This is a genomic window from Bacillus sp. (in: firmicutes) (assembly GCA_012842745.1).
In the GTDB taxonomy this organism is placed as follows: domain Bacteria; phylum Bacillota; class Bacilli; order Bacillales; family Bacillaceae_J; genus Schinkia.
The window spans coordinates 1-40,564 of sequence record DUSF01000058.1 but is presented as its reverse complement, the minus strand read 5'-3'; the positions used below and the strand labels follow the sequence as shown (position 1 = coordinate 40,564).

The following is a 40,564-nucleotide window of genomic DNA, read 5'->3' as shown; positions in this document are numbered from 1 at the left end:
CATGTATTAGGCACGCCGCCAGCGTTCGTCCTGAGCGAGGATCAAACTCTCCAAAAAGGGTTTGATTGCTCAATAGTTTTACTGACTTGGTTGTTGAACTCTAACGTTCAACTTTATTGCACGCTTGACATTTTGTTTAGTTTTCAAAGAACATTTTATGGTGGGCCTGAATGGACTTGAACCATCGACCTCACGCTTATCAGGCGTGCGCTCTAACCAGCTGAGCTACAGGCCCGAATTGCACACATTAATTTGGAGCGGGTGATGGGAATCGAACCCACGACATCAGCTTGGAAGGCTGAAGTTTTACCATTAAACTACACCCGCATATTTTATTTTGAATGGTCGGGAAGACAGGATTCGAACCTGCGACCCCTTGGTCCCAAACCAAGTGCTCTACCAAGCTGAGCTACTTCCCGATAATTGGTAATAATAAATGATATAACAATTAATGGCGCGCCTGACAGGAGTCGAACCCATAACCTTCTGATCCGTAGTCAGATGCTCTATCCAATTGAGCTACAGGCGCACTTCCAAAGGCGACTTTATTAATATACCATATTAATATTATTCTATCAAGTGGTAACTTTTGGTGCGGCCGAGAGGACTTGAACCTCCACGGGGTTGCCCCCACTAGGCCCTCAACCTAGCGCGTCTGCCATTCCGCCACGACCGCGGTCTTACCATAGAGAAAACAAAAGACACTGTAGTAACAGCGACTTGTATATTAAACTATATATTATATTGCTTACAACTAGTGCGGGTGAAGGGAGTCGAACCCCCACGCCAAAGGCGCTAGATCCTAAGTCTAGTGCGTCTGCCAATTCCGCCACACCCGCGGAATGGTGAGCCATGCAGGATTCGAACCTGCGACCCTCTGATTAAAAGTCAGATGCTCTACCGACTGAGCTAATGGCTCTTGTAATCCTTTGTTGCTAGTATAAATGGCTGGGCTAACTGGATTCGAACCAGTGAATGACGGAGTCAAAGTCCGTTGCCTTACCGCTTGGCTATAGCCCATTAATAATAAATCTTCATCATCAGTTCTTCAAAATGGCGGTCCCGACCGGGATCGAACCGGCGATCTCCTGCGTGACAGGCAGGCATGTTAACCGCTACACCACGGGACCATTACAATGGTGGAGGATGACGGGATCGAACCGCCGACCCCCTGCTTGTAAGGCAGGTGCTCTCCCAGCTGAGCTAATCCTCCATATTATTAACTATAGAAACTAAAATATTCGTTTTATATAGTGGTGACCCGTACGGGATTCGAACCCGTGTTACCGCCGTGAAAGGGCGGTGTCTTAACCGCTTGACCAACGGGCCATACATACATGGCGGAGAAGGAGGGATTTGAACCCTCGCGCCGGTTACCCGACCTACACCCTTAGCAGGGGCGCCTCTTCAGCCTCTTGAGTACTTCTCCAACTGGCTCCACAGGCAGGATTCGAACCTGCGACCGATCGGTTAACAGCCGATAGCTCTACCACTGAGCTACTGTGGAATAATAATGACGACTTTTAATATAATACAATAATATTACCTGTTTGTCAAGATAAGGACAAAAAATACTTTGATGTAATCTTTCAATTTAAAGCCTATCTTGTCAACGGCTTATATAATATAACATATCCTATTTTTTGTCGTCAACTATTTTTTGTAGATTTTCTTTTAGTATCAGCTTTCCCCGGCAGCTACCGCAAACATAACGCGTAGTATCCATTCTTCGTTTACGATTATACGTTTGTTTACAAGCCCCACACTCATAAATATACTTAATTAATTGCTTTTTTCTTTTCACTGTAGAAAGCGGCTTACAATATCGCGGCCCATCCACCTTTTTTAATAAACGCTTAAAATCTTCGTCTTTATGCTGATATCCTTTACCTTCAATATGCAAATGATAATGACATAATTCATGCTTTAGTATTGCTTTCACAGCTTCAATTCCTTGTTCAAAATAATATTTGGGATTTATCTCAATATCATGTGATTTTAAAAGATATCTTCCCCCGGTTGTTCGCAATCTGTTATTAAAACGTACTATATGTAAAAACCGTTTTCCGAAATACTCCAATGAAATTTGCTCACAAAGTATTTGTAATTGCTTTTGGTTCATATTGTATTACTCCAGTTAATTTTTTATTTATTTTACCATAAAAGTTTTATATTGCTTTTAAATGGTCTGCACATTATCCAACACTCTTGCATACACTAAATAATACATTAAAAGCCCTTAATATAAAGCAGGAGGTGTTTTTATGCCTTACTGGTTAATTAAACAATTAAAGCAAGCCTATCACGATAAAAATCGCTACCAAATTAAATTGCTGAACCAATGCTGGTTTTTTTATACTGATAAAAATTTATAAATTTTGGTGGATATCAGTATAAGAAAAGGCATCGAGGGCCTTTAGGTCATACCTTTGGGTACTTCCGCTATCTGGGCGGAAAGTCGTGCTTTTCTAATAGAAAAAAGCACTGCTCATAGAAAACAGTGCTTTTACTATCTTTTTATTGCTTATTGCGGCGGAAGCATTGTTAAAGCGACGCGGCCTTTCTTCTGATCGACATCCTCTACCCATACAGTGACAACATCACCAACGGACACGATGTCCATCGGATGCTTCACATATTGTTTACTTAATTTAGAAATGTGGACAAGCCCATCTTGTTTTACACCAATATCGATAAACGCTCCAAAATCAACAACATTACGGACGGTTCCTTCTAGCTCCATTCCTTTTTCAAGGTCTTCTAATTTGAGAATATCTTTCTTTAATAATGGCTTTGTGACTTCATCGCGCGGGTCACGTCCCGGACGTATTAATGCGTCAATAATATCCTTAAGTGTAGGTACACCAATATTAAGCTCGCCTGCAACTTCAGAAATTTTCAATTCGTTTAAGGCATCTTTAAGTTTTTCAGATCCTAAATCGGCAAGTGTACAGCCTACTATTCCAAGCAATTGTTGCGTCTCACTATAGCTTTCTGGGTGAATCGATGTACGATCTAAAGGTTGGTCACCATCAATGATTCTTAAAAAGCCAATACATTGCTCATACGTTTTTGCCCCTAACCTTGGGATGGCTTTCAACTGAGCGCGATTAGTGAATTTTCCTTCGGTGTCGCGCTGCTTCACAATGTTTGTAGCGACAGCTTTACTCAGGCCTGATACATACTGCAATAATGACGGTGAAGCTGTATTCACATTGACGCCAACTTGGTTTACTACTGTTTCAACAACAAATGTTAACGACTCACTTAGCTTTTTCTGAGAAACATCATGCTGATATTGACCAACACCAATTGATTTTGGATCAATTTTTACTAGTTCAGCAAGTGGATCTTGTAATCTTCGAGCAATCGAAACCGCACTTCTTTCTTCAACTTGCAAGTCCGGAAACTCCTCACGCGCTAAATCTGATGCCGAATACACACTTGCCCCTGCTTCATTTACAATTAAATAGTAAATGTCACGCTCGATTCCCTTTAGTAAATCAGCAATAAATTGTTCTGTTTCACGTGATGCCGTACCATTCCCTATCGCTACAATTTCAATTGGGAATTTATTCAGTACTTCTAAAACCCTCCGTTTTGCTTCTTCCAGCTTTGCTTTTGGGGGATGTGGGTAAACAACGTCAATCATTAACATTTTTCCCGTTTCATCGACCACGGCTAATTTACAACCTGTTCTATAGGCGGGGTCTACCCCTAAAACCATTTTCCCTTTTAATGGCGGCTGCAGGAGAAGATTTCTTAAATTTTCTGCAAAAATATGAATCGCCTGGTCCTCTGCTTTTTCCGTGAGACTGTTGCGAATCTCTCTTTCAATCGATGGTTGAATCAAGCGCTTATAAGCATCTTCCATCGCAATTTCAAGTTGCTCAACGGCAATTGTATCTTTTCCTTGCAACACCTCTTTGTTTAAATACATAAGTATATTTTCAAACGGAGGCTCAATCGCGACTTTTAACACTTCTTCTTTTTCACCACGATTTAAAGCAAGTACACGGTGGGGCACAACCTTACTTATCGCTTCCTCATATTCGTAATACATTTCATATACTTTCTTTTCGTCCTTCTCTTCATCTTTGACAGTTGCTTTTAAACTACCTTTTTTAAAAGTTTCAGTGCGAATCCATTCACGAAACTGGGCAGTATCCGATATATATTCAGCGATGATATCACGCGCCCCTTGCAAAGCATCTTCAAGAGACAAAACCTCATGTTCCTCACTAATAAATTCTTTTGCTTTTTCAAGAACATTTCCCTCGGCAGGTAGCGCGTAAAGCCATTCCGCTAACGGCTCCAAACCTTTTTCTTTTGCTATCGTTGCTTTTGTTCGACGTTTTTTCTTATAGGGAAGGTATAAATCCTCTACCTGCTGAAGCTTATCCGCACCTTCAATACTTTTTCTTAATTCATCAGTTAATTTACCTTGCTCGTCGATTAAGCGAATAACCTCTTCTTTCCTCTTTTCGAGATTTTGAGCATAATCCCATTTTTCCGTAACGGCTCGAATCTGCACCTCGTCCAGCCCATTTGTTCTTTCCTTCCGATATCTCGCTATAAATGGAACGGTATTGCCTTCTTCGATTAAAGAAATAACATTATGTACTTGTTTAGGCTGTACATTCAATTCCTTCGCAATTTTCTTTATGATTACTTCATTATTATTCATTTGTTCGCCCCTATCTTTCAAAATTAAAAAGGTTGCCACCGTCTGAAAGGAGCAACCTTATATAAAACTATATTTTCTTTAAAAATCAATAAGGCCTAAACTGATTTGTAAAGCATCGTCCACTTTACTCATCATACTTTCATCAAGGGCAGTTATTTTATCCGTTAGCCTTTGCTTATCAATTGTTCGAATTTGTTCTAATAAAATAACAGAGTCACGTTCAAAACCATATTTTTTTGCATCAATTTCCACATGTGTTGGCAGCTTCGCTTTCTGAATTTGGGCCGTAATGGCTGCAACAATCACAGTAGGACTGAATCTGTTCCCAATATCATTTTGGATAACAAGTACAGGGCGAACGCCACCTTGTTCAGAGCCGACAACAGGAGAAAGGTCAGCAAAATAAACGTCGCCACGCTTAACATTCAATAGATTACACCCCGCTCACTAAGCGCCCTAAGGTGTGATCCGCTTCCTCCTCAGCTAGAAAGGCTTCAGACGCAATATTCAAATTGATTTTCGCCATTTCCATATAACCACGTCTCATCGCTTCACGGATTTGTCGCTTTCTACGCTCTCTGAGGTACATTTTTGTCGCTTGGTAAATAAATTCATTCCGATTACTTTCTTCTTGTTTTAGAAAACCATCCACTTCATTAATCAGTGCTTGCGGTAATCGAACTAAAATTTCTTGTGTACTTTCAGACACAAACATACACCTCCACCATCAACTACACACCATTTATTAGAAAGACACCGCTTCCGCCCATATAGCGGAAGGCGATGTTCTTTCTTATACTGATATCCACCAAAAGCTATATACGCATATCAGTATAAAAAAATCAACTTTTCACCAAGTTAATAATATCATTGTATAATGCCGATTGCAAAACAAATTTGAATTACATTCTTATTACATGTACATATAAAAGATATAGATTCCATCCATTGTCGCAAGCATTTCCCCTTATTCTTTTTAACTATTACATTTAATATAAGTCCGAGGAACTCTCGAAGAAATAATGCAAGGAATTTCGTAATTGATTGTATCTACTAATTCTGCGATTTCATCAATGGATATCACTTCGTTTTGCTGTTTCCCAATTAACGTAACCTCTGTCCCAACGGGTACTTTGTCTGGCAAGCTAATCATAAGTTGATCCATACAAATTCGCCCAATAATCGGACATCGTTCGCCGTTAACAAGCACAAAGGCAGATTTTAACTTACGTATCCATCCATCAGCATATCCAATTGGAACTGTTCCTATCCATTCATTTTCAATTATTTCGTAGGTTCCACCATAGCTAACTCTTTCACCAGGACTGAGCTCTTTTACATGAACAAGCTTGCTTCGTAATGAAAATGCTTCTTTTAACGGGAAAGGCAGTTCTTTTTTTATAGCCGTAGAAGGGGATAGGCCGTACATTGATATACCTAATCTTACTGCATTAAAAACTTTTTCAGGAAATCTGAGTCCTGTTGCACTATTAGCACAATGGATTGTATTGACTTGCACTTTTCTTTCTTTTAACCAATCAAGGCTCTTTAGAAAACGACTATACTGCATTTGAAAATAAGTTACATCAAGCTCGTCCGCCGTTGCAAAATGCGTGAAAACGCCAGTCATTTTAAATTGCGGATGCTCTGAAATGAAATTGATGATTTCATCTGCTTCGCGCTTTTCTCTAACGCCGATTCTGCCCATTCCAGTGTCAACCTTTAAGTGAAATTGTACTGTATCACCCTTCTGTAAAAACTTAACCGCCCTTTCTAGCCACTCAAGTTGAAAGACTGTAAGTGTAATATTATATTGCGCGGCAAGCAGTACATCTTCAGGCCTAATCCATCCTAAAATTAGTATAGGCGCTTCGATTCCTTGTCTGCGAAGCTCGAGCGCTTCATCTAATAAAGCAACAGCTAAATAAGAAGCCCCTGCTTTTAATGCGGTACGCGCAACTTCCAAGGCCCCATGACCATATCCATTAGCTTTCACAACCGCGATAATATCTACTCCATCTGGGAGATGCTTTTTCGTATTTTGAACATTTTCATATATACAGTTTAAATCTACTTCAACCCAAGTATCTCTATAAAACAGCGTTTCCACCTGTTTTGCCCCCAATAGAATGATGTTTTCTTCGATTGTAAATCATTCAGATGATTTGTCAAGGAGACCGAAAAGCGTTAGACATCTATATACATTTTACTCGCAATAGCCTGCCTAGCGCTTTTGTTTTGGGTCACCATTTCAGTTATTTGATTGCTTGACCTTGGACGGAACGGGCAATTTCATACATTTCTTCTTTTGATAAATTTTCAGAAGCTAAGTAAAAATCGACACTATCATATGACCAAGAAATTGCATTTTCTGTTACTATTCCTACTGTAAAACCTAAATCAACTGGCTCCCCATCTACAAAAATCGGCGCACTTGCCGGTAAAACGGAGGCTACTTCTTCAAATAAAGTAAATGATTTTTCCCCTGCATATGTTAAAACAATGCGTTCGCCATTTTCTGTTGCCACTTTCTTTTCTTCAATTAATTCCATTCCTGGTGTACTTTCAGGATATAAAACGGTTAGCTTTGCATTAGCTGGTTGGGCCATTGTCGGTGTATCCATCTGGGCACCTGTTTTATTTTTCTCTAAGTCAAATGCATCCGCATCAAATTTCGCATTAAATTCAAACCCAGTGAAATCAACTTGTACTAGCGGCTGTCTATCTTGGTCCATCACCTTCACCATTACAGGCGATAAATCTTTTTTATTGATTGCAATTTCTTGAGTTGGAAGAGTTTTGTTATTTTGATAATTTGTTTTTGTTTCAAAAATATAAGCTGTTTCCGTTTGCGTAAATTTAGCTTCATCATCATTCAAAATATCGCTTACTAAAGATTCATATAAATATGCTTGGCTTGTATTTTCTGGCCAATCACTTTGGAATCGGAAGCTTTTATTTAAGGCAGGTGTGATTACAAACACCCCGTCATTATTGCGAAGAATCATTTGACTTTGCTCTTTATTATCGCTCTTTAAATGAACACGATAAAAATCCGGTTTATTATGCCAAATATCAATACTATATTCTTGCGGCTGATTCCCCGTTTGCAATGTCAGCGTTGCATTTGCTTTATAACCCGTAATCTCCTCCATTTTTTTATCTAAAGCTTTTTTAACGTCCTCCTGACTCTTTTCGCCGCAGGCTGATAATCCTATGATGAGTAATAGTCCTAAAATAAATAGTAGAAAGCTTTTCTTCTTCATTCCTTCAACCCCTTTGCCTCTTTTCGGACAAAGAAGGGAACTTTTTAGAAAAATGTACGAAATACCGATGGCAACGCTGCAATTACATCAGTGGCAAGTACATCCCACATCGTATGGGTTTGCTGTACTAACATATCAGCCGCTTTACCATGAACATAAACAGCATTGCTAATAGCTTCTTGTAAATTGGCGTGATTCATGACAAAGGCTAAAATAATCCCTGTTAGAACATCACCTGTACCACCCTTGGCAAGTGCTGCATTTCCACTCGTGTTCACATATTGCGAACCAGTTGGGGTTGTTACGATTGAAAAAGGCCCTTTTAGTACAATATAAACTCCATATGCAAGAGCGAACCGCCGTGATAACTCAAAGCGATTTTTTTCAATTTCAGCTAGTGAATAGCTGGTCAGCCGCGCAAATTCCCCTGTATGTGGAGTAATAATGGTTGGATATGGCCTTTTTTTCAACCTTTCTTTGAGGTCAGCAAGATAAAATAACCCATCCGCATCGACTATAAGCGGTGCCTTCACGTTGTCAAGTAAAGTTGAAAGGATCTTTTCACCGCCATTTTCTCGACCTACACCAGGTCCGAACGCAACAGCGTCAAACCGTGAGACATCCGTTCCTAACTCACCACTGAAATGACCATTTTCCTCTTTCCACGGTGAAAACATCGCCTCAACAATTTGACTTGCAACAATAGAATGAATGGCATCTGGTATAGCCAATGTAGTCAGACCCCCACCAGCTCTGAGTGCAGCCCTCGTTGTCATAACTGGTGCCCCTGTCATTTGATAAGATCCGCCAATTACTAACCCTTTCCCATGTGTACCCTTGTGTGATGATGGTGTTCGCTTTGGTATTGTTTTACTTACTTCTTTTTCAGTCCAGCATTTGCGCTCATAGTTCATGACAGCTTGCGATGCTAGCGGTGGAATTCCAATTGAAACAACTTCAAGCTTGCCATAAAACGAGCGGGCTGGATAAGTAAAAGCACTAAGCTTAGGATGCTCTAGAGTAATCGTGATATCCGCCATAAACGCTAGATTGAAAGGATGGATTCCGTCTGCCGGTATGCCGCTAGGTATATCAACAGAGATTTTAAGATTCGTTAACTCGTTGCATGCAGTGATTATTTCTTGGTATGGTGTTTTTATTTCACCCTTTATGCCAATACCTAGCATCGCATCAATGATTACATCGTAATGTTGTAGATTGCTGAAATCATGTAATAGCATGACCTCATATCCTGACCTCTTGAAGGCTTCAAAATGAAACAAAGCATCGCCTTTTACTTTTTCCTTTTCAACTACTAGGAAAGCATCAGCATGAAACCCTAAGCTTTTTAAAATCCTTGCAATAACAAAACCATCTCCACCATTGTTACCGGCACCAATTAAAACAGCTATTTTTTGACCTTTATCCACATAGTCTAAAGCTTTTTGCACAAAAGCGCGGCCGGCATTTTCCATCAAGAGCACACCAGGAAGACCAATTTCGCCAATTGTATAACGGTCAATTTCGTACATTTCATTTGCAGTCACAACATGCAATTATGTTCCCTCCTACCGCATTAAAAATATATGAGACAAAGTTTTGCAATATGCAGACTAGCTATGCATTTAATTCTATATTTGCTCAATGACCACCTGGGCAATTGCATATTCTTTTGAATGGGATATTGATAGATGAACGATTTCTTTTTCTTTTGTTTTTATGACAGGCTTTCCTAATTCGTCTGGCAAAATCTCAATATCAAGAAAGCTTAAGCTTTTTCCAATGCCTGTTCCTTTCGCTTTTGCATAGGCCTCTTTGGCCGCAAACCGACCAGCTAAAAATTCTATTTGCCTTCCTTTTGATAAAGTTTCAAAAATCTTCTCTTCCTTTTCCGTTAAAACTCGCTTCGAAAATTTCGCTTGTCTTTCAACAATTGTCCGCACTCTATTTATTTCGACAATATCAATACCGATGCCTTTTATCATAAAAAAGTATCCCTTTCTTCTATTTAAAGTTAAGAAGCAATATAATAAAAATATGTATAATTCAAGTATAACAAAGGAGAGCCGCTATGTTTATCCGCAATGAAGATTTTCGATCATTTACTCGTCTATATCCAGTCATAACTTTCATTTTAATTATTCATATATTTCTGTGGTTTGTTATTTCTTTTTTGCCTATTGGGCCGCAGCTTATTTCCGTAGGAATTGGTTCCAATTCCGGCGTGTATCATGGTGAATATTGGAGGCTAATCACTCCTATTTTTCTCCACAGTGGTTTTGGCCATATGCTGTTTAATTCGTTTTCATTAATACTTTTCGGGCCAGCACTTGAAAGAATGGTAGGCAAGTCCACATTCATTATTACATATTTAGCAAGCGGTATACTTGCAAATATCGGAACTTATTTCGTAGCACCAATCAATTATTATCATCTCGGCTCATCAAGTGCTATTTTTGGCCTTTTTGGTATTTATTTATATATGGTTCTCTATCGAAAAGATTTAATCGACAAGATGAACTCGCAAATTGTTATTTCAATATTAGTTATCGGTCTCGTTATGACATTCTTCAGATCCGACGTAAATATTTATGCCCATATTTTTGGATTGTTAGGCGGAATCGCACTCGCACCAATAGTATTAAAAAAGGCATCCCGATATTATTAAAAAATGCTAACCATTTCTGGTTAGCATTTTGCATGTTTATTTATAGGCCTTTTTACGAGCACCGCTTGAGCTTGCACTGCGTGGTCTGCTATTTCGTTGGAAGCCACCTTTTCCTCTACTACTTTCACGGCGTCTGTTATCACGGGCAAAATTGTCACGTGAACGGTTATCACGTGGTTTTCGTTCCTTTGCAATAACTGGCGCTTCTGCTGTTAACTGTACTGGAGTTGTATCCGGTTCTTTTGTTAACAATTTAATTGCCGCCGCAACCACTGTCACTGAGTCGTGCTCATCAAGCAATTCCTCAGCCATATGTTTATAAAATGAAAAATTCTCATTTTGAATCGTATATAGAATTTTTTCAGCAGTAATTTGCTTTTGCCCTTCTAATGCATCATCCATAGAAGGAATCGGCTTTCGTACCATACTTCTTTTTGTTGTTCGCTCAATATTTTTCAATTGACCAATTTCTCTAGGTGTCACAAACGTGTAGGCTAAACCTGTTTTCCCAGCACGGCCTGTACGACCAATCCGGTGCACATAGCTTTCCGGGTCTTGCGGAATATCAAAGTTATATACATGAGTTACACCAGAAATATCCAACCCACGCGCAGCCACATCCGTTGCCACAAGAACTTCAATTGTTCCAGCTTTAAACTTTTTCAGAACGGAGCTCCTTTTCGCTTGCGTTAAATCCCCATGGATTCCTTCCGCTGCATAACCCCTCGAATTTAGCGCCTCACTTAATTCATCAACGCGTCGTTTTGTACGTCCAAATACAATCGCTAGCTCAGGTGATTCCATATCCAAAAGACGTGTTAATACATCAAACTTCTTTTTCTCCTGGATTTCGATATAATATTGTTCAATATTCGGAACTGTCATCTCTTTCGCTTTTACCTTAATCAACACAGGCTCACGCATAAAGTTTTCCGCAATTTTGCGAATTGGATCTGGCATTGTCGCTGAAAATAACAACGTTTGACGTTCCTCTGGAACTTCCTTAAGGATGGACTCAATGTCCTCAATAAAGCCCATGTTCAACATTTCATCCGCTTCATCCAAAACGACGATTTGAATATTTTGCAAGCGAATCGTTTTGCGATTCATATGATCCATTAACCTGCCAGGTGTTCCAACAATAATTTGTGGTCTATTTTTCAAGGCACGGATTTGACGGTTAATATCCTGTCCACCATAAATAGGAAGTGCCCTAACCCCTTTAAATTGTCCAATCCGATTTAACTCTTCAGCAACCTGAATTGCTAATTCACGGGTTGGAGCAACGACAATCCCCTGAATAAATCCATTCTTCACATCAATTTTTTCAATCATTGGAATACCGAAGGCTGCTGTTTTTCCGGTACCTGTCTGTGCTTGTCCAATTACATCTTTTCCTTGCAATGATACAGGAATGGTTTCGGCTTGAATTGGTGTAGCCTCTTCAAAGCCCATTGACTGTATCGATTTCATAATTTTTTCACTAATTCCTAATTCATGAAACATTGTCATGTATTCAAAACTCCCTAACTTCTACTTTTTCGCATATTTGCTAATATTATCACAATTTTACGTAGTACGCAAATAAAAAATTAAATAAAGAAACAGTGGTAATGTGAGGTTATTAGAGGTGGAACTAGTGAACCGGAGCATATATAAATAGGAGCGGTATTGTTATTGCTTTTAAAGCTTAGGCTAAGAAGCTAAGCTTTCTTAGTTTAACAAAAACCGCTCCACCGCTGTAAATAATTGCTCTTTATCCGGGTCATGGCAAACTAGGTGCTTTGACTTCGGTAAAAAAATAAGCTCCCTTTCGTTTGAGGGGATTGTTTTATATAAATAGCTCGCACTTTTTTTCGGTACGATACTATCTAATTCACCTTGGACAATTAAAGTTGGTACTTCAATTTGTGAGAAAGTTGGTTTTAATTCCTTCACAAGCTTTTGGAATTGAAATGTTGACGTTATTGGTGTTCCTATAACCTTTGTACGGAATTTCTGATACAAGGGATTGTCGCTTAAATTCCCGCGCACACCATCTGCAGCCATTTCTTTGATATCCTTTAATATTTGCTTCGGATCTAAGTAATACGCCGCAGCACTTAGTAAAACTAGCTTTTGAACGGGATATTTTGTAGCCAAATAGCCTGAAATTACGCCGCCCATTGAAAAACCAACTAGAAAGACAGTGCTACATTTTTCAAGCATTCCTTTTAAAGACTGTTCCGCTTCGTAAATCCACTCTTGGTATGCAACACCTTTTAGGAGCCCTAATTCTCCCCCGTGCCCAGGCAATGTCGGCATCTCTACTAACCAATTTGTGTTTTTTTTGAGAAAGTTCGCAAGAGGCTCCACTTCAAATGGACTGCCTGTAAATCCATGAATACATAAACAACCAATCATGTTCCTCCCGACCCTCATCCTCTAATATCAATTATTTTTCCAAGTGTTGGGTGTGGTGCTTCAACACCTGATGTCTTCAGCATTTCCGTTAATGCCTCAGCGTTTACTCCAGCAGTGTCCATTGCTTTTTCTAAAATTGCAACACTGACTTGTTGACCTAAATTAACTTGACCTATTGCGGAAGATAATGCAGCAATATCCATGAAAATGCCCCCCTTGTAGATTTATATTATAACCATATCATGCAATTCATGTTTTTTCTATGAAAAATTAATATCCACTTGAGATATAGAAAGAGGACAACACTTCCGAATTAGAAGCGCCGTCCTTTTCTTTTTAAACAAACGTTTATTTTAAATCCTCAATAGAATTAATATCCATATAGCTAGGTACAACTAATCCGATTTTTGTGCCTTCAAGGTTTGTACCAAGATCTTCAAATTTGCCTTCAAATTTAGCATAATGGTCAGCGTGTGTTACTGGCAACCAAGCAGCCACAGATGCATCAGCACTGCCATCAGCAATACCAGCCCAAACCGCACCAGCTTCAAGTTGAACCATTTTCACATTGTATCCCACATCCTCCAAAACCTTCGCCAAAACATTTGTGCTTGCAATTTCACTTGCCCAAGCAACATACGCTAATTTAATTTTGTCGCCATTAACTTTATTAACGCCTTTTGTCCATTCAGCAACTTTATCTGCATTCTCTTCAATCCATTTAAGGGCAGCCTCTTCTTCCTTCATACCTTCTTCAATCATGACCATCACCGCACTCATATCATCTGATGTCCAGTGGAATTGATCTAAAACTTTAAAGGCATCTGGATGTTCAGCTTGTAAACCAGTGCGAGTAATCGTATGAATATTTTCATCTTCCCCATAGATACCTTTTGGATCTTCTAAATATTTTAAATCAAATTTCGAAAACTTCCAATGTGGTGTCCAGCCTGTTATGATAATTGGTTCTTGTTTATCATATGCTTTTTTTAATGCAGCTGTCATCGCTGCCCCAGATCCTTCTACTAGTTTCCAATCTTCTAAACCATAATCCTCAATCACTTTAGCAGTTGCTTTCATGAGTCCAGCACCAGGGTCAATTCCAATAATCTTATAATCTACACTTTTACCAATAGCTGTTTCAGTCGTCTGACTATCCTTTGACCCACAGGCTACTAAACCAATTGTTAGAACTAAAACTAGTAAAAATCCTAACCATTTTTTCATTACATAGTTCCCCCTTGTTTATTTTTTCCTAGATTTTGTGAAATCCGGTCTAAAATAATAGCAATAATAACTATCGCTAGGCCAGCTTCAAAACCGATTCCTGTCTTGATTTGCGTGACGGCGCGATATACATCAGCACCAAGTCCTGGCGCTCCAACCATTGAAGCAATGACGACCATTGATAACGCCAGCATAATACTTTGATTAATACCCGCCATAATCGTTGGCATTGCAAGCGGCAACTGCACCTTCACTAAGCGCTGCTTCGTTGTCGAGCCAAACGCCTCTGTTGCTTCAATAATGTCTTCAGGTACTTGCTTAATTCCTAATATTGTTAAACGGATGGTTGGCGGTGTTGCAAAGATAACCGACGCAACTACACCGGGAACAACACCAATATTAAAAAAGAAAATAGCTGGAATTAAATAGACAAAGGCAGGCATTGTTTGCATGAAGTCTAATGTAGGTGTAACAATATTTCTAACAGTTGTATTCTGCGATGCCCATATGCCAATTGGTATGCCTATTACAATTGATAAAACGACCGACATTAGAACTAAGGCTACCGTATTAAGCATAGGTTCCCAATATCCTAAGTTTTCTATTAAAAACAATCCGATAAATGTAAAAAACATAATCCCTTTATTACAAATCTTCCAAGTTAATAAACTCATTAAAATAACCAATATAATTGGAGGGATTAACGCTAAGCCATCTACCATGCCCTCAACAAGCATTTCCAAAATCTCTGAGATTACATCAAATGAAGGCCCAAATGTAGTAGTTAGCCAATCGACAAGGGAGTCTATCCAGTCTGCAAGCGGTAGTTTAGGTAAAAGCTGTTCTGTTTTAAACAACGCCATTTACAATCCCCCCTTCTTGGTCGGGTGTGGCTGCAACTACTTCTTGCGTAATCGTTGCGTTATCATTTATATAATGTTCATTTCCAGATAAAGCTCCAAGAACAGCGCCGCGGATTACAATACCCCTTAAACAGTTGTCTTCATCTACAACAGCTACAGGTATAACAGCCTTTGAAACGACCTCGAAAAGATCTACTAAAAGGGTTTCTTTCGTTACAGTTTGGATATTCGTTTCTACTATAATGGAGAGTTTTTTCCCTTGATCTACAGCCTTTCTTGCCTCAGCCGCTGCTACGGCTCCTAGCAATCTTTGCTTTTTATCAACAACGTATATACTAGATATTCCGAGGTCTTTCATCATTTGCAGGGCAACGAGCGGGCCTTTATCAACTTGGACAGAATGGGCACGTTTCATCACATGTCCAGCCGTTAGTACTTTACTTAAATCAACATCTTCTACGAATCTTTCAACGTATTCATTCGAAGGATTCATTAAAATTTCCTCAGGTGTACCAATTTGGACAATGACGCCATCCTTCATTAAAGCAATTCGGTCTCCTATTCGTAGAGCTTCATCTAAATCATGTGTGATAAAAATAATTGTTTTTTCCATTTTACCTTGTAGCTCTAATAATTCATCCTGCATATCCTTCCTTATTAAGGGATCTAATGCACTAAAGGCCTCGTCCATTAAGAGAATATCAGGATCATTTGCCAACGCTCGGGCTAGTCCAACACGCTGCTGCATTCCACCACTTAATTGGCTTGGATATTGATTTTCATAACCTTCCAAATCTACTAGCTGTAAAGCTTCTGAAGCCTTTTGTTTTCTTAATTTTTTGTCTACACCCTGAACTTCAAGTCCATACTCTGTATTTTCTAAAACTGTTCGATGTGGCAAAAGGGCAAACTTTTGAAAAACCATACTGATCTTTTTTCGGCGAATTTCCCGTAAATCTGCTTTATTCATTTTGACAACATCATTGCCATCTAGTTCAATTTTTCCAAGAGTAGGCTCAATTAAACGATTTAGCATTCTAACAAGAGTTGATTTCCCACTCCCTGAAAGGCCCATAATTACAAAAATTTCTCCCGCATACACTTCAAAGCTTGCCTGATTTACACCAACGGTACAGCCTGTCCGCTTTAGTATATCAGCTTTTGAATAGCCTTCATTTATGAATTGAAGTGCTTTTTTGGGACTTTTCCCAAATATCTTCGTTACATTTTGAACCTTAAGCTTTATCGTTTGTGCATGCTCCATATAACCACCTCTCTTTACTTTGACTATTTAATTGTAAGCCTTTTCAATTAACCCATCAAAGTCCATAACCCTCAATATTCCTTCGTAAACTTTGTACAGTAAAATCTGTATGTACTATACATATGTAATTCTTAGAAATACTCCAAATTACTTCTAAATACTACCGTCTTACCCTCTTTACTTTCGAATTTTTCGTGGTAGTCTATACTCAAAGATATTGAAGTAATGGGAAGAATGGTGGGAAGGAAAGTAATGGAGGTAGATTCAAAACAACAGTTAGACCTAGCTAAGGAAAGAGTGATTGATACAATTGCACATAATATGAATTTATACGGGATTACCGATTCTGTTGGGAGGTTATTCGGATTATTATTTTTTAGCCAAAATCCAATGACGTTAGATGAAATGAAAGATGAGCTTGGTATGAGCAAAACGAGCATGAGCACATCTGTAAGGAACTTAATGGATTTAAAAATGGTTGATAAAGTTTGGAAAAAGGGCGTTCGAAAAGACCTTTATCAGGCTGAAGAAGACTGGTACCAAACATTTATTGACTTATTTACAGTGAAATGGCGACCGGCAATATTGATGAATGTTTCGTCAATTGAAAAGTCACTGAAGGATCTTAACAACCTTGTCATGCGGGATGATGTAGATAGTGAAATACGCGAGGAAGCAAAGCAAATGATTGAAAAATTGCATGCTTGTTCAGATTATTACCGTTGGTTGAACCGCCTTGTTGATAGCTTTGAATCACATGAAATATTCAAATTTATTCCCAAAAGTGAAGAACGATAGTATAAATCAAAAAGCACTTTCAAAAAATGCGAAAGTGCTTCTTGTGTGGAATTTCCTATCACCGCAATGCCGCTCGCTACTGCCGAACTTCCTCAAAGCGTTGTAGCCAATCTTCGTAATGCTTTTTCTGCGTCTCAATTCCATATTTATTCGTAATCATTTCCCATTCCTCGGCTGTTTTGTCGAGAGCTTCCGCAGGGGTGAGTTTGCCGATAAGGGCTAACCCCATATTATGGTCTAAACTTTGCATATAATCCCAGCTGCCTGGAATAATTAAATCTATGTTCGTATTTTTGAAGCTATCATAGCTTGTTGCAAGAAAATGTTTATTTTCCTTTTCTGAAGAAAACGGACCTTTTCCTTCAGCAACAAAATGACTTTCCCGATAAGGTTCAGTGCCTGTTTCGTATGAATTAATGGCACGCTTGCTTACCTCTTTAGAAGTTAGGTATTCAATAATCTCCCAAACCTTATCCGGATTTTTTGAATTCTTAGAAATCGCTAACACTCTACCAAGGAAGCTTCCGCCACGGGGTGCATTTGGCAAACCGCTAGGTAACAGTGCCCAATCCACTTTTCCAGCAACTTTTGATTTCCAGGCATTTTCGTCATAAGAAAAGCGGGCCGTATCACTCCATTGAACAATCATCGCTACTTTTCCTTGAAGGAAAACATTATTTAAATCTGTCCAATCCAGCATCGCATCAGGTATTACATTGCTATTTGCCAATTCTACTAAGTCGCTTAAAGCGCGAATGCCAATATCTGAATTAACTAGCGGTTTCATATTAGAATCGAAGTAGGCGCCACCCAGCGATAAAAAACGCTCCGCAAACCAAATATAACGCATGCCTTCCCCATTCAGAATGGCTGTCCCATGTAAATCGATTTTCCCATCCCTTTCGAAATCACGGGTTAAAAACTTCGCAATTTGGTCATGCTCCTCCCAAGTTTTTGGTGCTTGAAGCTCGATGCCAAACTGCTTTTTATACTCATTATTATACTTCTCAAAAATATCCTTCCGATAAAATAATAAATGTGTATCTCCATCATAAACCATTCCATAATCATGACCATCATATTTCATAAACATATTTCGGAAAACTGGAAGCATATCACTGACATGTTCTTCACTAATATATGAATCTAAAGGGAGCAGCATATCTCTTTCAACATACAATGGAATCTTAACTGGGAAAAGAATATAAATATCATATTTTTCTTCGGTGGCAAATAGAAATTGTTCTAAGTTTTCTGTAATCCTTTCAGGATAATTATAGGAAAGCCGGACTCCAAACCTTTTCGCAATTTCCTCCTCTTCCATTTTAAATAAGGCCATCGTATTAGGGCCATCACCGATTACTTTTATTTCAGGTAAACTCTCATGATTGCTACCATTCTTTTCATTTGCACGTTTTGCCGTATTTTCCGCGCTGCAGCTAACTAAAGATAATAATAAGCTCGTAATTATAAACCATGCATACTTCCTCATAGTTTCACCTTCTTCGCCAACTTTAACCAAATTATACTATTTTTCTTATAGGGAATGTTTAAATTTTTGAAATATTTTTTGCTCATCACTTTGGTAAATATATTGTGAAGATAGTTCCATGTTCTGTGCTTTCTTTTAATACTAAATCTCCGTTAAGTGCTTTTGCAATTAATTTACTAAAGGTTAACCCTAGCCCTAAGCCGTGAACTTTATGCCTTTTATTATTCCCCCGATAAAATCGCTCGAAAATCAACGGTTGTTCCTCTATTGGAATACCATTTCCATTGTCTTTTATATCAATCGAAATAGAAGTTTCCATTTCATAAGCCTTTACTTCAATCTTACAATTTGCTCTACAGGCCTGCTTCGCATTGTTTAGAAGATTTATGACAATTTGCTGTAACCGTAATGGATCAGTTGATACGAAAAGCTCATGACTTGGCAAAATCATGTTAATCTTTGGCACCTCTTCCTGCAAAAGCTCCCACTGATGCAAAATCTCGTGCAAACAGTCTCCTAAATTTATCATTTCCTTCGTTATTCTAACCTTACCAGCAGCAAACGAATTAAAATCTAGTAAATCTTCGACCATTTTTTGCAGCCTGACAACCTCTTTTTGACTAATATTTAAAAAATCTTTCGCATCATCCCCAGTCACAACCTCATCTTTAACAGCTTGGATTAAACCACTGATGGCTGTAACAGGCGTTTTTAACTCGTGAGTAACTCCTGCCAACAGCTCCGTTCGTAAAGCTTCTAGTTGTTCCAGCCTTGAAGCCATTTTTTTAAATGAATCCGAAAGCTCATATATTTCTTTTTCTTTAATCATATCATCAATTGATACACGATAGTCGCCTTCGACAATTTGCTGTGCCGCTTCCGCAATAGTACTGATCGGTCTTAACAGTTTTTTCGATAAAAAATAGATGACCGCCCAGCCGAGCACGGCTAAACTAATTAACATTGTCATTAATAACTTCATTTCATCAGGGCTCTGCCGAATTTCTTTTTCTTGCAGCAAAATAAAGACCCAACCAATATGAAGACCATCTTGAATAATCTCTTTGCGAACCAAATAGAAGTTCTCGCCATGGGGAATGGAAACCTTTTGAATATTCTTGTTCTTCGAATGAGCAATTAATTCATCAAAGTCCAGCATGTTATACATCCGATCTTTCATCCCAAAGACAATATTCCCATACTCATCAGTTACATAAATGAGCGGTCTCCCCTCTAATCTTAAAAATCGAAACCGCTCATCAACAACTCTCGGCAAAAATAGCCCTGGACTAATTAGTCCACTAGTATCTGTAATCCGCCCGGCAATTTCATCTGCCGTCATTTCTAAAATAGCTAACCGTTTTTCTGTTATCGAATATCTAATCCAATATGTAGACACTAAGCCAACAATTAATAAACCAATGCATAATGTCAAAAAATATCGTGTTGTCCAAAACAATAGAAGAGATGGCCGCTCGTTATTTTTCCTTAACACTGAATTGATACCCCAATCCTCTTAAAGTTTTGATTTCACCCTCTGTTTCCGGCCAATTAAAAAGCAGCTTTCTTATCCTTTTAATCGCCAAATCAACCGCTCGGTCACTACCATCAAAATCAATGCCCCACACATGCTCAATTAACTGCTCCCTTGTAAACGTTTGGTTCGGATGCTTAGCTAAAAACAAAAATAAAGATAAATCACGAGGCGGAAAAGCTAATTCGATACCATTCAAAAAAACAGTATGGGCTTGAAAGTCTACTTTCAAACTGCCGTAATAAATAATATGATCATTATCAATAATTTGAGTAGAGCGGCGCAACACTGCATGCACTCTAGCAACGACCTCTTCCCCAACAAAGGGTTTTGATAAATAGTCATCAGCACCTTGATTAAAACCTGTCAACTTATTATCAAGATCTCCAAGCGCCGTCAGCATAATGACCGGGCACGAACCTTTTTCGCGAATATAATGTAATACGCTCCACCCATCCATATCTGGGAGCATAATATCTAGTAAAACTAATTGCGGTTTGACAAGTTCAAATTTTCCAACCGCCTCTTTTCCATTAAAAGCTTGTAACACTTTAAAACCATTCTTTTCAAGATAGGCCTTTAAGACAATTGAAATAGCCAATTCGTCTTCAACAACTAAAATTGTCTTCATTTTTCTTCCTCTCCATCTTGCAAAAAAAGGCTAACCTAAAAACAGGCTAACCTTTACTACCGCACTATTATTTTGAATTAAATAATTCCTCAACAATTGCAACTACACTATCATCTTGTTTGAAATAAATATCATCGATATAATTCGGGTAAAATTCAAATGCCTTTTTCCGTCCTTCATAAAAAGTAATCATATAGGTCCAGCCTGCACGTCTTTCCTGATTAATATCTGGTGTAAAAGTGACCGCTTCGATATTTTTTATGAAATCTTGAACTTGCTCCTTATCTTCAAATGTTTTCTCTTCCCCAGTTTCACCGCTTTTAATTGCAATCTTGTCTACTTTGGAAAAGTCCTGCTTCGCCAACTCTGCAAGTTTATAAGGCTTTAGCTCAATTTCCCTTGGTGCTTCCTGAGAAGAACATGCTCCTAAAACAAGTATAAAAAGAAATGCAGGTAATAACAACACACCTTTCATAAAGTTAATAAAACTAAAGCTAAATTTTTTATCCAATTCCATCTCATCCCCTATTTAAAGTTCATTTTTTCTATTAATTTACTACTGTATTATTTCGTAATGCAAAAAAATAGTCAATTAAAAAAAGGTGTCAAATCGACACCTTTTTTTCTAAATTTGAAATTCAGAAGAATCAGAAGACGCTTGTTGTTGTGTTTGTATTTGGGACTGCACTTGGCTAATTAAAGTTTGCGCTTGAGCAATTTCATTTGATGCTTGCTTTAAAGCCTCTGCACATAGAACAGTATTGGCTGCCGATTGTTCAATCGCCTGTGTAATGGAATCTTTCGCAAGAGAGGATGCCGCCTCTGCTTGTTTTAACTTATTCGTATCAACTTGTGCCATTTTATTTCCTCCTTATACATGTTTAAGTGAATCGGTACACATATAGAATGCTTCATAAAAAAGGTTTTATCCTTTACATTAAATGGGAGTAAACTAATGAAGTGATGTATATATTTGACGAATTATCAAAAACTAACATGTAAAATAATTATTTTGGAGGCTTTTATGGAAAAACATAATGTTAGACTTTCAAGTGCAGAAATAGGCGGCTTATGGAGCACGTATATTCAAGAAACAATGTCTGTTTGCCTTTTAAAATATTTTCTACATCACTTAAAAGATGAAGAAATTAGGCCATTACTCGAAAAAGCCATTCATAATTCAGATACACATATACAACAAATCGATAAAATCTTTTCTATAGAAGGGATTCCAATCCCGAAAGGATTTTCAGATGAAGACGTTAACTTGTCGGCCCCACCGCTTTTTTATGATCCTTTTTCTTTAAGCTTTATTTACTCGATGGCTCGGATGGGCATGGTCAATTTTGCTTTCATTACTTCCAATATAGCTCGGTCAGACACACTTGATTTTTTTACAAATGCGACGAAGCAATCAATTGAACTATATAAAGAATCAACAACACTCATGCTGTCAAAAGGAATCTATGACAGACCGCCGATGATTTCCTATCCGAAAAAGGTCGAATACATCCAAAAACAATCTTATGTAACCGAAGTACTAGGACAGAAAAGGCCATTAAACGCGGTGGAACTTACGGAATTATTTTTTAATATTGAACGAAATTATTTTGCCATTATACTCTGCCTAGCCTTACTTCAAGTAGTCAAAGATAAGGAAATTGAGAATTATATAAAAGATGGCAAAGATATTTGTGAGAAACAAATTAAAGTATTTAATGAGCTTTTAATGAAGGAAGATTTATTAGGAATCGTTCCGGTTAGCATGGAAGTAACAGATTCAACAATTTCACCTTTTTCTGACAAGCTAATCATAGCACTATTTGATTTATTAAACGCTATCGATGTTACCTTTATCGGACACGCTTTGTCCGCATCGTTAAGGGTAGACTTAGCTGCTCACTACAGTAAATTAATCACTGAAATTTTACTGTATGCTGAAAAAGGCTTTAGCATTATGGTGAAGCGTGGGTGGCTAGAAGAACCGCCACATGCCTTAAACCGCAAAGAATTACAGAAGAACTCATAAAAAAACAAAGGGATTCCCTTTGTTTTTTTTTAGTGAATTGATTTCTTTTTAAACCTGCCACCACGCACTTCAGCAATATCTGCAACCGCTAAAAAGGCTGAAGGATCAACTTCTTCAACAATTGCCTTTAATTTTGCCTCTTCAAGACGTGAGATGACGCTAAAAATAACCTTTTTTTCATCACCTGTGTAGGCCCCTTCACCCTTCAAATATGTAACACCACGACCTAAACGAGCTAATAAAGCCTGGCCAATCTCATCTTCCTTTTCACTAATAATCCACACTGATTTCGATTGGTCCAAACCTTCAATGACAATATCAATCGTTTTAAAAGCAATAAAATAAGCTAGTATCGAGTACATCGCCCTGTCCCATCCAAAAACAAAACCGCCGCAGCTGAAAATGAAAAGATTAAAAAACATGACAATTTCGCCAACTGAAAATGGAAACTTTTTATTAATAATGATAGCAAGGATTTCCGTGCCATCTAGAGAGCCACCGTAGCGAATAACTAAGCCCACTCCAGCTCCCAAGACAATTCCACCAAAGACGGTCGCAAGCAACATATCATCCGTAAAAGCTGGTACAGAATGAAAAAAGGCGGTTGATATTGACATAATCGCAATACCAAATAATGTAGAAACAGCGAAGGTCTTCCCTATTTGTTTATATCCAATAAAGAAGAAAGGAATGTTTAATAAGAATAGAAACAACCCTAGTTTAACGCCTGTTAAATGTGACAAAACAATGGAAATACCTGTAATTCCACCATCCATAATTTTGTTTGGGACAAGAAAGATTTCGAGTCCAAGAGCCATCAACACCGCGCCTATCAACAAAAATATAGCCCGTTTCGCTATTTTTGCTTTTGTTAACTTCTGGTGTTTCATATGGTTTTTAATTTGTTCCGTAATGAGCTTCCCAGTCGCTGTATTTTGATTTTGTAATCTTTCGTTTTCCATCGACCCACTCCTTTACCTAGATAATTCAATTATAACATTAGTGGTTAGCAAAGAAATAATAATGATATCGGAAAAAATAAAAAAAGGGCGAGATCTTCTTTACAATAAGAAGATCTCGCCCTTTTGTATTTTTTTATTCTATATCTTCCTCTTCAAAAACATTATTCCATATTCCTTGGTTTCTTCCACTTCTCTTAGCTCTGTATAATGCTTGTTCAACCGCTTTTACAAAGTTGAAAGGATCTTCCCAAACAAAAGGAATTTTCGTTCCTACCCCAAAGCTTATTGTAACAACATCGGATGTAGTTGATTGGTCATGTGGTATTTGCAGTGCTTCGATTGTTTCCCGAATCGTTTCAGCAACCTGTAATGCACCATTCATATTTGTTTCAGGGAGGACAATAATAAATCTTCCTTCCCCATATCGGGATAGGAAATCTTCAGGTCTGTTCAACATTGACTTTACTTTTTCAGCAACTTTTTTTAAGAGTTTATCTCCCGCTTGAACGCCATAATGTTCATTGTAAAGTCCTAAATGATCCAAATCAAAAAAAACTAATGAAATAGGCTCTTGCTTCCGTACAGCGCTTCTCCATTTGCGATCAAAAACATCTTTAAAATAATTAAAATTGGGAAGCTTCGTTAAAGAGTCAATAAATATGAACTGTTCCAACTCTTCATTATTTATCTCATTTTTGTGAGCAGTTTTTTCATTCGTTTCCACAATGATTCCCCCCTCTATTAAACTACTATCTATATATATAGTATATTACATATATTTCTATTTAAGTTCAAATAATTGTGTGAACATTCAAAGAAGGAAAATCTATGTAACCTTTTTTTCAGAAAAAGGGCATCCAATCGCCGAAAAATCAGCTTATTGGACAGCCCTGTTGCATAGATGCTCTAATTAGTCATTCCATATTCTTTTCTTTTTCCTTTGTCCGTTCCTTCGTTGCAGCCTTCATCATACTTTCAGATTCTTTTGTCGTAATTAACGTTCTTGTTGGTAGCGCTACTGATACACCTTCGGCTTCTAGGATCTCCATGATTTTAAAATTAATATCCTGCTTAACTTGTAAATACTGTTCCCACACAGTCGTTTTTGTGAAAAAGTATAAAAATATATCTAAACTATTCATATTGTATTGATCAAAGGTTACAAAAATTGTATCTGGATGGATATCGGGATGATTATTCAGCATCGTTTCAATTTTTTTGATTGTATTTTCTAACTGTTCCTTTGGCGTATCATACATAACCCCTAATTGGAATGTAATCCGGCGCTTCCCCATTTTACTCCAATTCGTTATCGCCTCATTAGCAAGTGTTGCGTTCGGCACCGTCACTAACGCTTGAGCGAATGTTCTAACCTTCGTGCTTCGAAATGAAATATCTTCAACTGTTCCTTCAACCGTCGGGGTTTGAATCCAATCACCAATTGAAAAAGGTTTTTCTGTAATAATAATAAGACCACCGAACAAATTACCGAGCGCATCCTTGGCTGCTAAAGCAACAGCAACCCCGCCAATTCCTAATCCTGCCACCAAACTATTGATATTATAGTCAAATACTTGGAGAACGATGCTAAAGCTGATTACCACGATAATAAAGCGAATTGCCTTTGATAAAAAAGGAATTAAAATTTCATCAATATCAATATCCAGCTTTTGATTAAGTTTCATCAAAGCAATTGAGCTTGCAGAGGAAACATTATATAAACCCCAAGTAACCATTAAAATAATAGCTGATTTAATAATGCTCACAAACAACGGGGTTCTTGGGTCCAAATAAGGAAAAAAGCCGGCAGCCGCATAAATACCAATAACAACAAACAACGAACGAATCGGATTTTCGAATGAAAGCCAAATATGTGTAAATAGATCGGTCGGTGTTTTATGTGTTAGCTTTAAAATAAGCTGAAAAATGTATTTACTGAAAACCTTCCGCAATAACAGAAATAACAGGAAAATTCCAACTGAAATGGATACCTCTACAAGATATTCATAAGTAATTATTGCTTCCCACACAATTAAAGCGCTCCTTCATCTTTACTTATTATCCAATCATGGATTTGAAAGTACCAACTTATTGATTCTCCAGCTTTGGTACTACAACCTTCATATTATACAAAGGCAAAATAAAACTTAAACCAATAAGAAACAACAAAGCCGCTGTTTCAAACATCGCTACTAAAGAAAATATATCTTTTAGAATTCCTGCTACGCTCATCGTTAAAACCATTGAGCCCGTAAACAATGGACTTAAGCTCCCATTTACCCTACCGATAAAAGCCGCTTCTGTACTTTGTAAAATCCACGTATTGATTCCAATATGAATACACGGCATCATAAAGCCAATAAACAACTCAACAGCAAGTGTTAGCCAAACATTTGTTGATATTCCTATTACAGCTAGGCCAATTGCGTTAGCAAGCATTCCAACTATTAACAGCCTTTGCGGAGCGATTGTTTTTGCGAACATCATAATAATCGCCCCACCAACAATCATGCCAATCCCATTTGCCATAAGGAGCCATTGCAGATTTTCCTTCGGTAAGCCTAGTTGTTCGGTTACAAGAAAAATTGACAACGGTTGGATAAAGCCTAAGCCAAGCCCAGCCCCCATAAAGCATAATCCTAATAAACTTAAATCCTTCTTTCCTAACACATACTTTATGCCGCTTTTCATTTCTTGCCATATCGTAGTTGTGACAGCATCTCTTTCCATTTTACTGTCTTTAGGAAGAAATGCGAGTGCAGCCGCAGAAAGGAAAAATGCTATACCTGTAATTGCAATGGAAACATTAATACCAAAGGACTCAAACACAAATGTCCCAATAATCGGTCCTAACACCATAAAAACAGCAAATAATGTTTGATAAAGCGACATCCCTTGCTGCATTTGTTCCATCGGCAAATGCATTTTAAAAAGCTTTAAACCTGATGGCTGTGAAAATTGTGACAGGATCGCTGATAGTAATGTCGCAAAAAAGACAACTTGCCAAGATCCAAATAAAAGAGTGAGTAACACAGCAAAAATTGATAAAGCACTTAAAATATCACACCAGACCATCGTTTTCTTTGGGCTCCAGCGGTCAGCAAATGTCCCGCCGATAAAGGAAAAGATAAAGATTGGGGCAAATTCTGCCACAGAAATCATCGAGACCGCAACTGAATTACCGTTCGTTTGTTCCATCACAAAAAGCAAGACAGCAAAATTTCGTACCCATATCCCAATTTGCAAAAACAAGCCAGAGATAATAATCGCTTGAAAGACACGGTTTGTAAATAATCCTTTTTCCAAAAATAAAACCTCCTGACAGTTTCTGGACAGGAGGCAGTACAATACAATATCAAAAATGCATTCAATCCCAATAAGAAGAGAGAAAATGACCTAGTTGGTTTGTATCAATATGTACATTAATCCTATCCAGAAAAAATTTATAAAAAAGAGTTTGCACATACCCTTCATATTTTTCTTTTAAATAGGATTAATTAATCATTGTACCAAGGTCACCCTTCCTTTTTTAAACTATACAAATAGTAAACGATTTTTGACTACAAATCAAGCTACAAAATTTTTGCAATTTCTTCAATATCTTCTGCAGCAGCAGCTAAATGATTAAGGGCAGACGAGATTTCCTCCGTTGCCGTTGATTGCTGTTGGGAAATTTCTGTTGCTGTTTTTACCGTTTCCGCAATATAATCTACCTTTTCTTTTAAATATAACAACAGCTCTCTAATTTCATCTACAGACTTTGCGCTACTATCCGCTAGCTTTGTTATTTCTTTGGCAACTACACTAAAGCCCCGGCCATATTCTCCGGATCTAGCAGCTTCTATTCCTGCATTTAAACCAAGTATTCTTGAACTTCCTGCGATTGAATTAATAAATGCTAATATTTTTTCAGTCTTATCGACTTGATCACTCATTTCCTTTTGAGCCGTAATTAAGTTGTCCATAAAATGGCTTAAATCTTGCGATGAAGATGATAATTCCTCAGTTGACGCTGATATTTCTTCGGTTGTCGAAGCAAATTGCTGTGCCATACTCGTTAGTTTTTCTTGGCTTGCCAAACTAAGTCCTAGCCCTAAAGCTCCGATTACTTTCCCTTTTTCATCAAAAATGGGAACACCTTTAGCTTTAAATGGAACTCCATAAATCTCCTTAGGGACAGTCACCATTTCTATTTTCTTTGTCTTAAGGGCCTTGCTAATAGCATCCCCTTCTGGAATCGGTTTACCTTCAATGTCACCAAGGTTTAATTCTGTCCCTGGTAAATATATAAGATATTTTTCTGTATCTGTAACGGCCATCATCGATTCTAGCGGAATGACCTCTTTTATTGCTGGTAAGAAACTTATTAACCATTGTAGTTTTTCATGCACCGTTTGTGTCTTCAACTATTATCACTCCTAAAGTTTTTACAGCATTAGAGATTTATGTGCCGTCTATTACTCTCAATTTTACAAAATTTCTCCATTTTTTTAAAGAAAAAGTACATTTTTTCACAAAATTGAAGAAAACCTGTAAATATTTTACAGGTTTTCACTTTACTATTATTAGTTTTTCTCTGTTTTGGTCTTTATCTTCTGGTTTTAACCCAAATAGTAATCTTTGATCACAAATGGCAGCAACATCTTCGCAATCATGTGTGACAATAATACAGGTCATATCTGCATTTTTCAATATTAACCGTAAATCTTCTCTAATGGACTCTTTTAAGTCTGCATCTAAATTACTAAAAGGTTCATCCATAAGGAGCAAATTCGGTTTAGGGGCTAGTGCTCGCGCTAAAGCGATACGCTGTTGTTGTCCGCCACTCAATTCATGAGGGTACCTTAATTCAAACTGTTCCATTTTCACTAATTCCAGCATTTCTTTCACACGTTCTTTTCGCTCTTTGCGTGGAAGGCGATGTAACCCAAAGAGAATATTATCTCTGACATTCATATGAGGAAAAAGGGCATAATCTTGAAATACCATGCCAACGCCACGGTTTTCAGGATGAACAAATACACTTTCGCTAACGACTGTCTTTCCGGCAATTTTTATTGTTCCTGCAGTTGCCATCTCAAGCCCAGAAATAAGTCGGAGCAACGTACTTTTCCCACTTCCGCTTTCTCCTAAAATACCAACAATTTCTCCTTTTTTCATCGAGAATGAAAAGTCTTTAATAATTGGCTTGACACTACGAGAAAACGAAAATGTCAGGTCCTTAATCTCTAAAACATTCATTGTTTCACCCTTTTCTTGTCGATTATTTGAAAAACAATAACAGATAATACACTAATCCCAATAATCATCAACGATGAAATCGAAGCTTCATAAATTTGCTCATCATTCGCATATTGATAAGTTTTTGTAGCTAACGTATCAAAGTTAAACGGTCTTAATAACAATACCAAAGGTAATTCCTTTATTATTTCAACAAACGTTAATATAAATCCACTAATAATCGCACCTTTAATCAATGGAAAATCCACTTTAAAAAAGGTCTTCGTTATCCCTCTACCAAGCATTCTCGAAGCTTCTTTATACTTTGTGCCTACTTTTTCAAAACCAACCTCAATCGCATTAAATCCTGTTGCCATAAAGCGAATTACATAGCCAACAATTAACATACTAAGTGACATGCTTAAAATAAGCGGTGCATCCCCCCATCCCATTTGCGCATAAACAGGCGCCAGCCATTTATCAAGCGTAATAAATACAGCAAGAACCCCAATCGCCACAATCGCCCCTGGGATGGAGTAGCCAGAAGTGGCAATTTTAGATAATACAAATGAAAAGGTTGAGTGTGAGCGCGAGACATTAGCAACGATAACAGCAAATATAAGAATGAGCAGTGTTGAAATAACCGCAACATAAACGGTCTGATACAGCAATGTAAAAAAGGAATCATTCCAAACCTTATGAAAGGTTAGTTTTGCCCAAGCTATTAATTGTATAAATGGGATAAGAAATCCAATTAGAAATACTCCAAAACAATACATAAAAGCAAGTAGTGCCGGAAAACCTTTAAGCTTCATTGGCGTAAGCGGCCGCGATTTATTATTTACATGATAACGACGTCGTTGTCGTAAGAGTCTTTCTAAAAAGAACAAACCTACAATCATGACCATTAACCAAGCGGCTAATCTCATCGCAGTTTGCACATCATACATCGCAAACCATGTCTGGAATATAGCGGTTGTAATCGTATGGATTCCAAAATAACTTGTTAAGCCATAGTCACTTAATACTTCATAAATGACTAACACGATTCCACCGACAATAGCCGGACGGGAAAGCGGAAGAACAACTTTAAAAAATATTGCTAACGGCTTCCTTCCTAAAACCCTAGCATTTTCAATATAAGATGTACTTTGATTTTCTAAAAAAGTTTTTGTAATAATATAGACGTACGGAAAAAGGAAAAACGAGAAAACGAACACCGCACCTCTAAGTGATGAAACCGATAAAAATTCAGGGTTTATTTGATAATCAAACTGATTTCTGAGCGTTGTTTGCACAACCCCAGTGTATCCAAGCATCGTTTTATACGTATAGGCTGCAATATAAGGTGGGATAGCAAGCGGAAGCATTAAGCCCCATTTAAAAAATTTTTTCAGCGGAAAATTATATGCCGCAATAAGCCATGCTAATGATATACCTAAAAATGCAGAGACAATTCCAGTAAAAAGAACAAGTGTGAATGAGTTAAAAATGTAGTTTGATAATAAATATTCCTTCATATGGAACCAATTTTCATTTGGTTTTTGAAACAATGTAAAAAATACAAACAAGAGGGGCAGCAAAATAACTGCTGCACCCACCATACTAATCATCCACCAACCGTTAAGGTCTTTTTGAATAAAACGCTTAACAACTGCTATTTTCATTTTACTTCCAACCAACTTTATTAAAGATTTCAATTGCTTTTTTGTTATGTTCACCTAAAGTATCAAAGTTAAGATTTTGCATTTCAAATTCACCCCAAGAAGCAAGCAATTCCGGCTTAGCTGCATTCGGATTAACTGGGAACTCATAGTTACGGGATGATAAATATTCTTGCGCTTCAACACTTGTCATATATTCCATTAACTTGATCGCGTTTTCTTTATTTTTGCTATGCTTTGTTAAACCAATACCACTGATGTTTACGTGTGTACCAGTTGATCTTTGGTTAGGGAAAAATACACCGATGCTTTCAGCCACTTTTCTTTCTTCAGGATCTTCTGAATTAGCTAATAAGCCAACATAATACGTGTTCATGATAGCAACATCACCAGTTCCTGCAGCAATAGCTTTCGCTTGGTCACGGTCACCCCCGTCAGGTTGACGGGCGAAGTTTTTCACAATACCGCTTGCCCACTTCTCAGCGGCTTCTTCCCCATTCAATTCAATGAAGGAAGCAAGCAATGATTGATTGTACATGCTTGTCGAAGAGCGAGCTAATACTTTGCCTGCCCATTTATCACTTGTTAAGTCTTCATATGTTGACAACTCTTCTTGTTTCACACGATCCTTGGCATAGGCAATGATACGTGCTCTTGTTGCAATGCCAATCCAGTTATTATCTGCATCACGAAACTGTTCTGGAACATTTTCATTGATTATATCTGAGTTAACAGGCTGAAGGATGCCATTTTGTTTTGCATTCGCAAGAACCCCACCATCAACAGTTATAAACAAATCAGCTTGTGAGCTTTCGCCTTCACGCTTAATGCGCTCGATAAGCTCGGCCTCCTTTCCTTTTACAACATTCACTTTAATATTTGTTTCATCAGTAAAATTCTTAAAAATCTCTTCATCCACTTCATAATGTCTAGCCGTATACACATTCACTTCTTGTTTCTCGATTGTTTTTGGTGTTGCTGCGGTTTCCGTTTTTGATTCTTCTGTATCATTTGTGCTACAACCAACAAGGCCGACCGTTAGCAGTGCACTAGCAAGTAAAGGTTTTAATGCTTTTGTAAAATTCATCGTTTGCTACCACCTTTTTATTATTTTTAATTGAAAATGTTTTAAGTGATAATGATAACCGTTATCAATAAGCTCACATTCATTTTACTCATTAGCCTACATTCCGTCAATACTAAAGCTAACTCATGATAAACTTTTTATAATAAAAAACTAAACTAAGGAGCAATATCGGATTTATTGCTGCAGAAATCCAAATGTTCCACCATCCGTAGTGAAAATACCCCCAAGGTTCTGGTAGCATTGTTACAAACTCATACAATAACAAGGACATCTCCCAAAATAATATATAAAGAAACTTTTTAGTATAAGTGCGGTCAAACGGAAACCAATTTAAAAACATCATATTCACAGGTGGAACTAACGCAATATGTGCTGGTAAGGCAGCCCAATCGATCTCCTTTGTAAAATACCAATAACCATGATATTTTGCGTCAACAAAAGCATCCACACACATTTGCAAGGCAATTGTAAATACCCAAATATGGGCAATTTGCTTAGATGTAAGCTTTTTATTTGTTTTAAAAGCAATAATATTAAATAAAATAATTGCGATAATCATTCCATACATTTTTCCACTTCCTTTATTTCATATTTCCAAATTTTAGTTTTCCCCCTTCCCCCGCTATATAACCAAAAAAAGTGGCCCACTTATTCGCTAGTTGCGAAGTGGAGCCACTTTTTTTATTAAACTATGAAAATTAATATACGTCGCGTTGATAACGTTTTTGCTTTTGCATTTGATTTAAATATTCTTCAGCTTCTTCACGAGTCATTTGACCTTCTTGTTCAATCACAGTAATAAGCGCTTCATGAACATCTTTTGCCATGCGCTGCTTATCACCACAAACATAGAAGTAGGCACCATTTTCTAGCCATTCAAATAATTCTTTGCTGTTTTCAAGCATTTTATTTTGCACATAAACCTTTTTATCTGTATCACGAGAAAATGCAGTAGATAAACTTGTTACTACCCCATCTTTTTGATATTGCTCCAGCTCATTTTGGTAAAGGAAATCTGTCGCCACATGCTGGTCACCAAAGAACAACCACGTTCTTCCTGTTGTTTTATTTACAGCACGTTCCTCAATAAATGAACGGAACGGAGCAATGCCTGTCCCAGGACCAACCATAATAATATCTGTATCTTGAGATTCTGGTAAAATAAAATGCTTATTTGGCTGAACAAATACTGGAAGCGTTGCACCTTCAGGAGCACGTTCTGCAACTTGGACAGAGCAAACCCCTTTGCGGTCGCGTCCATGAGCATGATAACGCACCGCACCAATTGTTAAATGTACTTGGTTCGGATGACGAGCAATGCTACTTGCAATTGAATATAAACGCGGCATTAATTTTCTTAAAATGGAAACGATTTCTTGCGCAGAAGCTTTCCATGGACCAAAGTCTTGCAGCATATCAAGTAAATCGCGCCCGCAAGTGTATTCTTTCAGTTGGTCTGCATTTTCATCAGATAGTAGCTTTTTTAGTTCCTCATTATCTGTAAATTCAGCAGCTTGCTGTAAAAGCTTCTTTGATAATAATGTAATTTCAAATTGTGTTGTTAGCGCTTCTTTTAATGGCAGTGTATCACCTTGCTTATTAATAATGATAGCTTCTTCCGCATCCCATTTCATTTCCTCTAGCAGTGCAGCTACTAGTTCTGGATCATTTGATGGGACAATACCAAGCGCATCCCCTGGTTCATAAGAAAGGCCTGACCCCTCTAGTGAAAACTCGATATGTCTTGTTTCTTTAGCAGAGCCAACACCATTTAAGTTTACATTTTTTAGAATTTTTGCTTGAAATGGATTTGTTCTTGAATATGTTGGCACCTTATTTTCCTTTTGATTTTCTGCAGTTACTTGCATAATCTTCACCTCACATAGTTGTATAAAGCGAGGATAGCACGGAATGGGAAAAATAGTTGTGCTTTTTTTCACACTATCCATTACATAAGATAAGAAAAAATGCGACATTGTGTCAATATATAATATTGGTAATTCCCTCTATGAAACTATCCTATTAGCTTAACAAGGAATCAATCCTAGGACTATTATAACAGATTAGTGAATAAATTTTGTCAAAAACTTATAAAACTTTTAACTTATGAGGAATATGATGACTTAAAGAAGCAAATTAGAGGAAAAAATGAACAATTGTTAGTAAGATGGCTATAGTATGACTTGCATGATTTTTTTCTATAAAATAAAATTAGTGACATTACATTCACTTGAAGGAGGACTCTAAGTTGGAACCTATTATCCCTTCAGAAGTACAGAACAAATTAAATGAATTCAGAGAACAAGATTTATACTTACATTTAGAAACAACAAATGGCGCCTATGCCTCACATAAAGACCAATCTGCTATGACTGTTGGAGCTTATATTCGTAACAGTGTAATTCGTTACCGCCATGCGAAAATTACCGGAAATGGACCATACCGTGTGGGGATGAAGATGGAAAATGGCTGGGTGTATGCTGAAGGCTTGACCCATTTTGAAGTTGATGAAAAAAACAGGCTATTATTGGCGGGCCATGATGCCAATGGAAAACTTGCTGTTGCCTGTCAGATAAGTAAACAGCCATTTTAGCATTTAGAAAAAAAGATTAAGTGAAGGAGTGGTATTTTGGAGAGCCGTGTTTTAGTCATTCTTCCACATCCAGATGATGAAGCCTTTGGACTTTCGGGAACAATTAGCTTGTATAGAGAAAATGGTACGCCTGTTACATATGCATGCTTGACGCTTGGTGAAATGGGGCGCAATATGGGAAATCCGCCAATAGCTACGCGTGAAAGCCTGCCGCTCATTCGAAAAAATGAGCTTTTGAATGCTGTTAAAGCAATCGGAATTGATGATTTACGAATGCTCGGGTTACGCGATAAAACAATTGAATTTGAAGATGTTGATGAGCTGGCAAATCGCTTTCGCGCATTGATTGACGAACTGAAACCATCACTTGTGATTAGTTTTTATCCAGGGTATAGTGTCCACCCTGACCATGATGCGACAGGTTATGCGGTTGTTCATGCAATGAAACAAATGCCAGCTACTATTCGCCCTAGACTACATTGTTTAGCATTTTCCCATGACTGCATTGAAAAACTTGGTGAGCCAGATATCGTTGTGGATGTTTCTACAGTTCAAGATAAAAAAATCGCCTGCATTCTCGCCCATGAAACACAGGCAGCCGCCTTTATGGATGGGATGGATGAAAAACTGAAAAATAAGGATTCAGAAATTTTGAAGTGGGTTAATACGGAGCGACTTTGGATTTATAAATTTGATTAATTTGATTTACCTTTTCTTTCGGGCACTAGAACCGCTCCTTAGTTACCGCAGGGGCACTTTTGCCTCTGTTTCGGGCGCTAGGGCCACCCGCTAGTTACCACGGGTTCGATTTTAACTCTACTTCGGGCATCAGAACTGGGCGCTAGTTACCGTAAGCTCACTTTTAACTCTCGTTCGGGCACTAGGAACGCTCGCCAGTTACCGAGTTTACGTTTTCACTCCAGGTTCGGGCATCAGAACCACTCTCAATTAAGTTAGTTTTATACTTATTGGAAATTTTTTTAAAAATCCCCGCAACGACAATAATATAAAAGAGCAAGGGTCTCCAAAGATGCACTTTCTTTACACCTGACCACTTAACTTTTTGACGGGGCTGTAAACCCTTTAATAATATGAACATGACCATCATCTTTCGTTGTTCTCATTTCAGCGTAATGGGTATGATAGCCATCTTGCAATGGAATTGGAGGTCCTGTGTACTCTTCATAATAATGGATATGACCGTCATCAAAGGTCGTATTACCATATATTTTATGAATATGACCAACATTCGTTTCAATTGGCGTGCCTGTTACGCCGGGGTGCAAATGGGTATGGCCATCTTGACAGGTTGTCGCACCAAAATGGGCATGTGTATGCCCTCTTCCTTTTCTTAGCATGGAGGCCGTATAATCTATTGTTACATCTTGCTCATCATGATTAGCATACTCTATTTCATTTGACTCGGTGCGTATGCTTCCACCTGTATATGGAACCCATGATTCAAAAGGATACATGTGTTGGCCGCCAATTATATGAGGGTATTCGAATGGATTTAGATACCCACTCAAAGCAATTCCAGGGTATTCTATTGTATTAGGATAAGTGTATTGGCCGCCGCCAAAATAAGGGCTAGGTACCATGTTATAGTGCATATAGACAACTCCTCTTTTTTGTAGTTGACATTAGACATTTATAACGTATGTAACCCTTCCCTTGTACAGTAACCCGGACAATGGCCTATTTATAATTAACAATTCAACTCAAAGTAACCTTTCCCCTAATCTTATCGTCTAATTTATAGAGGTGAAATCATGGCGTTTACTTTTATTTTATTAGGACTTGTTGGGACTGTTATATTTATTTTATTTTTATCATTAGGAACAAAACGTGTAATGGATGCAAATCGAGAGGAGAGGGAAGATATGATTAAGCAAATTTATCAATACGCTGTTGCCTTTATTACGTTAATTATGGTCATTGGCGGGGGTGTCTTTGCCTTTATGTCTGCGGCTGATTATGTATCGCCAAACACTTATGTCCAAACATTTGAAGAGTTCAAGGATATGAAAACCAATAAATATAACTATGAAAAAGAATCAACAGAAAAGGTTGAATATACTGAGGAACAGCTACAAAAGCAATATGATGCAATGGTCAAACAACAAATTGAAAACACAAAACAACGTGCTATTAATGGTTTAATCAAAAGCTTCGGCTGGATTGTCATTCCATTCCCAATCTATATTGTTTTCCAACGCCGTATAAATCGAGATCGCAAGGCGAGAAATTAGTTATTAACTAGGATAAAATTTACAGTTAAGCAATGAAAAAGGTAGACTCTTTGCGGGTCTACCTTTCTATTCGGTGCCTTTCTCACCAAACTCCTTACCAAATTTTAGCGAATGCAATTCACCTTTAGATGCCCAATTTTCCCGATCATACTCATCAAACAGCACTGTCACCCATTCCGCTTTTACATTTAATGTATGTACAGCCTCTTTTGTCACAGCTTCAACAAATTTCTGCTTTACTTTAACTGTTCTGCCTCTCGCCAGTTTTATTGTAATAATCGGCACTAATTAGACTCCCCTTTCCAATAATACATTAACATCTGCTTATACTATTAATGTTAATGATGTCAGGCGTCCAATCATTTTGAATTGTAAATTTCTTATGACCAAGAATCAAAACAGGAGCAAAGTGGGCCCTAACATAGGAGCTGAACTTATGTAAGCGTCAAATAGCGCCCACGAAAAAAACGTGGGCGCTATTTGACGCTTACACATTAAATTAAAAACCTTCTTACATTGTAAGAAGGTTTTTAATTTAGGTGACCTATAAAACCATAGTCACCATTTATCTAATTAGAAGAGGAAGTAAGCTATGACGCTAAGTGTCGGTATCCCAATACCATTCATTCATTTGCATTGATTGGTTTATGACGCTAAACAAAACCTCTTTTAAAAATGAATATTTGTTCATTTATAATATTTGAAATAACTTTGAGCAACGTGATGTTCCTTTTGATAAAGCTTGTACCTTGTTTCAAACAAGAAAACTCAAAGACATTATCCTTAATTTCCTTAAATCCAAATCTTTCTAACGTCTTTCTACCAGCAACCGAAACAGCAAAAGCCAGTATTTTATCAACAAAATATCCGTTCTTTCTCAGTTTGTATAAATGTTTTTCTAAAAAAGAAAATAAATACTTACTAGGATAATATGGGTATTTTTCTTTATCTATTACTATGGAAGACAAATATAGATTATAGAATCCCATTTTGTCATATGGCAAAGTGTGTTGTTCTATTTCTTCCTCTGTTACGGAATGCTTGATAATTCTATTGTAAATATTGTCGTCAATCGGGCAAACAGTTAAATAGCCAACCAAATCGGAATTGTTGACAATTGTTAAATCCGTTATTGGATTTATGTCTAAACGTTTTATGGTTGTTTCTTTATTAACTTGGTATTCAGAGTTATACACCTTCTTATCTAAATCTAACAACTTACCTACGGAGTTCTTCTCTAGATAAGTAAAAATGAAGGCAAACACGACCTTTCTTAATTCAATCGTAAATACATTTTTACAAATAGCAAAAGTTCCAGTATTTCCGATTGATTTATAAGTTAATTATACCACACTTTTAAGGTATTTACATCACATAGAGCATTCAAAGTAAGCAGAATGAACATAATTCCAATCCGCATAAATGGAAAGATAATTATTCTTATAAAATTCTTTTGCATTTAGTAACGATACCTTAAGAGTTCTATGTTCTTCTCTAAAAAAGGGAAGTAAAAAAGCAAAACTTAAAATAATCAATCCTGGTATAATAAAAAACATGATTCCAATATAAGAAAAAACAAATAATAAAATAGAACCATAAAAAATTAGCCCAAAGGAAGAAAAAAGTCTCGTAGCATACCGTATAAGGTACATTCATCATTATTTCTTAGATGTATATATAGTTTTGAAAACGGCCTTTGAGTAGCTATAAACATGAATACATACAAATAAAGTACAAATACCTTTTCAATACTATCTAGCTCCAACTGATAAAGATAATATATCCATCCATATATCAATAACTGAAATGGAAACACAATTAAGCTTATAAAGCCCAATATTTTAAGAACTCCAAAATTATAAAAATGTACTATATCTTTAAGCATTTTTCATTTGTCTCCTATAAATATTAGTCTTTATACAGGCGCCAACCAAAGACAAAATTGAAGAGGTAAATAATGAATAAAAAATGATATCATTATTCAAAAAAACATTAAAATCCATTATAAAAACTAAAAATATAAAGTTTAGTAGCGTTAAAGTTACTGCTGTCATATATGCAAAGAAATAAGGGAATTTACTATTCGTTGTCGCGGCAATAAAGCCATTTGGGATATATGTAATTATCATTGTTATAATAGAAAGAGTTAGAACATCGGCTATCAAAAATACACCAACAAAACTAATGATAGTTAATATTAAAATCGAAATACCTAACGTTTTAAAAAAAGCAAACATATAAAACATCCTCTATGGGTTATTTAAATCAAATATCCGTGCTGTACTTGTTGCAAAAACGGTTAACCAATATGAAAACAATAGTAATATGATAGAAAAATAAATCATGGTTGCATCATGGCCAAAGGTATATGAAAAATATTCAGGTGTTTTGTAAAAACCACCCCCACCTGCAACCAAAACAACAAAACCAAATCCATGGTATAAATATTTATAAATTCGATACTCGTTACTTCTACTCAATGTTACTTTTTTCATTATGTGTCTATATTTATAAGTAAAATAATTTAGCAGCGTCCAAATAAATACTAGTAGTAGTTGCATTTCAATACTTTTATGGGCTAGCTTAATGGCCGGGAAATTTAAAAAGAACGACATAAGCAAAAAAGCCACATAGCCTGCAAATGCGTCTAGTTTATCTTTCCTCTTTCGCTTTTTAGTTAAATCCACTATAACGGTAAGCAACAAAAAAAGGGAGACAATTACGACATATACCCAAAAAGATAACCATGAAAAATCAGGAATTCCGATAAATAACGCTCCATAAATTATCATGAAAAGCCCAATTGGTGTAAGGCGCCTATTATTCAAGTTTATCTCCCCCAATATTTTTATCCAAACATCCCTGATATTTTTGATTTCAAATTAGAACCTAACTTTCTGCTTAGACTTAATGCATCATCATACAATTTCTTTACTCCTCTTTCAACGGCACTTTTTAGTCTTCTTCCTCGTTTGGTTTCTAACAATAAACCTATTGTGAGTCCAACAGCAGCGCCAACAGCCGTACCAACCCCAGGTACTACCGATCCTATTGCTGAAGCAGTAATGGCTGTAGCGGCCCAACCTGCACCCACACTTACTGCAGTGGTTCTACGCCAAAAGCGACATCGGTTGTAATCCCAGCTGCAAAGCTTGTACTTTTAAAGAACTTTTTACTGTCGGATGCATAATCAATAATTCTTCCACCCGTAGAAAGAAGGACATTCCCTAATCCATTGCCCTTTGCAATTTTACTTAATTTAAAAAACTCTTTATTAATAATTTTTCCAATCCCTTTATTAGCAGAATTGAAAGGATTACTAAAAGGATTCCAATTATCCGAAAAATCCTTTCCAATCCTTTTCAGAGCGGTCTGAAACTTTGTGTTTGAATTAAAAAATATGTTTATTTTTTTTGCCTTAACCTTGTCATCACTTCTTAAATTACCGTTCCACAAGATTAGTTTATTATCATTAAAATTCTCTAAATATTTTTGATACCTTTTATTAAGGAACTTATGCATCGGATTATTTCCATTAACAGCTTTATTTTCCCCCAATATTTGATAGAGATTTCTATTTCCAGGATTAGTCTTTAAATCTTTTATTTTAAAGCCAGCCTGGATAGAAAGGACTCCATCCAACATTTCACCTAATCTTTTTGGATATGAAATTAAATATTTTTTTGCCCCGCTTCCAGTTTCCTCCAAAAAACTTAGAAACTCATAATTTATAGATACTTGACCATCATTTCCGACTTGACCGCCGTTCGTTGGTTTACTTTTATTTCCTTGTTGTTCGTTTCCATTCACTATCTGATTACCGTTTCCCACCTGACCACCAATGGGTACTTGTCCGCTGTTTCCTTCCGAGCCGTTCCCATTCAGTAACTGACCGTTATTTCCTGATTGGCCGCCATTAGGTGT

42 protein-coding genes and 13 tRNA genes are annotated in these 40,564 nt (G+C 37.3%); 7 read left to right on the top strand and 48 right to left on the bottom strand.

Going from position 1 to position 40,564, the window contains the following annotated elements; translation table 11 throughout:
* Positions 1-158: 158 nt before the first annotated feature.
* The 14 genes from GX497_17610 to GX497_17545 form a co-directional block, all read right to left on the bottom strand.
* Positions 159-235, bottom strand: a tRNA-Ile gene (locus GX497_17610).
* Between the two features lie 18 nt (positions 236-253).
* Positions 254-327: transfer RNA gene (locus tag GX497_17605), tRNA-Gly, on the bottom strand.
* A gap of 15 nt (positions 328-342) precedes the next feature.
* Positions 343-419, bottom strand: a tRNA-Pro gene (locus tag GX497_17600).
* Positions 420-452: 33 nt separating this feature from the next.
* Positions 453-529 (bottom strand) — tRNA-Arg (locus tag GX497_17595).
* Between the two features lie 61 nt (positions 530-590).
* Positions 591-676: transfer RNA gene (locus GX497_17590), tRNA-Leu, on the bottom strand.
* Between the two features lie 82 nt (positions 677-758).
* A tRNA-Leu gene (locus GX497_17585) sits at positions 759-839 on the bottom strand.
* A gap of 4 nt (positions 840-843) precedes the next feature.
* Positions 844-919, bottom strand: a tRNA-Lys gene (locus GX497_17580).
* Between the two features lie 26 nt (positions 920-945).
* Positions 946-1,020, bottom strand: a tRNA-Gln gene (locus GX497_17575).
* Between the two features lie 34 nt (positions 1,021-1,054).
* Positions 1,055-1,130: transfer RNA gene (locus tag GX497_17570), tRNA-Asp, on the bottom strand.
* A gap of 7 nt (positions 1,131-1,137) precedes the next feature.
* Positions 1,138-1,213: transfer RNA gene (locus GX497_17565), tRNA-Val, on the bottom strand.
* A 41-nt stretch (positions 1,214-1,254) separates the two neighbouring features.
* Positions 1,255-1,329: transfer RNA gene (locus tag GX497_17560), tRNA-Glu, on the bottom strand.
* A gap of 9 nt (positions 1,330-1,338) precedes the next feature.
* Positions 1,339-1,429: transfer RNA gene (locus GX497_17555), tRNA-Ser, on the bottom strand.
* A gap of 3 nt (positions 1,430-1,432) precedes the next feature.
* Positions 1,433-1,507: transfer RNA gene (locus GX497_17550), tRNA-Asn, on the bottom strand.
* 129 nt (positions 1,508-1,636) lie between these two features.
* The gene (locus GX497_17545) at positions 1,637-2,122 is read right to left on the bottom strand and encodes a SprT family protein (GenBank protein HHY74996.1); all 486 of its coding nucleotides are present in this window, start codon (positions 2,120-2,122) and stop codon (positions 1,637-1,639) included.
* Between the two features lie 142 nt (positions 2,123-2,264).
* Between GX497_17545 and cmpA the strand changes: the two genes are divergently transcribed.
* Entirely contained in the window at positions 2,265-2,375 is a 111-nt protein-coding gene (gene cmpA / locus GX497_17540) for a cortex morphogenetic protein CmpA (GenBank protein ID HHY74995.1), read from the top strand.
* Between the two features lie 149 nt (positions 2,376-2,524).
* Here cmpA and GX497_17535 read toward each other — a convergent pair whose 3' ends face one another.
* The 7 genes from GX497_17535 to GX497_17505 form a co-directional block, all read right to left on the bottom strand.
* The gene (locus tag GX497_17535) at positions 2,525-4,687 is read right to left on the bottom strand and encodes an RNA-binding transcriptional accessory protein (GenBank protein ID HHY74994.1); all 2,163 of its coding nucleotides are present in this window, start codon (positions 4,685-4,687) and stop codon (positions 2,525-2,527) included.
* Between the two features lie 78 nt (positions 4,688-4,765).
* Positions 4,766-5,116: a type II toxin-antitoxin system endoribonuclease NdoA gene (ndoA, locus tag GX497_17530; GenBank protein HHY74993.1), complete on the bottom strand. Its 351-nt coding sequence runs from the start codon at positions 5,114-5,116 to the stop codon at positions 4,766-4,768.
* A 4-nt stretch (positions 5,117-5,120) separates the two neighbouring features.
* Positions 5,121-5,402, bottom strand: coding sequence for an antitoxin endoai (locus GX497_17525; protein HHY74992.1), 282 nt, complete (start codon positions 5,400-5,402; stop codon positions 5,121-5,123).
* A 261-nt stretch (positions 5,403-5,663) separates the two neighbouring features.
* A complete protein-coding gene (locus GX497_17520; GenBank protein ID HHY74991.1) occupies positions 5,664-6,788 on the bottom strand; it encodes an alanine racemase in 1,125 nt (374 codons plus the stop codon).
* A gap of 154 nt (positions 6,789-6,942) precedes the next feature.
* Positions 6,943-7,953: an outer membrane lipoprotein carrier protein LolA gene (locus GX497_17515; protein ID HHY74990.1), complete on the bottom strand. Its 1,011-nt coding sequence runs from the start codon at positions 7,951-7,953 to the stop codon at positions 6,943-6,945.
* 44 nt (positions 7,954-7,997) lie between these two features.
* Positions 7,998-9,509, bottom strand: a complete 1,512-nt coding sequence (locus GX497_17510) for an NAD(P)H-hydrate dehydratase (protein HHY74989.1) — start codon at positions 9,507-9,509, stop codon at positions 7,998-8,000.
* A 75-nt stretch (positions 9,510-9,584) separates the two neighbouring features.
* A complete protein-coding gene (locus tag GX497_17505; protein ID HHY74988.1) occupies positions 9,585-9,938 on the bottom strand; it encodes a holo-ACP synthase in 354 nt (117 codons plus the stop codon).
* Between the two features lie 86 nt (positions 9,939-10,024).
* Between GX497_17505 and GX497_17500 the strand changes: the two genes are divergently transcribed.
* The gene (locus GX497_17500) at positions 10,025-10,621 is read left to right on the top strand and encodes a rhomboid family intramembrane serine protease (protein HHY74987.1); all 597 of its coding nucleotides are present in this window, start codon (positions 10,025-10,027) and stop codon (positions 10,619-10,621) included.
* Positions 10,622-10,657: 36 nt separating this feature from the next.
* Here GX497_17500 and GX497_17495 read toward each other — a convergent pair whose 3' ends face one another.
* From GX497_17495 to GX497_17470, 6 genes are all read right to left on the bottom strand, one after another.
* A complete protein-coding gene (locus GX497_17495) occupies positions 10,658-12,133 on the bottom strand; it encodes a DEAD/DEAH box helicase (GenBank protein ID HHY74986.1) in 1,476 nt (491 codons plus the stop codon).
* Positions 12,134-12,334: 201 nt separating this feature from the next.
* Entirely contained in the window at positions 12,335-13,024 is a 690-nt protein-coding gene (locus GX497_17490; GenBank protein HHY74985.1) for an alpha/beta fold hydrolase, read from the bottom strand.
* Positions 13,025-13,038: 14 nt separating this feature from the next.
* Positions 13,039-13,227, bottom strand: coding sequence for a putative motility protein (locus GX497_17485; protein HHY74984.1), 189 nt, complete (start codon positions 13,225-13,227; stop codon positions 13,039-13,041).
* Between the two features lie 145 nt (positions 13,228-13,372).
* A complete protein-coding gene (locus GX497_17480; GenBank protein ID HHY74983.1) occupies positions 13,373-14,251 on the bottom strand; it encodes a glycine/betaine ABC transporter in 879 nt (292 codons plus the stop codon).
* Positions 14,251-15,114 carry a proline/glycine betaine ABC transporter permease gene (locus GX497_17475; protein HHY74982.1) on the bottom strand — a complete coding sequence of 288 codons (864 nt, stop codon included), beginning with the start codon at positions 15,112-15,114 and terminating at the stop codon, positions 14,251-14,253. Before GX497_17475 ends, GX497_17480 begins: the two co-directional genes overlap by 1 nt.
* Positions 15,101-16,378, bottom strand: coding sequence for a glycine betaine/L-proline ABC transporter ATP-binding protein (locus GX497_17470; protein ID HHY74981.1), 1,278 nt, complete (start codon positions 16,376-16,378; stop codon positions 15,101-15,103). Before GX497_17470 ends, GX497_17475 begins: the two co-directional genes overlap by 14 nt.
* A 252-nt stretch (positions 16,379-16,630) precedes the next feature.
* On the opposite strand from GX497_17470, the gene GX497_17465 reads away from it, so the two are divergent.
* Positions 16,631-17,176 (top strand): GbsR/MarR family transcriptional regulator, encoded by a 546-nt coding sequence (locus GX497_17465; GenBank protein HHY74980.1) that lies wholly within the window; start codon positions 16,631-16,633, stop codon positions 17,174-17,176.
* A gap of 76 nt (positions 17,177-17,252) precedes the next feature.
* On the opposite strand, the gene GX497_17460 is transcribed toward GX497_17465, so the two are convergent.
* The 5 genes from GX497_17460 to GX497_17440 all read right to left on the bottom strand — a co-directional run bounded on the left by GX497_17460 (position 17,253) and on the right by GX497_17440 (position 21,692).
* Positions 17,253-18,668 carry a sugar ABC transporter substrate-binding protein gene (locus tag GX497_17460; protein ID HHY74979.1) on the bottom strand — a complete coding sequence of 472 codons (1,416 nt, stop codon included), beginning with the start codon at positions 18,666-18,668 and terminating at the stop codon, positions 17,253-17,255.
* A gap of 85 nt (positions 18,669-18,753) precedes the next feature.
* Complete coding sequence (locus tag GX497_17455) at positions 18,754-20,163, bottom strand: HAMP domain-containing histidine kinase (protein HHY74978.1); 1,410 nt, start codon at positions 20,161-20,163, stop codon at positions 18,754-18,756.
* Positions 20,147-20,833, bottom strand: coding sequence for a response regulator transcription factor (locus GX497_17450; GenBank protein HHY74977.1), 687 nt, complete (start codon positions 20,831-20,833; stop codon positions 20,147-20,149). The genes GX497_17455 and GX497_17450 overlap by 17 nt, the downstream gene beginning before the upstream one ends.
* Positions 20,834-20,900: 67 nt before the next feature.
* Complete coding sequence (locus GX497_17445; protein ID HHY74976.1) at positions 20,901-21,344, bottom strand: hypothetical protein; 444 nt, start codon at positions 21,342-21,344, stop codon at positions 20,901-20,903.
* Between the two features lie 114 nt (positions 21,345-21,458).
* Positions 21,459-21,692: a hypothetical protein gene (locus GX497_17440; GenBank protein ID HHY74975.1), complete on the bottom strand. Its 234-nt coding sequence runs from the start codon at positions 21,690-21,692 to the stop codon at positions 21,459-21,461.
* A 153-nt stretch (positions 21,693-21,845) separates the two neighbouring features.
* Here GX497_17440 and GX497_17435 point away from each other — a divergent pair, with 153 nt between their 5' ends.
* The gene (locus GX497_17435) at positions 21,846-22,862 is read left to right on the top strand and encodes a DUF3231 family protein (GenBank protein HHY74974.1); all 1,017 of its coding nucleotides are present in this window, start codon (positions 21,846-21,848) and stop codon (positions 22,860-22,862) included.
* 29 nt (positions 22,863-22,891) lie between these two features.
* On the opposite strand, the gene GX497_17430 is transcribed toward GX497_17435, so the two are convergent.
* The 10 genes from GX497_17430 to GX497_17385 all read right to left on the bottom strand — a co-directional run bounded on the left by GX497_17430 (position 22,892) and on the right by GX497_17385 (position 33,663).
* Positions 22,892-23,824 (bottom strand): YitT family protein, encoded by a 933-nt coding sequence (locus tag GX497_17430; GenBank protein HHY74973.1) that lies wholly within the window; start codon positions 23,822-23,824, stop codon positions 22,892-22,894.
* A gap of 133 nt (positions 23,825-23,957) precedes the next feature.
* Entirely contained in the window at positions 23,958-24,548 is a 591-nt protein-coding gene (locus GX497_17425; protein HHY74972.1) for a GGDEF domain-containing protein, read from the bottom strand.
* Between the two features lie 190 nt (positions 24,549-24,738).
* The gene (locus GX497_17420; protein ID HHY74971.1) at positions 24,739-25,857 is read right to left on the bottom strand and encodes a mechanosensitive ion channel family protein; all 1,119 of its coding nucleotides are present in this window, start codon (positions 25,855-25,857) and stop codon (positions 24,739-24,741) included.
* 55 nt (positions 25,858-25,912) lie between these two features.
* A complete protein-coding gene (locus tag GX497_17415; protein ID HHY74970.1) occupies positions 25,913-27,160 on the bottom strand; it encodes an MFS transporter in 1,248 nt (415 codons plus the stop codon).
* Positions 27,161-27,396: 236 nt separating this feature from the next.
* Positions 27,397-28,230, bottom strand: a complete 834-nt coding sequence (locus GX497_17410; GenBank protein HHY74969.1) for a chemotaxis protein — start codon at positions 28,228-28,230, stop codon at positions 27,397-27,399.
* A gap of 145 nt (positions 28,231-28,375) precedes the next feature.
* A complete protein-coding gene (locus GX497_17405) occupies positions 28,376-29,065 on the bottom strand; it encodes an ABC transporter ATP-binding protein (GenBank protein ID HHY74968.1) in 690 nt (229 codons plus the stop codon).
* On the bottom strand, positions 29,062-30,711 hold the full coding sequence (locus GX497_17400; protein HHY74967.1) for an iron ABC transporter permease: 1,650 nt from the start codon (positions 30,709-30,711) through the stop codon (positions 29,062-29,064). The genes GX497_17405 and GX497_17400 overlap by 4 nt, the downstream gene beginning before the upstream one ends.
* A gap of 1 nt (position 30,712) precedes the next feature.
* On the bottom strand, positions 30,713-31,795 hold the full coding sequence (locus GX497_17395; GenBank protein ID HHY74966.1) for a Fe(3+) ABC transporter substrate-binding protein: 1,083 nt from the start codon (positions 31,793-31,795) through the stop codon (positions 30,713-30,715).
* A gap of 118 nt (positions 31,796-31,913) precedes the next feature.
* Positions 31,914-32,363 (bottom strand): hypothetical protein, encoded by a 450-nt coding sequence (locus GX497_17390; GenBank protein HHY74965.1) that lies wholly within the window; start codon positions 32,361-32,363, stop codon positions 31,914-31,916.
* A gap of 130 nt (positions 32,364-32,493) precedes the next feature.
* A complete protein-coding gene (locus tag GX497_17385) occupies positions 32,494-33,663 on the bottom strand; it encodes a sulfite reductase subunit alpha (protein HHY74964.1) in 1,170 nt (389 codons plus the stop codon).
* Between the two features lie 380 nt (positions 33,664-34,043).
* Between GX497_17385 and GX497_17380 the strand changes: the two genes are divergently transcribed.
* Both GX497_17380 and bshB2 read left to right on the top strand, forming a co-directional pair.
* Positions 34,044-34,388 (top strand): YojF family protein, encoded by a 345-nt coding sequence (locus GX497_17380; GenBank protein ID HHY74963.1) that lies wholly within the window; start codon positions 34,044-34,046, stop codon positions 34,386-34,388.
* A 36-nt stretch (positions 34,389-34,424) separates the two neighbouring features.
* Positions 34,425-35,087 (top strand): bacillithiol biosynthesis deacetylase BshB2, encoded by a 663-nt coding sequence (gene bshB2, locus GX497_17375; GenBank protein ID HHY74962.1) that lies wholly within the window; start codon positions 34,425-34,427, stop codon positions 35,085-35,087.
* Between the two features lie 356 nt (positions 35,088-35,443).
* Here bshB2 and GX497_17370 read toward each other — a convergent pair whose 3' ends face one another.
* On the bottom strand, positions 35,444-36,001 hold the full coding sequence (locus GX497_17370; GenBank protein HHY74961.1) for a hypothetical protein: 558 nt from the start codon (positions 35,999-36,001) through the stop codon (positions 35,444-35,446).
* A gap of 159 nt (positions 36,002-36,160) precedes the next feature.
* On the opposite strand from GX497_17370, the gene GX497_17365 reads away from it, so the two are divergent.
* Positions 36,161-36,640 carry a hypothetical protein gene (locus tag GX497_17365; protein ID HHY74960.1) on the top strand — a complete coding sequence of 160 codons (480 nt, stop codon included), beginning with the start codon at positions 36,161-36,163 and terminating at the stop codon, positions 36,638-36,640.
* Between the two features lie 66 nt (positions 36,641-36,706).
* Here the strand turns inward: GX497_17365 and GX497_17360 are convergent, their stop codons facing one another.
* From GX497_17360 to GX497_17340, 5 genes are all read right to left on the bottom strand, one after another.
* Positions 36,707-36,925 (bottom strand): 4-oxalocrotonate tautomerase, encoded by a 219-nt coding sequence (locus tag GX497_17360; GenBank protein HHY74959.1) that lies wholly within the window; start codon positions 36,923-36,925, stop codon positions 36,707-36,709.
* Positions 36,926-37,293: 368 nt separating this feature from the next.
* Positions 37,294-37,857, bottom strand: coding sequence for a hypothetical protein (locus GX497_17355; GenBank protein HHY74958.1), 564 nt, complete (start codon positions 37,855-37,857; stop codon positions 37,294-37,296).
* A 1,032-nt stretch (positions 37,858-38,889) separates the two neighbouring features.
* Positions 38,890-39,468, bottom strand: a complete 579-nt coding sequence (locus GX497_17350; GenBank protein HHY74957.1) for a hypothetical protein — start codon at positions 39,466-39,468, stop codon at positions 38,890-38,892.
* A 20-nt stretch (positions 39,469-39,488) separates the two neighbouring features.
* Positions 39,489-39,734: a YtxH domain-containing protein gene (locus GX497_17345; protein HHY74956.1), complete on the bottom strand. Its 246-nt coding sequence runs from the start codon at positions 39,732-39,734 to the stop codon at positions 39,489-39,491.
* Between the two features lie 2 nt (positions 39,735-39,736).
* Positions 39,737-40,564 (bottom strand): hypothetical protein (locus tag GX497_17340; protein HHY74955.1); only part of this gene is annotated, 828 nt, incomplete at its 5' end.

What these genes read in the sequence shown, in the direction of transcription:
- GX497_17545 (HHY74996.1), bottom strand. Translation starts at nt 2,122, where the DNA reads ATGAACCAAAAGCAATTACAAATACTTTGTGAGCAAATTTCATTGGAG.
- cmpA (HHY74995.1), top strand. Translation starts at nt 2,265, where the DNA reads ATGCCTTACTGGTTAATTAAACAATTAAAGCAAGCCTATCACGATAAA.
- GX497_17535 (HHY74994.1), bottom strand. Translation starts at nt 4,687, where the DNA reads ATGAATAATAATGAAGTAATCATAAAGAAAATTGCGAAGGAATTGAAT.
- GX497_17525 (HHY74992.1), bottom strand. Translation starts at nt 5,402, where the DNA reads ATGTTTGTGTCTGAAAGTACACAAGAAATTTTAGTTCGATTACCGCAA.
- GX497_17515 (HHY74990.1), bottom strand. Translation starts at nt 7,953, where the DNA reads ATGAAGAAGAAAAGCTTTCTACTATTTATTTTAGGACTATTACTCATC.
- GX497_17505 (HHY74988.1), bottom strand. Translation starts at nt 9,938, where the DNA reads ATGATAAAAGGCATCGGTATTGATATTGTCGAAATAAATAGAGTGCGG.
- GX497_17500 (HHY74987.1), top strand. Translation starts at nt 10,025, where the DNA reads ATGTTTATCCGCAATGAAGATTTTCGATCATTTACTCGTCTATATCCA.
- GX497_17495 (HHY74986.1), bottom strand. Translation starts at nt 12,133, where the DNA reads ATGACAATGTTTCATGAATTAGGAATTAGTGAAAAAATTATGAAATCG.
- GX497_17490 (HHY74985.1), bottom strand. Translation starts at nt 13,024, where the DNA reads ATGATTGGTTGTTTATGTATTCATGGATTTACAGGCAGTCCATTTGAA.
- GX497_17485 (HHY74984.1), bottom strand. Translation starts at nt 13,227, where the DNA reads ATGGATATTGCTGCATTATCTTCCGCAATAGGTCAAGTTAATTTAGGT.
- GX497_17480 (HHY74983.1), bottom strand. Translation starts at nt 14,251, where the DNA reads ATGAAAAAATGGTTAGGATTTTTACTAGTTTTAGTTCTAACAATTGGT.
- GX497_17475 (HHY74982.1), bottom strand. Translation starts at nt 15,114, where the DNA reads ATGGCGTTGTTTAAAACAGAACAGCTTTTACCTAAACTACCGCTTGCA.
- GX497_17470 (HHY74981.1), bottom strand. Translation starts at nt 16,378, where the DNA reads ATGGAGCATGCACAAACGATAAAGCTTAAGGTTCAAAATGTAACGAAG.
- GX497_17465 (HHY74980.1), top strand. Translation starts at nt 16,631, where the DNA reads ATGGAGGTAGATTCAAAACAACAGTTAGACCTAGCTAAGGAAAGAGTG.
- GX497_17460 (HHY74979.1), bottom strand. Translation starts at nt 18,668, where the DNA reads ATGAGGAAGTATGCATGGTTTATAATTACGAGCTTATTATTATCTTTA.
- GX497_17450 (HHY74977.1), bottom strand. Translation starts at nt 20,833, where the DNA reads ATGAAGACAATTTTAGTTGTTGAAGACGAATTGGCTATTTCAATTGTC.
- GX497_17440 (HHY74975.1), bottom strand. Translation starts at nt 21,692, where the DNA reads ATGGCACAAGTTGATACGAATAAGTTAAAACAAGCAGAGGCGGCATCC.
- GX497_17430 (HHY74973.1), bottom strand. Translation starts at nt 23,824, where the DNA reads ATGGAAAACGAAAGATTACAAAATCAAAATACAGCGACTGGGAAGCTC.
- GX497_17405 (HHY74968.1), bottom strand. Translation starts at nt 29,065, where the DNA reads ATGAATGTTTTAGAGATTAAGGACCTGACATTTTCGTTTTCTCGTAGT.
- GX497_17400 (HHY74967.1), bottom strand. Translation starts at nt 30,711, where the DNA reads ATGAAAATAGCAGTTGTTAAGCGTTTTATTCAAAAAGACCTTAACGGT.
- GX497_17395 (HHY74966.1), bottom strand. Translation starts at nt 31,795, where the DNA reads ATGAATTTTACAAAAGCATTAAAACCTTTACTTGCTAGTGCACTGCTA.
- GX497_17390 (HHY74965.1), bottom strand. Translation starts at nt 32,363, where the DNA reads ATGTATGGAATGATTATCGCAATTATTTTATTTAATATTATTGCTTTT.
- GX497_17385 (HHY74964.1), bottom strand. Translation starts at nt 33,663, where the DNA reads ATGCAAGTAACTGCAGAAAATCAAAAGGAAAATAAGGTGCCAACATAT.
- GX497_17370 (HHY74961.1), bottom strand. Translation starts at nt 36,001, where the DNA reads ATGCACTATAACATGGTACCTAGCCCTTATTTTGGCGGCGGCCAATAC.
- GX497_17365 (HHY74960.1), top strand. Translation starts at nt 36,161, where the DNA reads ATGGCGTTTACTTTTATTTTATTAGGACTTGTTGGGACTGTTATATTT.